The organism is Vibrio sinensis (assembly GCF_003605645.1).
Classification (GTDB): Bacteria; Pseudomonadota; Gammaproteobacteria; order Enterobacterales; family Vibrionaceae; genus Vibrio; species Vibrio sinensis.
Genome location: NZ_QVMU01000001.1, coordinates 230,687 through 288,357, shown reverse-complemented (window position 1 = coordinate 288,357; position 57,671 = coordinate 230,687). Strand labels below are relative to the sequence as shown.

Below are 57,671 nucleotides of genomic sequence, written 5' to 3'. Positions count from 1 at the left end.
TAAAATTAATTTACTCATAATGAGAACTATATCATTAAAAATAAATAACAATTAATATCAACAACTTACAAAAGCACAATCTAACCAAAATAACTAAAAGTAGTAGTGAAAACACAACTTTAAATCACTTGCATTTTTGGCAGGATTATTACCACCTCAATTAATAAAATGAAATTATAATTAATTTATCCTTTTATTTCTTGCTCTTATTTCGGCACGGCATATCGAATAAATGCAAATGAATGATTTCGAGATCATATACAGCAACCGTCTCAATATTGAATCACTAACATTATCTAAATTTTCGTACCATTAATTTTAAAAATAAAAATAAAACTAATTTAGAACTCGCCATTTCTCATTTTCTTTTAATCTCTACCTGTCTGTACGACAAAAAATATTCTAATTAAGGACAAAAGGAAAATTCAGTATGAAAAAGTTATCAATCGCCGTCGCCATCTTAGCAGCCGTTGGAAGTTCAGTTGCTCACGCTAACGTGACAGGTGCATCAACAACATTAACAAAGAACATATCTCAAGAATGTAATATTGGCCTTTGGGCTGTAGGGCAAGATGGTTCTGTCGGTGACCCTGTCAGCGAAGTCGGTAATGATTATGTACATAGTGAGCTAAACGACTTCAAAACCAGCGGTCAACAAATCACAGGCAAAGCAAAGTGTAACGCTTCCGGTGGTTATGACGTACATATAACGGCAACCAATGGCACATTATCAAATTTTGACTCCGGCACTCCACAAGCTGTCGAATATATAATGAATAAAGTTAGCTCTTCTAACAATTTTGATGATTCTTACTTCGGCTCCGATGTCGATCTTGCTGGTGGTGTTCCGGTACAAGTTGGTAAGGGTACAGATACCGATGTCGCGACATTTAAACTGAAAATGAGCCTACCGACTGGCGTCGATTTCACTTATGCAGGCCAATACACAGAAACCCTAACGTTTGACCTCACTCCTCTATAGTCAGACTAACAAGGAGGGCTTCGGTCCTCCTTTCTTCATCAAAATAAGGAGGATTTAATGCGTTTTTTCATGCCTATTTTTCTGCTGTTATTTTCTTATACTGCACAAGCTAATTTTAATATATCTCCATTATCTCAAAGTATTAGTATCAAAGATAAATCTGCAAGTTACACCCTAGAAAATCTCACCAATAAAAAAGCTGCGTACGAAATCAAAGTAGCCTCTAGAATACTAGATCAAAATGGTAAAGAGCTTCGCGATGAAACAAAAGAAATCAGAGTTTTTCCATCAAAAGTTATTCTCGAACCTCAACAGAAAAAAAGAATCAAAGTCATTTATTTAGGTAAAAAAGGCATCACGCAAGAGAAAGCCTTTCGTGTTGTTTTTATGCAACTTGACCGTGATGTGACAGAACAAGATCAGCAAACCTTTAATGCAAAATTCAATTTTCATACCGCTTTCTATGTCACGCCAGTCGGTGCTAAATCCGATCTAACGGCCCAAATTACCCATGAGAATACCAAAGCACAACTGACGCTGGTTAATCAGGGAAATAAGCACGTTATATTGCAAGACTGGAACCTTAAACTCGCCACAGACAGTGAGAGTCAAATGTACCAGCATAAACTCCCTGATATTAATATGTTAGCAAGCTCACGAGTAATCATTCCACTAGAGGGAGTGAATACACGTTTCAGCCAAGTTGATATCGTTCAGGAATAGTCATCGACCATGGCTTTCTTTCTCAAAAGCTCACCCGCTAGTATTACTTCTGGCACCACTTTTAGTCTTGCTTTATGCCTAGCGATGATGAGCCTAGATACAGTCGCTACAGAAATGGTGTTCCCTATCGATGTCAATGTTGCTAATCAGCGAGTGGAGATAACAGCCTATCTCGATGACGAACGAGAGCAATATTGGGCTCTTGATGGAGATGAACTCCTCCCGATACTTGCGTTATCGATTGATGCAGAGCGTTTAGAGACTCTACGCAGTGCGATGCAAGGACGCAAGGTGACGCAAGAAGATTTTAAGCAAATAGGTTGGCAAAGCCATTATGATGCAAGTGAGTTGGTCATCTCTCTCACAGTCCCCGTGACAGAGCGTAAAATTATTGAATTGCCGATGGAACAACGTCCGTCGAAAGCCCCTCCTAGTCATTTACCTCTGATTGAGCCGGCACTGTTTAGCGGTACATTAAACTCTTACTGGTCGCACGCTATTAACTTAAAGGAAAGCCGATACTCACTGAGCCAAGTCGCCTTAAGAGGTACCGCCGCTATTGGTCACATTACCATAGAAGATGGACACACATACTCTTACAACCACTATACCAACAAGGGGAAATGGCAACGCGACAGAACTCGTTTGATGGCACATTTGCCTAATCGGTATGGATTCGTTCAATTTGGTGACTATCAGATTGAAACGGACATCACCGCTCTTCCAAGTGGTGATTTATATGGTCTTTCCTACTCTTACCAGCCTGAATATTTAGAAGCAATAACGCGACCTAATATTGTACCACTGAGCTTAGATTCCACTTCATTAGTCAGAATCAGAGTCAATGGTGAGGAGTATCGCAACATGCGACTAGCTGCTGGGCAATATAACTTACTCGATTTACCGCTAGAGCAAGGGGTTAACGAAGTCGAAGTGAGCTATTTAGATCAAAGTGGCATTGAGCAAAAAAAGTTCTACAACTTAATTGACCATCCTCAATTGCTGCTTGCTGGCGATATAGAAACCCAATGGGTTTATGGAGCAAAACAAATATATAAAGATAATGGTGATAAGCAGATTGATACCGACCAGTTAGGCGCTCAAGGATTACTTTCCTATGGTCTCACACCTTGGTGGACAATATCTTCGTCATTGGATTGGCAAAAAGAGACACAAAAATACAATCTTGACCATAACTTCGCATTAGGAGAGTTCTTTATTTCGCTAGATGGGCTATACGAAAACAACGAAGACTCAGAAAACCGCTATGAAATTTTCACTCAGTTCTATGCCAATGATTTGTTTAATAACAGTCTAACTAACTTTACTTTTGGCTATGGCGTCAACGAAACTTTCAACACTAAACCATTAGCTCACAAGCTTTCTTTAAGCTCTAGCATTCCCACACCACTCGACAATGGATTTCTTTCTTTTAATCTAAACCACCAATTCGATGAACAAGGCACAATTAGCCAATCAGCATCCATCAATACCAGCTATCGGATCAGTAACCGAGTCTCTACTAGCCTGAATTTACGCTGGCAAAAAACAGAAACAGCCATTGACCGCACCCTCTACTTATCTATTTCTCTCCCTTTACGATGGAACGATATTAGTGTTTCTACACGAACCTCTTACGATAGCCGTAATAACGACTATCAAACCGAGCTATCCGCATCCCAGTATCGTCCTAAGTACTATTGGAGAGCTTCTTCGAAATTCAAAGATAGTCGTTATGACGGCTTTGATGCCTTTGGTAAATGGTATGGAGACAAAGTGATCTGGAATGGTCGTTATTCCTCAAGGAATGAATCTCAAACACAAAGTAGTCGAACTCTGAGTATAGGGGCCGATACTGGTATCGCGTGGGTCGGCGATCAACTCACTTGGACCTCCCCCGTCTCCGGCAGTTTTTCCATCGTTTCTTTACCCGAAAACCTCCAAGACAAATATGCTCTAGACTATGATCAATATGGCCGTATTCATATTACTTCAGCAGAGCAAGGTGGCCACCAGGAATTACTCATCCCTATTCAAAATGATAGTTATCGTACGATAAAAATCGATAGCTCACAGCTCGAATTCAATGAAGAGCTTCAGCAAGGCGAGTATGTCGCTATAGCAGGACTTCATACTGGGTCATCGCACAAGCTAGCGATTCGAAAAGGCTATTTTGTCAGCGGTCATTTTCTTGATAAAAACCAACTACCTATAGCTAATGTCGTGGGAGAGTTTCAGCAACATAGCACCAAGAAAACTTACCCATTTTTTACTGATGAACAAGGCAACTTTGAACTGGATATCATGCCTGAGGGGCGTTATACCGTTCATTTTTATGATGATGCAGCAAAAGGGACACAAGTAAATATTGCTAGTAATATGGCCAGCGATGATACCTTCATTGAGTTAGGGAATATTGTTCTCGAACCGAGCCGATAATTCACCATAATATTTCACATTAGTTCGTATCGCTTACTGTTGTATTGCACATGACCATGCGTTAAAAAGTGTTGTCGAGCTAATACTCGCCGACATTGGCATCATCGAAATAACGCCGTCCCGTCGTTTGTTCTAGCCACTCCCGTACTGCAAATAACGCTAAAAAGACGCTAGGGTTTTGTGCCGAGCGATCGGCCCACTCGACGTTAACTGAAAGAAAACCATGATTAATGCCAACTAATTGACCTTTCTGATTGTAGACACCGCCACCAGACATACCAACGGCAACGACACCTGTCGATGCAGACATAGTACATTCTTTCCAATTATCAACGATAACCTCACCAATATACACTCCAGCGTTTTCTGAAAGAGGAAAGCCAATCGGATAGCCAACGTGGGATATAGATTCTCCGTTATAAACCATACCAACCTCGGATCGACCATCCCCATTTTGGTTAATTAAGGCAATATCACACAAAGGATGGTAGTGAACTTGTGTTCCGAGTAACGATAAAATTGGTTCATTGTGTTTAGAAGTAATTACCCAGTTCTCATCCAATCTCACCGTACTTGCTTCCATACCAAGCAAAAATGGAATACCTATGAATATCTTCTCATTGTTCTTTTCTATCTCTTTGTCGAGCCTACTAGCTATCGTCGGAACGCCGTTACTGCAACTCGCGATACAAAACACCAAAATTATCATTAACACAACACGCATAGTATCCACTCCTAAACTCAGGATCGGAACCAACTGATGTTGCAGTTAACGGAACTTGTTAACTTGTATTATTGTTGAATAAAAACTTAGCCATATTGAACAGTGCAAATTCGATACCGATTCAGGCAAAAGCAGCAAGGCCTAAAAATGAATGACTTAACTAAAAAGTAACTAGGAAGAGAGAATGATGGGTTGCAAAACACGTCGCATATTGCAATTGTAGTGAACTTCACAACATTGAGTCGTCAGATCTGTGCAAACAAAAACACCGGTAGGAAAACCTACCGGTGTTTTAACTTTAAGCCGACACTTATAGCGTCATTGTTCTAGAGAACAAAGCCCGCAAAAATGAAACCAAAGATAATACTAAATACCATACTTAGTAAACCTGGAAGCATAAAGCTGTGGTTGAATATGTACTTACCGATCTTAGTCGTACCTGTACGGTCAAAATCGATTGACGCAATGATTGGGCCGTAGTTTGGAATGAAGAAGTAGCCGTTCACAGCAACAAACGTTGCAATAATAACTTCTGGTGGTAGACCAAGCATGATACCAACAGGAACCAATACTGCAGTGGTTGCACCTTGACTGTTTACCATTACAGATAGACCAAATAGTGCGAAAGCGAATGTCCAAGGTGCAACTTCCACCATGCCAGATACCGCTTCTTTTACCATCGCGTCATGGCCTGCGATGAAAGTATCACCTAACCATGCAATACCAAAGATCGCCACGATAGCGCGCATACCCGCGTGGAAAACAGAACCTTGAGTGATAGCATTGCCATCTGGCTTACAGATAAGAATGATCAACGCACCCATTGCCAGCATGATGATTTCAATCGTGTGTGCCATGCCCATTGGTGAGCCATCAAAGTTAGGGCGTAGGAATGGGAACGCGCCCATGATTACAACCGCTAGTGCACCAAATAGGAACAGGCCAACTGCTGTTTTCGCTTCTGGACGAATTTCAATTTCTTCAATTTGAACTTCTTGCTCCATCTCAGCGCGGAAAGCAGGATCTTCCATACGACGCTGATATTCAGGATCGTCTTTAAGCTCTTTACCAAGTTTATTTACAATCAAACACGCAGCAGCTAAACCTAGGAATGTACCCGGAACAGTTACCATTAGCACGTCAGCCAATGTAATACCTTGAGGCTCTAAGAATGCAACTAGAGCAACGACTGCTGCAGCAATTGGACTCGCTACGATTGCAAACTGAGAAGCAATAACGGCCATACCCAATGGACGCTCAGGACGAACACCACTACGACGGCTCACTTCAGCAATAACAGGTAATACTGAATATGCTACGTGACCAGTACCCGCTAAGAAGGTAAACATATAAGTTACTAGCGGTGCGATAAACGTAATATGACGAGGGTTTTTACGTAAAATATTTGAAGCTATTTTGATCAGGTAATCCAAACCACCAGCGGCTTGCATTGCCGCAGCCGCAGCAACTACAGCCATGATCATAAGCATTACATCAATAGGTGGACTGGTTGGTTTTAAGCCAAAGCCAAAGCTCAAAATAGCAAGACCAACACCACCTAATACGCCAAGACCGATACCACCAATCCTAGCACCAATTAAAATACATCCGAGGACGATAAAAAACTCTATAAAAAACACATCAGACTCCTTGATGACAACGTTTAAAATAAAACCGTACGGATAATAAGTCTTTTACGAGTTTAAAAAGGCGTCAGCCGTCACAGATGATGATAAAAGCCATATAGATAAACACTTTACTTTCAATAGCCTACATGGATATTGGTGACCACAAATCAAACAAACACATCACTTAGAATAACCGTGTTACAACACAAAAATAACATTACAACAAGGTAATAAACGCCAACTAAACTATAGTTTTAATAGCTTGATACGACGGAGAAAAGAAATATGTCAAGAAAGATAAGTAGACAATGCCGTACATATAGATATTGCGTTCTAGCAAAACTAAGTCGTAAGATAAAGGGATATTAACTTCCAATAACAAAGAAATGACTACATAAATGCCATTTGTTCATCAAAATGGTAGTATTCATCATGTAGTGCCGACTACTAACCACTAACAAGACAAATACAACCTTTTGTTAGATTAACTACACTCCGGAACGCCTAGAATAATGAATGTTAATGCTAACTTGCGTGTAAACGACTAGTCGCACACAAAGTTTTATTTATGCTACTTTTTGTTTGTTCTGGCGTTAAATTAGCGATAGTGGCGTACAAGCAATCGATCAATGCTATTTTAACCAATCTTGCTGTACCATTTTTACCTAGTATAGGTTCCGGAGATGCTGGTGCAAATATCGCACAGTCTGACATCTTAGTTAATTCCGCGTTATAATTATTTGTGACGGTAATTACCTGCGCACCGCATACTTTAACTTCCTTTACGGCATCGTTCAAATCTATCGTTTGACCAGAATGAGAAATAACAAGGACTACATCCTCTGGCCCCATTAAACTAGCAGCCATAATCATCATATGATAGTCCTTGGGTACATAAGAATGAATGCCAATTCTCAATAATTTATGGTGAAAATCTTCCGCTATTACCCACGTACCACCGACAGCCATAATAGTTAAACGACGACATCCAATTATGGATTTTGCTGCTTGTTCAATATTTGGAACACTAGAAAATGACAATGCTTCTTGGAGTGCATTAATAGAATTTTTTAGTACTTTCTGTACAATCTGAGCACAATCATCATCTGGACTTAAATACTGATCAGGTGAATAATTTTTATCATTCTCAACCAACAACAAAGCTTGTTTTAAGTCTTTAAATCCATCATAACCAAGCTTTTTTGCCACCTTTACTATAAGTGCAGCTGATACATTTAATTGATGAGAAAGATGATTAATCGTCGTGTCTTTATTTACAGAACGGGGAATCAAAAAGAACTCAGCCACTTTTTTTTCCGTCTTTGTTAAAGATGGAATTAACATCCGAAGTCTCGGGTATACTTCTTGAATACTCAGGTTCATATTGTCCCCAAAAAAAAGGCTCTCATGTATGAGAGCAACTTTATCTTATATCAATTTATTTACAACTATTTCGTATGATTCAGAGCTTGCAAAGCAGCTCCTGTTGCACCATTAAAAGAAGAAGATGTGGCTTTCATAAAGGTTACCTCATCGTGAGGTAGCGGTTTACGCGTATGTTGTAAAACTGACTTTCTCAAAGCGTTGTATGGGAACCCTTTCATGTCCATAACTCCGCCGCCTAATAACACAATATCAGGGTCAAAAAGATTAACTGTCGTGGCAATAGCTCTACCAGCATGGGCGATGAATTGAGAAATAAACGCTTCATTACAATGTTGGTCAAAAAAATCACCTATCTCATAATCGGCGTGTTGAGCATCATATTCGGCTTTAAGATATACACCTGAAACGTAGCTCTCTAAGCAACCATGATTACCACAACCACACCTTACATTCGCATTTCCATAAGGAATATGCCCCAACTCACCCGCAACACCATGCGCTCCAGTATATACATCACCATTAAGCCAAATTGAAAAACCAAAGCCAGAGCCTAAATAGCATCCCAAAACAGTCTTATCGGTTACCGACATATGAAACGTGTCATAGGTAATTTGTAAATTCACATCTCTTTCGAGCTCAACGGGACACCCGAACTCTTCCTGTAAGCTAGAGACCAAACCTGAAAATTCCGTGGATTTCACTTTCAAATTAGGTGTAGACAAAATATTTTTACGATCTTTAGAAATGGTCGCAGGTAATCCAATCACCGCGCGGTTTAAAAACACCTGTTTTTCTTCAACTACATCTGTAATTAAATTCAACATGCCACGTTGAAGACCTTTTTCCATTATATTATTTGTTGCAATTTTCTTTAACTCTAGAATGTTATTATCTTGATCAAGGAGGCATAACCGTGTATGTGTCGCTCCCATGTCAACGCCAAGGTATGCACTTTTTTTATGCATATTCGACCTCCATCAGCGCTAAATTAATATCATCTTGCATGATTGCCCAAGCTTTATTTATATCAGAATCATTATTAAATAAACCTGATGTTCCCACGATAAGAACGTCAGCTCCGGCATCTAGAAGAAACTTATATGTTTTCTTATTACATGAACCATCAATTTCAATTTGAAACTTAAGATTATGCTCTTCACGAAATTGTTTAAACTGTTTAACTTTTTCCAACATTTCCGGAATAAATGGTTGACCAGCAAAACCCGGATCTACCGTCATGATAGTCACTTTGTCCATACGATTTAAGTACAAGGCTACTTCATCAAGACGCGTTTCAGGGTTAAGAACTAAACCTACTTGCATCCCATGTTGACGAATATTATCAATTAGACGGAAAGCTTGTCCATTGGCAGTTTCCGCATGAAAACTGATCATTGCTGCCCCAGCTTTCGCCAGCGGCCCGACATATTGTTCAGGGTTAGTAACCATTAAATGACAGTCCATTGGTGCCGTTGCAATTTTTTTGACTTGCTCAACAAAAAATGGAGATAAGGTTAAGTTACGTACGAAATGGCCATCCATGATATCAACGTGATAGTAACCTACTTTGTCATCAAAAAATCGGATTTGCTCTTCCAAACGAGTTAGGTCCATACACATTAGAGACGGCGCAATTAAAGGTTTTTTCATTATTTTTTATCCTTGGCAGAGAAAAAGCGATCAAGGGCTACTGCGGCAATAATTAGGCCGCCCATGACAACTAACTGGTAATAAGTTTGTACTTGAAGAATGTTTAAACCATTATTAATCGTTCCGATAATTAAACCGCCGATTACGACACTTAGAACGCGGCCTTTACCACCGAAGAAGCTCGTGCCGCCGATAATCGCCGAGGCTATAGCATACGTTTCAAAACCAGTGCCAGCTAATGGTTCAGCCGAGCCCAGACGCGCTGTCGTCACAACACCTGCGAGTCCTGCACAAACACCGGATATGATGAATACAATCATCGTATGCTTTTTAACATTAATACCGGAATAGTGAGCCGATTCTGCGTTACCACCCAATGCATATATATTACGACCTAGGCGTGTTTTAGTGGTTAAGAACCATAATAAACCAGCAACAAACAGTGCAAGAATCACCGGCGTAGGAATACCAAGGAAAGTACCAGCAAAAATTTGAACGAAGTCATAAGGGAATCCATACACAGAATTGGCATCAGAGATAATTAGTGTAGCGCCCCGGAAAATAGCATTAGTACCCAATGTAATAATGAAAGGATGAAGGCCAGTATAGTTCACTAGTGCACCATTAATCGCCCCCAATAAACCACCTACAAAAATACCTCCAATGATCGCCGCTAAGATAGGATCAACACCAGCAATCATCAGTTTTGCTGTCACCATTCCTGCAAAGGCAAGAATTGAACCAACAGACAAATCAATACCAGCAATTAATATTGCAAAAAAGACTCCCATACCAATCAATACATTAACCGATGACTGAGTAAATATTTGTGTAATATTATTTGAGGTTAAAAAATACTGAGGAGAACTCAGACCAAAAATCACAATCATTAGTATTAAAATACCAAATGTTCCGTACTTACCCCATAGATCACCAAAATTAACATCTTTTGTTGATTTTTTATTGTTTTCTAATTTGGCAATGCCCATTTCATTATCTCCTCTTCTGACAGACCATCATTATTTAGGATTTTTGCAATCCTTCCTTCATTAACGACAGCAACCCTGTCACTCACAGCTAATATTTCAGGTAATTCAGAGGAAACCATGATTACGACCTTACCTTCGTCACATAGCTGTCTCATTATTTTATATATTTCAGATTTTGCACCAACATCTATCCCTCTAGTTGGTTCATCGAAAATAATAATATTTGGATTAGAAGCCATCCACTTTGAAATAATAACCTTTTGTTGATTACCACCAGAAAGCTCAGTAATCTTTTGATGGATTGAATCACATTTAATTCCAAGTAATTCTTTATACTGAATTGCTTGACTGTCTTCTTCAGTTTTATTGAAAACGCCAAACATGCCAAATAATCCACCCTCTTTTAGTGAGCGCGCTATTGCAATGTTTTCACCAATTGTAAAGTTATCAAAAAAACCATTTTCTCGACGTGATTCAGTCACATAGGCCATTCCATTACTCATCGCATCTAACGGTGAGGACGGTGTAATATCTTTGCCTTTAAACAACACTTTACCTTTTGTCATTGGAACAATACCAAATAGACAATTCATAATTTCTGTCCGCCCCGCCCCAACAAGACCAGCAAAACCAATAATTTCACCTCGCTTTACTTCGAAAGAGACATCTTTTACTGATTGGCCATCTTTTGATGTCATACTTTGCACAGACAATAGTGTTTCTCTATCAGACCTAGGCTTATAATCGCTCCTATCTCGAGTATCTAAATCACGACCTACCATTAACCGAATAATATCGTTATTGGTGGTATTCTCTACCATGCCTGAGCCCATAGAGTTACCATCACGCAGCACCGAGTATCTATCGCAAATCTGATGTATTTCTTTTAGCTTATGTGAAATATAAACAATCGCAGTACCTTTTTCTCGAAGTCTATTAACAATGAAAAATAAACGTTCAACTTCTACTTCTGTCAATGATGATGTAGGCTCATCCATAATAAGCACACGAGCATTAGTTGTTAGCGCTTTCGCAATTTCAACCATTTGCTTATACGAAATTGATATATTTTCAACCTTTTCATCGAGGTCAATATTAAGCCCAAGATCACTCATAAGTAATTCGGCTGTATTTCTCATTGAAACCCAGTCAACGACTTCAATGCCAAATATTTTTTTTGTTTCAAGTCGACCAATGAATATATTTTCTAGAACACTTAACTCTTCAATAAGACTCAATTCTTGATAAATTATACTTATTCCAAGATCCGCAGCTTCACTATGTGTTAATTGAACATATTCCCTGCTATCGACAAATATTTTCCCTGCCGTTGGTTCATGAATTCCAGATAACACTTTCATCAAAGTAGATTTACCTGCGCCATTTTCTCCTAATAGCGCATGAACTTCCCCTGAGTAGATACTGAGATTTACATTATCCAACGCTCTTACACTGCCAAAATGTTTTGCAATGTTTTGCATTTCAATAATAGGTGCACTCATGGCAATTCCTAGAATATGGCGGCATAAGCTGCCGCCAAATATTAGTTTATTTAACAAGTACCGCAGGCACCATAGCTGTTTCTGGATTTGCGTTCACGGCTGTAATTTTCCCCGAATTCACAGACTTAACGAGAATTTGCAAACCTTTTACTCCAATTTGAGCTGGATCTTGAGCAACTGTCGCTGACATATATCCTTCTGCTACCATTTTGCGAGCTTCAGGCGCACCGTCAGTACCAACAACTAAAATTTGCTCCGCTTTACCCGCGTTTCGGACAGCTTGGGCTGCTCCCATAGCCATAGTATCGTTTGCGCAATAGAACGCTTTTAGATCAGGGTTGCGTTGTAAGATATTAGTCGCTACATCAAGAGCTTTCATGCGATCCCAGTCAGCTGGTTGTGAGGCAACTAGCTGGATTTGAGAGGCAGATCCGAAAGTATTTGCTGCACCAGAGCGACGCGCTTCACCGGATGCATTGCCTGCCTTACCCTCAATGATCGCTACTTTACCGCCTAGCTCACCTAACTCTTCAATAATATAGGCAGCCCCCATAGAACCAACGTCAACGTTATTCGTTGTAACAAAACCTGCAACATTCGCACCCGCATTATTAAGGCCTTCAATATCGATTCGCTCATCCAGATTTACTAGATGGATACCTTTTTTATATGCTTTAACGGCTGGGAAAACTAGGTTATTTGCGCTAAGTGGAGCAAACGCTATCCCTTTATAATCACGATTAGTAACATCCTCAAATAAGCGCATTTGACTTTGCATATCCCCCTCTGAAGACGAAGCATATACGTCAATTTCTAGCCCTTCTTTTTCAGCATAAACTTCAATACCTTCTTTCATTTCAACCCAAAATGGATTGTTCAATGTTTTAAGGATAACAGCATAATCAGCAGCAAATGCCGGAACAGATAGGTTTAAAAGTAGTGCGGCAGCAATTGTTTTTTTTAGTGTATTCAGTTTCATTTTTTACTCCAGTTAGAGCGTTCAATAAACAACCAATTTTTCTCGTTTTACGCATGACGCACAGTGTAGGGTATCGGTCTGCGTGGCGATTAATCTAACAACAAAAGTAAAAATAAAAAGCATCATAAATCACAAAAATAACAACACGACTAAAATCACACTTTTTCACCATGCACATATGTTGTTGATTTTTATGTTTTTATTTTTTTGATTGAATATTAATTCACCTGTATCATTACTGAAAGTTCACAAACATTGAGAGTTTTATGAAAAAAATAATAGCAATCGCTAACGACCATGTAGGAATTGAACTAAAATCTTGTGTCATTGAACACTTGAAAAAAAAAGAGTTCCAAGTCATCGATCTTGGAACTAACTCAACTGAACGAACAGACTATCCTCAATATGGAGTACTCGTAGCGAATGAAGTAACAACAGGAAAAGCCGATCTAGGCATTTTAATATGTGGAACTGGTGTAGGGATTTCACTGGCCGCAAATAAGGTGCATGGCGTTCGAGCCGTTGTATGTTCAGATCCTTATACTGCACAATTATCAAAGCAGCATAATGATACAAATATTCTGGCTTTTGGGGCCCGTGTAATTGGTTCTGAAGTTGCAAAGATGATCATTGATTGCTGGTTGGAAGCACGATTTGAAGGAGGTAGACACCTTACTCGAGTTGAACAAATATCAGCTATTGAAAACAACTAAAACATTTCTTTCCATAAAAAAGCCAGCTAAAAATTAGCTGGCTTTGGTTGTTTAATAAATATTTACCGCAAAGCAAACATTAGCAGCGTAAATAAACCATTATTTACGTTTTGTTTCACGAGTTCTTAGTTCGTGTTCAAACTCATCAGGGTAAAGAACAATACCCTCGCCTTGTTCATCAGGGAAAACAACCAGTGAAAGTTCATCTTCTTCTAAACCACGAGTCCAACGACTTTTCCATTTAGCCAAAGAGATAGGCTCGGCAGTAAAGCCTTCCCACTCACCGGTTGCCCACATTAATGCATGCTCTTCAGAGGGCCATACTGGAACGCACTCTTCATCTTCAGTATTCAATAAAACACTGCCATGTTCATCAATCAACAGCCAAATTTTCAGATCTGATACCACAGTTTTGAAAAAGATGTTGAAGCGTTCCATTGGATCTTTAGGAACAGATGGTGATACGGTTTTTTCAGAAGTCATTGAGCGCCTTTGCTTTCGTGAATCAATGATTAGTTAAGAGCTTCAGCATCTCTTAACCATAATTTCCCTCATTATAACCCCAATTCAGTCAATGTTTGCAGCTTAATCAACGCAAACTTACCATGCTGAATATTTGAACTGGTTCAAGGCCTCTCATGACTTGTGGTTAATACTAATAAAATCACTACTTAAGACTAGCGATACTACACTTCAATTAATCCTCGACTAGACTTAAGGCCAAAATGCGAATGAAATAAGGGGAAGTTAATGAGTAGCAATACATCGCGTTCAAAATGCCCAGTTCTACACGGCGCTAACACAAGCAATGAAAATCATCAGTTCGACTGGTGGCCAAAAGCACTAAACCTCGACATTCTTCATCAACATGATAGCAAAACTAATCCCATGGATAAGCACTTCAATTATGCTCACGAATTCGCAAAACTAGACTTAGAAGCGGTCAAAAAGGACCTGCTGCTATTTATGACGGATAGCCAAAGTTGGTGGCCGGCTGACTGGGGGCATTACGGCGGGCTAATGATTAGAATGGCGTGGCACTCCGCTGGTACTTACCGTGTCGCCGATGGTCGTGGTGGAGCCAGTAGAGGCAACCAACGTTTCGCACCAATTAATAGCTGGCCAGACAATGCCAACTTGGATAAAGCTCGCCGCCTGCTGTGGCCTATTAAAAGAAAATATGGCAACCAAATTTCATGGGCTGATTTAATTATCCTTGCCGGTACTATGGCCTATGAATCAATGGGGCTTAAAACATTCGGCTTCTCTGGTGGACGAGAAGATATATGGCATCCGGAAACAGATATTTATTGGGGCGCAGAAAAAGAATGGCTTCAAGAAAGTGGCGGAGAAAATAGTCGCTATCAAGGTGAGCGCGATTTAGATAACCCACTTGCAGCAGTAATGATGGGGCTAATTTACGTCAATCCGGAGGGCGTGGATGGAAAACCAGACCCGATTAAAACCGCCCATGATGTCCGAGAAACGTTCGCACGTATGGCAATGAATGATGAAGAAACCGTTGCTTTAACAGCTGGTGGGCATACCGTGGGTAAATGCCATGGTAATGGCGACTCGAGTAATGTCGGCCCAGAACCAGAAGCGGCGAGTATTGAAAATCAAGGTTTAGGTTGGATGAATTCTCTTTCACCGGGTGTTGGAAAATACGCGATCACGAGTGGTTTGGAGGGGGCTTGGACGACTAACCCAACTCAATGGGACAATGGCTATTTTCATCTATTGCTTAATTACGACTGGTGGGTAACCAAAAGTCCAGCAGGTGCATGGCAATGGGAACCTGTGAACATCAAAGAAGAAGATAAAACCGTCGATGTCGAAGACCCTAACATTCGTCATAACCCAATTATGACCGATGCTGATATGGCGATGAAGTTCGACCCTAAATATCGTGAAATCGCTGAACACTTCTATAAAAACCCAGACTACTTCTCTGACGTATTTGCGCGCGCTTGGTTCAAACTAACTCACCGAGATCTTGGCCCAAGAAGTCGATATTTAGGTGCTGACGTCCCAAGTGAAGTCTTGTTATGGCAAGACCCGATTCCAGAATCGGCAGATCCCATTGACGACAATGAAATCAATGCAATCAAAACCATGATTCTCGCTAGTGACCTGACTACTGCTGAATTAGCCTCAACCGCATGGGATAGCGCAAGAACCTATCGTGGTTCTGACCGACGTGGTGGTGCAAATGGGGGACGAATTTGTTTATCCCCACAACGCCAATGGCAAGGCAACGAGCCTGAGAGACTTGATCGAGTTCTAGCTGTATTACAACAAGTCCAAAACGCTAGTAAAACTGAAATGAGCATGGCAGATATGATCGTACTCGGCGGTAATGCAGCAATAGAACGGGCTGCGAGCGCCGCTGGCATGCCTATTTCGGTGCCATTCACCCAAGGACGCGGAGACGCAACAGAGGCAATGACCGATATAGATTCTTTTGCTGTTCTTGAACCTATTCATGATGGATACCGCAACTGGCTAAAGCATGACTATGTAGTCTCTGCAGAAGAACTTCTACTTGAGCGAACTCAATTAATGGGTTTAACCGCAGTTGAAATGACGGTATTAGTCGGAGGAATGCGCGTATTAGGAACCAATTATGCCAATTCGTCACATGGTGTTTTCACTGACAATATCGGTGCACTGAGCAACGATTTTTTCATTAATTTAACTGATATGAACAACCGTTGGCACCCAATTAATGGTGGTGAATATCAACTGATTGACCGTAATAGTGATCAAGTCAAATGGACCGCAACACGAGTCGACTTAGTATTTGGTTCTAACGCCATTTTGCGTTCCTATGCAGAACACTATGCACAAGACGACAACAAAGCAAAATTCGTCAATGATTTCGTCGCTGCATGGAACAAGGTAATGAATGCAGACCGATTCGATGTTCAGTAACTCACTGAATTGTTAAATATTAGCTTACTGGTAGAAGACTAGCTTTCAAGATACAGGTAGCGCGGAATGCATGATTTATTATAGTGCATTCCGCAACCTTTATTTATGGAATATATAGTTTTGCTTTAACAGGTTGTTACATTTCACAACATGCGTACATTAAGCTATAAGATGAACTAATTGAATATAAAGGAATTCCTGATGAGCGATAGTCAACAGAATATGGGCCAATCAGCTGGCCAGACACTACTTTCTAAAGGCTGGAAGTGGTTTGTAATTGTCGGCGTGTTAATCGCACTCGCAGGTCTAGGCGCAATTAACCTACCTGTGATAGCGGGTGTCACGATCACCACAATTGTTGGTGCTGTATTTTTATTTAGTGGCTTAGTTCAGGCGTATCACACATTTGGAATTAATGCTTGGAAAGACAAACTTTGGTATGTACTTAGTGCTCTGCTTTATATTGTCGGCGGTCTTTTCATCCTCTTCCAACCCTTAGCGGGTTTGGTCACAATGACCATGCTAATGGTTGTTGTAATGATGTTTAATGGTGCAACTCGTATGATTTTTGGTTTCCGCAGCAGTTCATTACCTGGTAGAAACTGGATCATTATAAGTGGTTTAATATCGCTATTAATTGGTGGTTACTTCTTCTCTATGTTGAACGATCCACAGTTCTCACAATCGCTCCTTGGCATTTTTGTTGGCGTATCTTTGCTCGCTGAAGGTATTAGTTTCATTTTCCTAGGTATGCAGATGAAAAAAGCGATGAGCCAGTTATAACAAATCACAAAACAACATTACATATACGACAATTAAAAAAGCCGCAGGCCATTGGCACTGCGGCTTATTAATGAATATTCCTTTACGACGACTGTAGGATCAGAATGTTATTTCTTAGTCCAAGCATCTTTCCAGTAAAGACTATCTGCTGGCGCATACGAAGCGCTTGAACACCAACCGGTATATGGCCAAGGCTTACATTCGTACAAACCATTGTCGCTACCTAACACAATGTCACCCGCTTGATAGTTGGTACCCGCTTGGAATGGAGGGTAGTCACCCGGAGGGGTCACTTCGCCCTCTGTTTTAACCGAAAATGGGGATGTAAACATGACCATTTCGCCCTCTTCAGTCACACCAACCACATCGAGAGAGTAACGTCCTTCTTTGGCATTAAAGATGTCTAATGTCATCTTACGGCTATCTGTTAGATTAACTTTAGCTTGGTTAACTACCGTACCAGTGCTGTCAATCGCACTCACCGTTACATCTAATGCTACGTTTGATGTCAACTCCAACGCAATTTGAACATCCCCGTTTACCGCAACATATTCAGACGCTAGGCCCGTCACTTTCATTTGTGGGTCAAGATCTGGATCTGGCGTTTCACCGCCACATGAGCTGTCTGATACTTTACGCCATACCCCCCACTCACCTGTTGTACCCGGCTCATCACCACGCGTCCACCAAGCGGCCTCCCAAGTTGCACCTTTATGAGAGGCTTGATCGCCTTCAACATAAATTGTCTCTTTGTCCCATGCATTCGCACAGTTAGTACCGTCGGTTACCGTAACAAGGCGCTTCACATTGACAGTTTGGTTTGCGCTGTCTGTGACGTGATAGTTTAACGTGTATGTATCCAATCGATTTACATCTACTACGCCAGAAACTTCGATAGCATCCGTTAAGTTGCCATCTTCTGCATCATTCGCCGTCACACCAGCTAACGAATCAAACGCGCTACCCAATAAAACCGTCGCATCTGATGCTCCATTAATAACTGGTTTTTGACTGTACACTTCAACAGTTCGCACTTTTGTTGTTTCATGTTCATCACTGTCTTGCACTCGGTAAGTTAATACGTAAGTACCAATTACACCGGTAGTAACTTGGCCTTCAACAACGATTGATGAAGTTAAATCTCCATCTTCTTTGTCAGAGGCTGTAACACCCGCCATTTCATCGAAAGCTGTGCCGTGAACGATACGAACATTATCTGCACCTTTGAAGATAGGCTCGCCGTCATTACTTGGTGGTGGCGGCGGTGGTGTTTGACCATGAACAAATGGGCCGTAGTCTTTAATAAACTGTTCGTTATACTCTTGACCGGCAGAGTTTGTGCCCATATCCCAGTTAATTGACCAAGTCATGACACCACGTAGAGGTTGACCTTGAGTCGTTAAACGTTCGAATGCGCTGTAAAGATCTTGAGGATCCTGGATGAAGCCCGTTGCCGCTGCATCAATACTCGATGGAATACCAAATACGAGCTTACTGTGTGGGATCTTATGGAAACCGCGTGTGCCGTTAATCAAAGAGTCTGAAATGTAGTAAATAAATTCTTCTTTTAGTGCATCATTGTTTTGCGCAATCCAACCTACACCGTCAATCCAAATACCGTCACCACCTTGGTTGTAGAACTGAGGGTTGATCCAGTCATAGTAGCCCTCTAGGTTATCGATATAAGGAACATACTTACCACCTGTTGTTAGGTAAGGAAATTCAGGTGCCATTGTAATTAAGAAGTTTTTACCTTGAGCACGGTAATGATCTTTAACCATACGTAACGCCGCAGGAATAACCGTTTGGTTATCTGCTGCCGTTACCGCCGCTTGTTCTAGATCGATATCCAATCCATCAAAACCAAAACGATCCGTCAAACGGATGATTTCATCTGCAAATGCGTGTTCATCACCAGCTTTTAGTTCAACGTGTGCATCCGCACCACCCAAAGCTAAAAGAACCGAACGCCCTTGCTTGTTCAGTTGTGAAATTTGGTCAATAAACTGTTGCTCAGACATGCCAATCGTTGGGTCTAAACGAAATGTAGGAATACGCCCCTCAGCCACATCAAAGACTTTCATAAATGAAACGTTCACGATGTTGTACATCGGGTTCACTTCCTCTAGCGTGACACAGGGAGCATTCCCCCCCTGGTAACCAGCGCCATCACACCAGTTGTGCCAGTAGCCTACAACAACACCAGCATCAGGATTGGTCATCTGAGAGCCATCCGCATAGGCCGCACCAGACATGCTTGCCATACCTATTGTTACCGCTAATTGAAGAACCTTACGTTTCAACATCAATCTACTTCCACTCAAATAGCCGTGCTTATCACAGCGTTAGGTTGGCTATTTTAGCGATGAATATTTTCTGGAAAAATACAGATTTTTCCTACAAACAAGCATTTAGATTTGATATGTGATTTTCTGTCATAAAAATGAGGAGATTATCGCCTTAGGTTTGACATCATTATGATTATAAAGAATTTATTTTCATTCCCTGACCGTCAAGAAGTAGTAATAGCCATAAATATGACGATTTACAGTGTAATTTGGACATGTGATGTTTATTTCGTTGGAAAATGAACAAAATAACTTGGAGTTTTGAACCTTTCCTTGGTTCTTTGAAGTCACTATGCCACTACATTTGGTTATACCTACTCTATGAGAAGAGGCATAACGAAAACGAGTGGCTCCGAGATTTGATTTGCCTAGAGATACTGTTCAGCCATCATAAATACAATAAAACGCTTACCCTTATTTGGATAAGCGTTTGATAATGTCGTTTATCTTACGTTAGGAAACAACAAACTCAACTTAATTAAGTGACAGTGTAACCCACTCGTTAATTCATGCATTACTAACGTGTTTGGACCGTTCCTTTTGCTGATTTATTGCGACATAGAAGCAAATAACCAATTGATGCAATCAGAATTGAATCCAGCGATGGGATTCCTGTTAGAGTAAATACGCCATTTACCGTTGCAAATCCGACAAGTGAACCTATTCCCCATGCAACGAACGTCATTGGTTTAATGGCCGCTTCTGATTCTAGTGCTGCTTCATCATAACCCTGACGACGATTCATAAAGAAGTCAGCAATATAGATACCTGCAATCGGTGGCGTCGCAATACCAAGGAACAATAGGAATGGAATAAACCATGCCATGATATCCATGCTACCAATGATCGTAGCTAACACACCCAGTGCTACCGTGATCTTCCATTTAGGGAAACGGGTCAACAAAGTTGATACAACAAGCGTACCTTGGAACATATTACCTGCATTACCTGTAACACAAGCAAACACAAGTAATACCGCCGCTGGAAGTGTCGTACCAATAACCGCCATCGCACCTAGAAGAGAACCTTCAGAAGTCATTGAACTCGGTACTGCACCAACAAAAAACAAGACCGGATAAGCAAGACCAAAAGTAACAATACCCGCAATAACAGCATGCTTACGGTTATGAACGAAGCTACCAAAATCGGGAGACGTAGCGACTAATACAATAATAGTACCAACAACCGATGAAACTGCTGCACCAAATGATAACTGCTGTACTTTTTCAATAACTTGAACTTCACTGCCCGTTGCCAAAAACAGAATGACAAACATCAGTACAACAATCACAGGGACAGCCACTTTTGATACTTTACCGAGCATTTCAAAACCGAATGCCGTTGAAGCTACGAAAATAACGCAACCAATCGCGACAAGTACCGGTACTGGAACTGATAAACCAAAACCAGACAATACATCTTGGACACTATGCCCAAACATGTTCGCCGTTACAGCAATCCAACCGAACAAGCTAATGGCCATGATCACGTTAATCGCGATCGCACCTTGATTACCAAAAGAGAATTTAACGATACCATAGGTAGGAAGGCGGGCTTTTTCACCGATGCAGATGTTAATCACGGCTAACACAGTCAAAATCAAACTACCGACTGCAATAACCATTGCAGCATTGCCTAATTCAAGTTGGCTACCCAGACTAGAAGATGCCAATAAAACAGGGGTAACAAGGATGCCAAGTAGAATCATGGCAATCTGAAAACCAGAAGCGGTATTCGGAGCGTCATCACTTTTTCTATTATTACTCATAATTCAAGACCTTATGTTTTTTATTGTCGTTTCCAGTCACCACCGTTAAGCATTAAAAAGTGATGCTAACATGGTGACTGGAATGCAGAGGTTAGCTCAATGCTTCTGTGTATTTACGCCATCCACCGGTGTGCGTGATTTCTTGTTGACCTTCAACTAAACAAGGCTCACCCAACACGCCAAGGACTTCAGTACCATCAGCCAAAATGACCTTACCGATTGATAGGCCAGCTGGTTCATTGCTTAGTACTGAAGCAAATGCTTCCATTGGCAATGACCAAATTTCAAGATCAACAGAGTTGTTCTCTTCTGTTGTGCGGATCATTGCTGGGTGATCATCATTGATAGACCATAAGCGGTAATGCTTATCCGTCACGTCTTCGCGAACAAATTCAGCGCCAACGTTAGTTAAGTTTGGATTTAGTTTTAGGCCACGCATCAAGGTGCCATTAACCGCAAGTAGAGTTGTTGTAGACATGTTTTTCTCCAAAACGGCCCTATATTAAAGGCCAAATAAATTTAAATTAGTGACGAATCCAAGTGCCTGTTTTTCCATCAAACGCTCGTAAAAGAGTATTGGCCTGGGTAATCAAACCCGCGCCTTTCGGGTTAGCCGCCACAAATTGCAGCAAAGCTTGAACTTTAGGTTTCATTGATCCCTCACCAAACTGACCATCATCACAAAGACGTTGAGCTTGCTCTGGTGTCAGGTTATCGAGCCACTGTTGATTGGGTTGGCCAAAATTAATGGCCACTTTCTCTACGCCAGTAGGAATAATAAGCATGTCCGCATTTAGCTTTTCAGCCAGCAGTGCCGAAGCCACATCCTTATCAATCACGGCTTCAACACCCGTTAAATTACCCAGTGCATCGCGCTCAACAGGAATGCCGCCACCACCACATGCAATGACAAGCGCTCCACTTGAAACTAGGTGTTCAATACTTGATAGTTCAACGATTTCAAGCGGCTTCGGGCTCGCGACACAGCGACGCCAACCACGGCCAGAATCTTCCATGATGCTCCAACCTAACGTCTCAGCGCTTTTTTCAGCCGTCTCTTGGCTCATAAAAGAACCGATTGGTTTATTCGGCTTTGCAAATGCTTCATCGTTACTATCCACACAAGTTTGCGTAACTAGCGAAACCACTGGGCGAGAAATCGCACGACGATTCAATTCATTAGTGAGGGCTTTTTGGAACATATAACCAATCGCACCTTGTGTATCACCAACGGCATAATCAACAGGAACCGGAGAAACCTCATGTTCTGCTAACTCTGAACGGCGCAAGATAAAACCGACTTGAGGGCCGTTACCATGAGTGATAACCAAGTCCCAACCACGTTCAATCAAGTCGACTAAGTAACCGACATTGTTTTCAACGGTGCGGTACTGATCTTGAATCGAGCAATGATCGTTATCATCAATCAGAGCGTTACCACCAAAGGCAATAACGGCTAATGGGCGTTTATTCATAGTGTCACCTGCTCTGCGCGACGCTGTTCTAATTCACGTAGTGCTTCAACAAAACACTGCATTGGAGCGGTGGTGATACCTGCACCAATTTGTCCAACACCTGCTTGCTTATGTGCAATACCCGTATTAATAATTGGCAATACACCGTTGTCGACCACTTTACGGGCATCTATGCCTGCCGCCGTTGGCGCAAAGTTTAATGCTGGCAGCGTAAACGCAGGGTTACCGCCAAGCGTGATCGCTTGCATTGCACGGCTGTTATTGGTCGCATCGTTTGGCGTTCCACCAACAAATTTCACGATTGCCGGTGATGATGCCATCGCAAAACCACCCACACCTGCGGTTTCAGTAATCGCACTATCACCAAGGTCAGCCGCAGCATCTTCAACGCCAAATCCTGGGAAGAACAATCCATTCACAGGATTCGCTGGCGCTTGGAACCATTGCTTACCAGTACCCGATAGCTGAATACCGAAGTTGACACCATTACGTGCCATTACCGTAACCATGGTGCTGTTTTCAACGTTTTCTGCCGCTTTTAACATGCTTTTACAAGCAGCCATCGACAGATTAAGGAAGAAGTGGTCGTTACCCGTAATAAAGCTGATGACGCGTTTTAATTGATCCTGAGGAAGATCTGTCGATAGCAGTGCAGGAATCAGTTGCTTCATTAACAAGCCTGTCGCTGCAGCGTTGCGGTTATGAACTTCATCACCCATATGCAGTGCTTGAGCCATAATAGGTTTAAGCTCTAAACCCTCCATTTCACGCACAGCGACTTTCATGGCTTGTGCAAGTTCGCTGCCCATCCACTCTAAACGTTCAATCACATCACTGTTGTTAGCACCGAAACGTAAAACCTTACCTAAACCTTCATTAAAGTTACTAAAAACGCGCTCAGGGCCCTGTTCCGTTTGGTTTTCGACTACCCACACAGGCATAGAGCGGCTAATGATACCGGCCATTGGCCCTACTGCGTTGTAGTGATGACAAGGTTCAAACTTCACATCGCCCGATTCAATCATCACGCGCGCTTGTTCAATGTCACTCGCCCATCGTTCAAATACGATGGCACCAAGAATGGCGCCTTGCACAGGACCGCACATCCCCTGCCACGCAATCGGTGGACCAGCATGCAAAATTAATTTACGCTCAGCCAGTTCAGGCATTGCTTCACCCGCCAACATGACGTCGACAAGCGTTGGCTGAGCAGCCAAATAACGATTCATCGCAACTTGGTTGGCTTGTTCGATATCAGCTTGATTGGTTAGCCCAGCCAGAGCCATCCCACCTTGTTTATCACCACTACCAGGTGGTTGCCAGTTCATTGCTACCGCCGAGCCACCAGCACGTTCTATATTGGTTGCAAAACTGGTTAAGCCAGCGTTAAGGACAGTCAGTTTTTGGTTAAATAGAGCTTTCATTCTGCTTTCCTTATTGGTTCTGCTGATTAATGATCAGGGCAGCAAACTCGGCGGCTTGTGCGTTGCAATCTGCAACAATAACGCCTTGGTCTGTTAGCGCTTGGTTGATCAAGTCGCGTGATTGAGGGTCGATATCCGTTCCACAAACATGGGCAATAAATACCGGTAACTGGCTTCGCTCTTTCTTAAGCTGTTCAAGGACAGTCAAAAGTTCTGCTAATGGTTGCTCTGAAGCGCCATAGCCAAGCACTACATCAAACAAAATAACTGCAGTTTGTGGGTCACTAGCATCTTGTAAGATGCGTTGGTTACGCAGTGTCGGGTCAATCATTGGATGTGGACGACCTTGTGTGAAAGCATCATCTCCTAAATCAACGATGGTATTACCCTGGCTCTGCCAAACATCATCCAACAAGCCGTAAGCCGCAACTGGCGTATTGGAATAACCCGGAATACCCGCTTGATGACAAATAAGCTGCGCTTCAAAACAGAAGGTGCCGCCGGCAAAAACACCACGTACATAGCGCTGTTGCGACGTCAACTCTTGGGCTGCTGCAAGCACATGATGAGTAACTTCTTGAGAGATCGCCTCTGGCGCTTCAACAGGTTGTCCATTTAGTAATGCCACCGCGACTTCTGCTGAATGAGCAAGGGTTTGAGCAGGATAAACCCCCTCACGTTGAATACTGTCGCTTGGTGCTCCAAGGAAATGAACGACCACTGGTTTCTCAGTGGACTGGGCGACTTGCAAAATACGTTCAGCAATAACTTGAGCTGGTGGCTTAGAAATCAATACAATAACTTTGGTTTGCTCATCTTCAATCAGAGCTTGCAAGCCTGTCAGCATTGAAATACCACCAATATCTTGGTGCAAATCATGGCCGCCGGTGCCTAACGCTTGAGAGATACCCGAACCCAGTTGATGTACGCGACATGTTGCTTCTTGCAAACCTGTACCGGATGCCGCAACAATACCAATATGACCTTCACGCACGACGTTAGCAAAACCAAGTGGAATACCATTGACAATGGCGGTACCACAATCGGGTCCCATCACCATCAACTGCTTTTCCGCAGCCAATTGTTTGATTTTCAGCTCGTCTTCAAGTGATACGTTATCACTGAACATCATGACGTTAAGGCCAAGATTAAGTGCTTTGATCGCTTCTGCCGCTGCGTATTCACCGGGTACCGAAATTAATGCAAGGTTCGCTTCTGGAGTATGTTCTAAACCAAGAGCAAAACTCGTCAATGGCTGAACGTAGTCACTCGCAGAGCCTGAATCCGTTTTACGTGTTGTCAGCTGTTTATGGGCGAGCAAAATCGCTTGCTCGCAGGCTTCTTCTTCGCCTTTAACTGCAATCACGAGATCATTTGGTTTGGCACTAATATCTGAACCGAAACCAGCGTCCGCCATACGAGTCAAGTTAGCCTCTGTACCCATGACGACAGAAGCCTCTTCGATACCATCGAGCTTATTGAGCTGTGCGGATAATTGCATCAGAGAAACAGAATCCTGATACATATTTTCAAACGCTTTATATTTAATTGCCATATAAATAACCAAGTTGTTTTGCGCTGTTGCCATTTATAAGTTGTTTTTAACAAAAACATTCGACTTCAAAATAACAACTCTTCTACGCCATATAAAATACCTGAAATGATATCTGCGCCTGAGCTAGACCCTATTTCAAGTACATCGTTTAATGCTTTATCTACATCGATATCCGATGAAGAATGAAATAATGAGTACACTAACCATTGCACTGGTTGAGAAAAATCCCCGTCCAAAGCTTGTGCCAAATAATGTCGACTGACATCGGTTGTTTGATGCCACCTCGTTTGAATGGCCTTTGTTAACTCATTGAGTACCTGACTAAACTGGTTATCGAGCTTATTCGCTTGATGTAACACAGCTAAAATGCCACAAATAAAGTCATCCCCTGATGGGGTTAATCCATCTCCTTTGCCGATATTGTCAACCACTCGGCTTGGTGAATGTAAAAATCCTTTATCGAACGTCAGGTGTAAATAAGACAAATAGTCTGATTTATTTTTTATTGTTATCTTTGGCAATTTAATGTTTATATATTTTATTAAACCTACCTCAGATATTTTGCTATTTATTATTAATTGTTCTTTTTCATAACGAAGAATAAGCGGTGGATTTTTCCAAAACTTCGCACTTCGAGTCTCTATATTACAAAGCGGATTTGAGGGGAATCTCAATATTCCACCACGAAAATAGACTCGCTCCCCTACCTTAAGTTGGCGAAAGCCAGGTTGCATTGATAACGCAACTCTATATCCACAAGGTGTGTTTGGAAGCGTGTAATCAAGTAAGGAAACCCATGGTATAGACGCATCATTGGTAATGATATTGATGGCTTTATCAAACACGCTGTGAATTTGGCCATCGAACGCCCACTCCGGACACTGGTTTCCTTTTTCTATAGCGAATATCACCGCTTAATCATCAATTACTTAATCGCTTCAATGATATCTTTTGAGTGCGACACCCAACCGAAAATACCACCTTGTGCTTTAATCATATCTAATGCGTACTTTTGGAACTCTGGGAAGTATGAACCTACGCAATCTTCAGGAATGATACACTCATAACCACGGTCGTTTGCTTCACGAACTGTCGTCGTCACACAGACTTCAGTTGTTACGCCACAAACAATCAAGGTTTTGATATGGCGCGTTTGAAGAATAAGGTGAAGATCCGTTTGATAGAATGCACCTTTACCCGGTTTGTCGATAATAGGCTCGCCTGCCACTGGGTATAATTCAGGGATGATGTCATGCCCCTCTTCACCACGAATCAAGATGCGTCCTTTAGGGCCCATTTCGCCAATAAACGTTTTACCGCCACGAGTAAGCTTTGCCGCTGGGCAATCAGTAAGATCAGCACGGTGACCTTCGCGAGTATGGATGACCATCAAACCCATTTCACGCGCAGCTTCAAGCACAGCCATACAAGGTTCAATTGCTGTACGCACCAGTGACACATCATTACCAAGCGCTTCGCCAAAACCGCCTGGTTCAACGAAATCACGTTGCATATCAATCATAACGAGCGCGGTAGTTGCAGGATCAAATTCTAGGGCGAAAGGTTCAGCATTAAATGACTTAATCATAATTATCATACCTTTTGTTATCGGTTTTAGTTGACGCATCAGTGCGTTCACCAAGATATTAAATGCTCTATTAGTACAAAAAAAGTGAGAAAATTAAGCACCAATCATCAAATTATTTGACCCGTTGAGCTAAAGCTAAGACCTCCATCACAAACACCCCGGAGTTGCTGCTGATAAAGAGATAAATAACAGCCAAAATTTGTTATACAACGAGATTTTTGGACTGAATCATCAAATTCTCACCACATAAAAGTATAAAAAATGAGACCTTGGTTGGTATAGATTACGAATGAAGGTTAAAGATAGGTAGCAAAAGAGGGAAAGTTGCAATTCACCTTAATTTCAGTGAGATAAATCACAAATTCATTTAACAGTGCACTTTCAAATAACGAGGGAAAATAGATAACACGTTGACGAGGCGTATACAAAAATACGATTTACTAACATCTACTTAGGCGATAATTCATCACGGGAAACATAGCTTCAAATCGTGTAAGACCTTGAAAGACAAATGCGGCACTTAGGCCGCACAAGAAACATCAATTATGCCAGTTGAATTTGTGTTCATTATCAACCAGATAGTTAACACACCAATTGAGCACAGGACTTTCTCGCTGAGCATGCCAAGCATAAAAAAGTTGCGTCGGTTGTTTGTGCTCAACTATCGCCTTTTTAATCACGTGCCCTTGATTGAGGTGTTCTTTAATTCGATGATGTGGGATATAACCAATACCAATTCCGCTTTCAATCATATTAATCGCGGTTGTTAATTCCGGGGCATAAATCACCTGCTGTCCGGTTAAAGACCAGGTGTCTTGTGGTGAAATATGTAATGAAGTGTCTCGAACGACAATCACTGGATAACCGCGTAATTCTTCTGTTGTTAGGATACCGACGTGTGTTGCCAGACTGTGTGTTTGTCCCACAATAAAGTCCCACTCAACGCTCCCGATAGCATGGTACACAATACCCTCCAGTTTTGGGGCAGAATGAGGCGCCCCAATAACAAGATCTGCTCGGCGAGAATAGAGTGCGTCCCAGCAACCATTGTAGACTTCGGTTTTAATACTTATTTGTGTTGCGGGAAATTGCTGATTCAATTGACTGACGAGTTCGATAATACCTTTACGATTAATAATATTATTAATCGCAATATCAAACGAAATATCAACCCCGCGACTGATCATCGTACTATTTCGAACTAACTCTTCGAATGAATCCAGCATCCAACGACTTTGTTCAATAAAATATTGCCCTGCGGGTGTTAACTTAACTTGACGCCCAGTTCGGTCAAACAAAGTAAAACCCAGCTCTTGTTCTAGCTTTTTAACCGTGTAACTCACCGCGGATGGCACCCGGTTGAGCCTTTCTGAAGCAATAGCGAAACTACCAGAATTGGCGATAATATGGATGGTTTTCAATGATTCTTTTGATAATGGCATACGCTATACTGTCTCCGACAAGGTAAGTCAGTATAAATGATCCCAGTTAAAGAACGTAACATTTTCAAATCAGAGTCTCATTTAACAATAGAGTGCTACAAACCTGACAATCGACAAAATCTTTTGCACTTATCGATTATAATTATCTATCTACTTTTCTTGATTTAAATTTTGATAACTGAATGACCATAACTGCCAGCCTTATTGCATAAGGGCTTGCTGATGAAGTGACCCAAAGTTCTTTAGAAATGGTCACTCATGTTATGCATGCTAATTAAACAAAACACCGTAAAAACATGATGCAGATCCCAAAATCGTCTTGGTAACCCCTATTGCTGCTGGTAATATCGCCTCCCTTTTTGTTTCACCCCTTAGATAAAGATAATACGTGCGCAAATTACTAGTACTAACATTGCTGTTATTCCTAAGCGGATTTTCTGCTATTGGCTTCGCTCAAACAGAAAATACTAATGAGCAACAACGTACACTAATCGTCGGGATGCCTAGCGAGGTTTGGCAACCATACTGGGGTGGAATTGATAAACCATCTGGGCTTTATCACAAATATTTAGTCGCTGTCTCCGAAGCGATTGGTGTACAAATCGTTTATCGTGGCTATGACAGTTTTGAAGACCTGTTTACGGCCCTTGAAAACCATGAAATCGATATCACGATTGGCTTTGCACATACAGAAAAACGAAAAGCTCGCTTTAACTTTTCGCTCCCACTATTTAACTTAAAAAAAGTCGCTTGGGTTTCAGATGCATCCCTACTCAAACACCCTCCATCATCGTGGAATTGGGTATGTATTGAAAATGGAGCAGAGTGTGATGTAATCAAAAAGTTAGGTGCTGAAAAAATCAATTACGCATCTCGACTCAATGTCGCGGCACAAATGTTGAAACATAATATAGCGAATGCCACCGTCACCACCGTTATGGAGGTAAGTCAGTACATATTACAGCCTGAGCATTCTTCAGGCCGAGTTGTCACGGATTATGATTTAGGTCGCAATTATATTGGGTTGATGATGGCTAAAGATCGTGATGACTTAAAAAAAGAAATAGACCAAGCCATCACTGTTAATCAATTAGAATTCGAGAGCATTAAACTCTCAAACGTCTATTTACTGAATGATCAAACGCACTGGCAATTACTGCAGCACCAACAGGGCTCCAAGACCATTCGCTATACTATTTCAGAAAATGCGTATCCGCTCTCTTATCGAAACCCTAAGACTAAACAACTCTCTGGGTACATACACGATCTTCTCAAATTAATGGAAAATAAAAGCCTATTTCATTTTGAATATATCCCAGCTAATAATCGGGATATTGAAGAAATGCTGGCTAATGGACTCGTTGATATTTTACCGGGTAGAAGCATTCACGATATCAACACAAAGAAATACCTTAGCACAACGCCATTTACTGATATTAATCATGCATTTATAGAGACGAGAGCACCATACAGCCAACGTCGTTTGGCGCTGTTAGATCGTACAGGTACATTAACCAAAGAAATTAAATTGCTTCGAGAAATCGAGGACCTTGTTGTTTACAATCGCTCATCACTACTATTAAAAGATATTATTGCTGGGAAAATCACCCATGCACTTGTCGATCAAGATATTGTCGATAATCATCTCTATCATAATTATGAGATGCTTTTCCGTGTAGTCCCTAAACCTGAACAATTTGAGTTCACTACGCCTCTCGCGATTCAAATGCGAAAAGATTCGCTCTATTTACACAATATGCTCAATAGCTTATTAGAGATTACATCTAGAGAAGAAATCTGCGCACTACGGAACGACCACGCTCAGTTACTTATTCACTATGGCTATAACAAAGATATCGTTTGGTCTTATGTTTTACTAGCTGGACTAGCAGCAGCACTATTGACCATTGGCGCCGCAGCTATTGTTTATAAGCTAATTGGGCATTTAAAAAGCACACAAACAATCAATCGCTTGTCACAAAAAGAAATTCATTGGTTATCAACCTTACTTGATAGCATGCCGAGTATTATTTTTATTACCAATAATAAAAACCAAATCATTTTTAGTAATGAGGCATACAAATCACACTATGAACAATGCAAAGTTAGCTTAAGTGACTGTAGTGGTGCACACTGCAAGCTCGTCAGTTCTGCGATTGAACTTGAAAGCGGCTGTATATTGACTAATCACAACGATTGTTGCCCATGCAATGAACGTTATTTTCAGGTTCGCCACCAAGACATTGTCCACCCAGAGCTTGGTGGCAATCATCGAATGACGATTGTTGATGACGTTACCGATGAAAAAATTCATGAACAAGAACTGAGTGAATCTAATCAAAGGGCAATGCAAGCGATTGAAGCACGGAACCAGTTTTTGGCAGTCGTAAGCCATGAACTACGAACTCCTATTGCTGCGATGATGGGTCTGATGGAACTGCTGCAATTCAACTTAACAAACCCACAGAACGCTGAATTACTAAGAAATGCTATTCAATCAGCTCAGCGACTTTCTTCGCAGGTTAATGACATCTTAGATTTCTCTAAAATTGAAGCACAGCAATTGCAGCTTAATATTCGTGGGTGCAATATCTACCATGAGTTGTGTCCAACATTACGTAGTTTTGACGCGACTGCGCTATTAAATAACGTTGAATTTGTTCTCGATTGGAAGCCAAGTAACATTGTAACGGCGAATATGGATGCCCTACGTGTCAATCAGGTCATCATCAACGTATTATCCAACGCGCTGAAGTTTACTAAACAGGGATCTATTCATGTCACCATCATTGTCGATGCAAAGCACATCACAATCACTGTGACTGATACTGGCTGTGGGATGAGTGAATCTCAATTAAGCACTGTTTTTGAACCTTTCGTTCAAGCAGAAAAAGACATTAGCCGACGATTTGGTGGCACAGGTTTAGGAATGAGTATTACTAAAAACTTACTCACCTTGATGAACGGAGATATCACGATGACGAGTAAACTCGATCATGGCACAACGGTAACTTGCCGACTTCCAATCGAAGGACACCCTTTGAACGTGCAGGATAACTTTGTTCAAATGCCATCATGTCCCGCAAGTCAACAATGGCTTAGTCTATGGCAAGGTAAAGAGAATACACTCTCAGCAGAAACTCATCTGCCAGCAGAGACTGCTCAGCCACAATTTGCGAATCTCTACCCAGATACATTATTTGATGCTCTTGGTGGACAAAATAACGACCTAGCCTCCGATATTGATAAACGCGTTGTTGGTATCAGTGGTCATGTCTTAGTCGCGGACGATGATAATATCAACCAAATGTTACTAAGACGTCAGTTGACCCTACTAGGGGTTCAATTCCATATCGCGAGTGATGGCGTTTCAGCATTAGAATACCTCACAGAACATGCTCATGATGTGGATTTGGTGTTGACCGACTGTCATATGCCTCATATGAATGGTTTTGAGTTAACTAAAGCAGTGAAAAGCCAACATGAACTGTTTGGGGATATTCCCGTGATTGGGTGTACAGCTGAAGACAGCCGTACCATGTCCGAAAAAGCGACGTTATCTGGCATGGACCACGTCATTTATAAGCCTTATACGTTCAACCAACTCAATCGAGTTCTATCGCTATACTTGAAAACTGAAAAAATAAAACAACCGAATGACCCGCGATTTAACTGGCTTAAGCAAGGAACACCTGAAGAACAGTTAGAAATGGCCATTGTTGTTCGTGACTCCTTTACTAAAGAAATTCAGTCACTTAATAATGAAAGCAAAGAGACAAGCCATATAATCCATCGGATTAAAGGTTCATCTGCAGTATTGGAAATACAGCCACTTATCGAACTCACAACTCGATATGAGCAAATAAAAGATGAACAACAGCAATTAGCGCTTAAGCACGAGATTTTGGCGGAATTAAAAATGATTAACTTACATGTTGAGCATTGGTTGCTCACTCAGGATTGCTAACTGATGAATATACTTATTATAGAAGATGACCCGATCCAAGCGACTAAGCTTAAGCTCTCATTACGTTCATTAGGCTATACCGATGTAATCTGCGCATCTGATGCCCATACGGCTCTAGATATATGCCAAAACCAAACTGTAGATTTGATTTTTTGTGATATCAATTTACCTAAAGTCGATGGCGTCCATTTTTTAGCGACACTATCTCGCTATTCATCAGATATTGGAATTGTGATCCACAGTGCAATGAGAGAAAACGTCATTGAGCTCACGGCAAACATGTGTTCAGCAGCGGGATTCACTTTCGTTAAGAAAATGGCTAAACCCCATACTTTGGAGACACTCGCCAAAATTCTTCATAAGTTTGAAAGCTGCCAAACGCCCTCAAGCGAAGAGACGACCAATATTGTATTAAGCGAAGAGGAAGTAAACGAAGCGTTTGAAAAAGGCTGGTTTATCAACTATTACCAACCTCAATTCCGTGCGCAATCTCACCAGGTTATTGGTGTCGAAGCTCTCGTTAGATGTTTACACCCTAAATATGGTGTACTAACGCCGATCAGCTTCTTAGCGACCATTACATCCATGAAGTTACTTGACCAACTATTTTGGGTAGTAAGTGAAAAAAGTATTGCGGCCATTTCCCACTTTAGTGAGGAACTCAACCTTTCGATTAATGTCAGTCAATCGAACTTGGAAAAGAATATCTGTGATGGTTTACTTTCCCTTTGTGCTAAATATCAGTTCAATCCAACACGTTTAATTTTGGAATTAACTGAACATGAAGCCTATGACTATAGCGTTGATTCCCTATCTAATTTGGCGCGCTTAAGCATGCATGGTATCAACCTCTCTATTGATGACTTTGGTACTGGTCATGCATCCCTTAGCCAATTAACTTTATTGCCTTTTACTGAGCTCAAAATCGATCGTCGCTTTATTAAAGATTTAAGCAACAACTACTGCAACCAGCAATTAACCAGTATGTGTATACAACTTGCACACTCTCTTGGTTTACATTGCATTGTTGAGGGTGTCGAAGATGAAGAGACACTAACGTATCTTGAAAATCTTGGTATCGATAGTTATCAAGGCTTCTACGCCTCGAAGCCACTTCCGATCCCTGCGCTTAGAGCCTTTATTGATAAACAAACAGTGGAATGCAAACCAAGTCACGACCAAGGTATCACTTGGCATGCGGAAATATACAGTTCGGATTCGGCATCACAGCACTCGATTACAAAAACCATGGAAAAAAGTGAGCTGTTTAGATCCACCAGCGCGTCAAAAAATCTCACCTGTCTATTAGACCGATTTGACGAGCAAAATATCGACCTACTCGTGATCGATGTTGATTTCCTTGATAGCGATTTACCGAACGTTTATACCTTACTTAAGTCGACCAACTTCATGGGATCAATCTGTTTGCTGGAGGGGAATAAATCGCTTGATAGTGAGATGCTTAGCGGCTCTTACCACTGTTTTATCGCAAGTAAGAACCCACGCTATATGCAAACTATCATTCACACTCTTTCTGAGCGTGAGAAGTCGAATATTGGCAGAATTTACCAATTGCTCTCAACTCAAGAGTTGAATGTAGCCAATATGCTCTTAAAAGGCTTTAACAATAAAAAAATAGCATATGAGTTAGACCTAAATGAAAAAACCGTAAGCACTTACAAAACACGAGTTTTTAAGAAGTTAGAGATTGAATCCATCATCGAACTGGCTCAATACAAATTGTAACAGCCCTTTTCTAGGAGATGAACGGTTCTGAATACGAAAAACTCAAGTCTGAGATCAAGTTGAACCATATCAAAGAAGTCAATGCATGGCTCATCTATGCTAGGCGAAATTTCGTTTAGCATAATGACCATGAGCCAAATTGATATCCAACAGAAGATCGCCAGTTTCACTTGTATTGAAGAAGCGCTCGACTATTTTGACATTGGCTTTGATAGTCGTTTTATCAATGAAAATCGCATTCAACTCGTCAAGCGTTTCAATGGCTACCTGCTGCTCACGAAGCCTGATGACTGGTTCTCTGCACGTCGGGCGCTAAAAAATGCTTACTGCAAAGTGCAACGTAGCTTGTTAGATAAGCACACTCGCTCTGCGTGTCGTGGATGTACATCATGCCAACGCCGATGATCTCTCTGTATTTTTACTATTCCCAGCAGAACATTTAGAAAACCGAATCAAAATAAAAAACGGGTTGAGCATGACTACTCAACCCGCTGAAAATGACCAATGGTCTTTTTATTGTTTCACACACATAACGTGATAAACCCCATCCACCACTTCCGTGCCCTCGGTTTCATGTTCAAAACCGGGAAACTCTTTATCCCATACTTCTAAACTACGTAGATAGGTAATTTGTGGGCTACTGCTATCACCGAAACTTTCCCCTGACATCAACATTGGAATACCTGGTGGGTAAGGAATCACCGCATTTGAAGTGACTCTTCCCTCTAATTTGTTAGATGGCACCATCTCTACATTATTATCAACAATAGTTTCAAATGCCGCTCGTGGAGTCATAACGGCTTCAGGTAATGTAGAGTAAGCAGCATTCAATTTATCCGATGGTGTATGCTCTTGAAGATAGCGGAACATCTTATCGCTCAGATCTTTCATCCCCATCTCACCGTAAATCTCAGGATAGTTTTCCACCAGCTCCGGCAAAGCCTGTTTTAATGGTGAGTTTTGGTCATGATGCTTCTTAAAGCGCAGCAAGGTATTTACCAAGGTTGCCCACTTACCTTTGGTTATCCCCATCGAGAACAAGAACATAATTTGAAAATCGGTCGTTCGCGTTGGAACAATACCGAAGCGAGTAAGGTATTGAGTCACTAGAGCGGCTGGAACCCCCTCATCAAGGAGTTTGCCATCGCCCCCCATGCCCGGAGCAAGAATACTGACTTTGATCGGATCGAGGATACACCAATCTTCTGGCATATCACTGAACCCATGCCAGCTATCACCGGGCTTCATCACCCAAAAATCTTGGTTCGATGCAAGTAAAGCAGGATCGGCATCTTCAAATGGGATATCTTTGCCAGTCTCTGGGTCGAGGATGCTTTCTGCATTCCAAGGTTTGAAGAACCAGTCGCCATCTTCTTGGAACTCTCGATATAGACGCCCCATTGCTTGGCGATAATCGACAGCTTCGTGAATAACCTCTTGAGTCAGTGAATAGCCACTGTTCCCCGACATTTGTGAAACGGCAATGTCATTGGATGCACTAATCGCATACAAAGGTGATGTCGTTGCGTGCATCATATACGCTTGATTAAACCGTTGAAAATCAATGGCATCTTTGCCGTGGCGAACATGGATGTAAGATGCTTGCGATAACGCATTAAGGAGCTTATGCGTAGAATGGGTTGCAAAGACGGTTGGACCACTCTCTGAGTCTTCCGGATCTCCTCTCATGGCGAAGTGATCTTCATAAATGGGATTAAAACGGGCATAGCCATACCATGCCTCATCAAAATGGAGGCGATTACTACTTTGACCCAATATTTCTTGAACCCGTTTGGCGTTATAACACAAACCATCATAGGTACAATTGGTAATAACAGCATAAACCGCTTCTTGATTGGCGTAATCTTTAGTTAGTGGGCTTTCTAATGCACGTTTTTTCAGCGCGGCTTGTTCCATTTGATGAGGATAAATTGGGCCAATAATCCCATAACGATTCCGCGTCGGTAGCATATAAATTGGGCGAGCACCGGATAACATTAAGCCTTGTTCAATCGACTTGTGGCAATTTCGGTCACAAATCGCTAGGCTGTTTTCTTTCATACAGACTTGCATGATGGTCCGGTTTGCCCCTGAAGTGCCTGTCACCAACGAATAAGACTTATCTGCGCCAAACACTTTTGCGGCAAACGCTTCACTATCACCAAAGTATCCAGTGTGGTCGAGTAGCGAACCAAGCGATCCACGTTCTATCCCCATATCTGAACGAAACAGAGCTTCTCCAAAATGACTATAAAATCGTTGGCCTGCAGGTGTCTTGGTAAAACCAACACCACCTTGGTGACCAGGAGCGGCCCATGAGTATTCATGAACATCATCATATCTCATCATCGCTGACATTAATGGTGGTAACAATTGTTTGCGATAACGCTCCATACCAGCAATAGCCCGTCCTACGATAAAATCAGCGGTATCTTCAATAATCCACGCAAACTCATCCACTCGTGACATCAACTCGCGGCTGACCGATAACGTGATTTTCTTTCTTTCAGCTAATAGAAATACTGGTACACCTTGCTGGCGGCGATTTAGCTTATCAATGAGTTGGAAAAACTTGTCGTTCTCATCCGCTTGTCGACCCGTCATTTGTGAAGTCAGCATAAAACAATCAACGGCAGTATTGGCATTAAAAATGGAATAACAATCATCAAACGATGTTGCTATGGTGACACGCACCCCCTCCGTTTTAAATTCATCAATTAATCGGTTGAGTGCGTTCTCAATAACGCCGGACTTTACCGTGTCATTAAAGATCAAAACATGCTTCTGCTTGCCATAATTCCCCATCGTACTCATTCCTTTCTTTCAAATTAAAATTACGTTCGTTGAATCACTATTTCGTCTCAGATACTTTGATTTTTTCTTGTTCATCACGACTCGCGATAAAGCCATAGAAGAAGTAACCCAATAGCGTAATCAAGGTTCCATAGAAGACGGACTCCATTCCTGTTGCATAGGCTCCGTAAATACTATAAATCACGGCAAAAGAGCCTATAACCATACTGGTTTTGTATTCAGAAGCATTTACCTTGCCATCACGCAGAATCACCCCTAATGCAGTCATAGATAGAATGTATGGGATCATGTTGATAAATACGGCTAAATCGACCAACACATTAAATTGTTTAATTAATGTTGGAGAGATCGTCATTACGGCGAGAATTAGCTCTAGCGCCAACATAATCAACATGCCTTTAAATGGCGCGTCATACTTATTCACTTCAGCAAAGACTTTAGGAAAAAGATTGATCTCCGCAGCGGCTTTCGATACTTGTGCATTGGTAAACTGCCAACCCAATAGGGATCCAACACAGGCTACTATGGCCATCATGGTAATTACATTACCTACCGTAGAATCAAACATTTGCGCAAATACTAAACCGAAAGGAGCATCAGAAGCGGCCAGTTGTTCATTGGGCACGATGCCTTGGATAACCGTGGTGGAGGCGATATAAGTGATAGCAGAAAAGATAGTCGCCAACATACAGGCTAATGGAACGTTACGTTTAGGATTTTCAACCGCAGCTGAGTTTGCCCCAGCTGACTCAATCCCCAAAAATGCCCAGAGTGTGAGAGCTATACCTGAAGAAATAGCTTTTGAAATCGGTACATCATGAGGGTTCCATGCTTCAGCAAAAATTTTCGGGTCAAACCAAAACCAACCAATGATGGAAAGGCCTAATACTGGAATAATTACCCCCCAAACGGTAATGGATGAAATACTACCGGTTATTTTAGGGCCTCTAAAGTTGGCTAACAGGGTTAAAACTAATATCACAACCACGCCGACGAAGTTATGTATTGGGCTGGTTTTTAACCACGGGATGAAAGTCTCCAAATAACCAACGGAGGTTACCGCTATCGCGACAGCACTTATCACCAAACAAACATAGTAGGTGTAAGAGGCAATAAAGAAACTCGATTTACCATGTGCTTTGGCTGCATAGGCTGACATCCCCCCGTCATCAGTACAATACATGCCACATTTAGAAAATGCGTGTGCAATACATAGCGCACCAACAGCAGTGATCCCCCACGCAAGCAAAGCGATACCGCCAGTTTGAGCCAAACTCGAGGGCAGCAAAATGATACCCGACCCCATCATATTGACTGTAACAATGGTTGTAAGGCCAATAAGACCCATTTTATTACTTCCTGAACTCATATATATCCACCTAATCGTGAGAGCCAATTACGTGTTTTCTCGTATTAAGCACTCATGGCAAAGTTTACATAAATGTAACATTACGTGTCAGTAAGCATAGATAAGCGTTTTTTATTCTGGCAACTTTATTATTCGTTAATTTTATTTTGACTTAAATGGCAGCTAAGACTACGCCGAGCCAAAAACAACTAGACTCCGTAGATATACAATGCAATTAAATGACTCAGAATCAGAATAAATAAGGAGGAGGTTGAAATAAATATCGAAAACCAAACAAGCGTTCATCCTTGAACGCGTTGAATAGATAGTTTGAGCCGATAAAGAGAATTAATCTGCGAGTGTCAGTGAGTCTAAAATCCCTTTGCCGCTATGGATTCCCCCCTCATTTTCACTGGCCGGTTTACTGCGGATCAAATACCCAGCATAACCATTAAATTGCGTGACAGGTTCACCATTGAAGTAAGCAGTAAATAAGCCGACTTCACTCATCAAGTTGTCAACAACGGTTTGCTGACTATCACGCACAGCGACTGTCGCTCTTTCTCTTTCATGAGGGTATAGGCGTTGCATCAATGCCCAGGCATCATATTCTTCCGGTTCAAGTTTATTAAGTTGTGCGCTGATATCCTCACCGAATACACAGTGACCACCACCCTCTCCTTGATTTTTAAGTACCCATTGTTGTTTATCCGCATGAGCATGGAACCATTCAATATTTTCTTCGCTTACCGGCTTCATTTCCGCCAATACGCTTTTCACTAGTTTCGCTTCTTCTAACGTTAAGCCCCAACGCGCGTACTCTTGTGCCGGTAACATGGTTAATAACATCTGCATGGTTTTGCTCGTCGCCAATTGCTGACCAATCGTGGCATTCACGGCAACATGATGCTGTTCAATGAACAGTCGAGTTTTACTCAGGGTTTCGCAACACACGGTTTCATTTAGTTCAGGGGCACAGTAATCTTGGTACTGATAACCCGCTCGAAGGTAAACCACATCAATCGTACCGACATTTTCTAGCATTAAACGTTTATTGTCGCCGCTAGAGAGTTGCTTACTCAACTGTTCAAACGTTCGTCTGACGGTGCGCAACCCCAATCGTTGTAACTCAACTTCCAAAAGATGCTGGTCATAAACGTTGTCTTCGTTATTTTGCACCACCATTAAAAAGGTCGGCTTCCCCTCCTGGTTAAAATCAGCCTGAATTTTTTTAGCTGACGTCGCAATCGCAAATGCAAGTTGTTCTAAACCGTGGTTTTCAGCAGGCTGCGCCGATACCTCTTCCGCCCACTCTTGATAAGTCGCCGGCCATTGTGATTTAAGGTAACGATGAAATTCCGTCGCGCGTTGACCAAATGGCCCCATTCCAGCAGCAATACCGTTGAACTCAATCACCTTAGCGCCGTGATATCTGTCATCCATAAAGTCGGTTCTCATCAATAGCAATGGTTCACGTGCAGGTTCAATACGGTGCTCTTCGCTACCATGAGCTTGAAGATGTAACGACATAAGCAGCGCAAAAAACGGATCTGCTTTTGCCATTGCACTCAGTGATGATTGCAAAAACGCGGGATCTTCCGACACTTCACTAACTAATTTTGTGATCAGCGGAACGACCTTAAGTAGATGTTCGTACACCGGGCGCTCCATCGTCATCGGCGCAATGCTAAAAGGGCAATGTCTTGCAGTATTATCAGCTTGTCTGAACGCGACACCATGCATGATCGCCCATTCACAGGCATCTTCGACTACTTGCTGGGGAATGGCCGCTTGCTTGGCCATAACGTGTGCTGTTTCTAATCGGTTCGTTTTTTCCACATTCATTATCTATTGCTCTTAATAACGCATCACTGAATGATGCCTAACTTAATACTGTCTAGCGTACTAATGCATTGATTAAATAGTACATTAGCTAAATAGCCGCTCAACTGAGCTACTAAACTGCTACGGCTGGTACGGTCACTAAACCGAGCGTGCTATTTTGATGTTCTTGCTCTTCTTGCTTTTTTTGCGCAAGGTAGAGATCTTGATAATCGCCCACTTGCCGCACTAGGTCCTCATGAGTCCCACGTTGAACAATCTGTCCTTTATTCATCACCAAGATTTGATCTGCATTTTGAATGGTCGATAAGCGGTGAGCGACTGTAATCACGGTTCGACCATCTTGAATATTTTCTATCGCTCGCTTCACCGCATCTTCACTATCACTGTCTATATTGGCCGTTGCTTCATCCAACAAAAAGATTTTCGGATCATGGGTTAAGGCTCTTGCTAAGGCTATTAACTGTCTTTCTCCAACAGAAAGAGAGGCTCCGCTATGACCCGGTTTATGATGGTATTCGCCACTCAAACGCTTAATAAAACCGTCAGCCGTCACTTTTTTTGCCGCCATGATCGCTTGTGCTTCATTCGGAGCCTGATGGGACAAGTCAATATTTTCTAGTATAGAACCACTAAAAATAGTTGGGTCTTGAGAAACCAGACCAAACATATCGCGCAACTGCGCTTCAGGTAACGCTGCTAAAGACTTTCCACCGACTAATATTTGCCCTTGTTGATGTTGATAAAAGCGCATCAACAAATTAATAATCGAACTTTTACCACTCCCTGTGTGGCCAACAATCGCGGTGAACTGGCCTCCTTTAGCGGTGAAACTCACGTTCTGCAAAACAGGGGTTCCCTGCTCATAACTCAGACTCACATTATCAAATTCAATATCATGTTGGTCCGGTATGTCGACCCATTCACTCGAGTGACGCCCTTGCTCCGACTCGTCATCAAGTAGTTCAAACACGCGCTTTGAAGAGACCGTCGCCACTTGCAGTTTGCGCAGTTCCATTGAAAGTTGACGGAATGGGTCAAAGAAACGCTCGATATAATTCAAAAATGCGTACAGTGTGCCGACTTCAACTACTGTGGTTAAAGACGCTCCCGCAAACCAAGCCACTATGCCACCTGCCGTAATAATAGAAACAAGTCGAGTTAGTGGGATCAACATCAGGCTATCAATAGCAATCGAGCGCGTCCTAAACTCAAACCAGCGTTGGTTTTCCTGCTCAAATTTTGTTTGAAATGCTTTTTGCTGACGAAATGCTTGTATCAGCGCCATACCTTGCAATGACTCATTAATTTGACCATTAATATTGCTGATCTGGACTCGAATCCCATCAAATATCGGCATCGATATTTTGCGATACAAATGCATAGTTAGAAGCAATACTGGAATCAAAATTAAGCTCAACAACATCAAGCGCCAATCAAGCAATGCTATCGCTACAAAAATAGCAATGATCCGCATTCCCCCTTGAACAATCGTGGGAAATGTCGATACAAACAGGTCACGCATCGATTCCGTATCATTGGTAATATAAGACACTAATTTCCCAGCTGACAGACGGTCAAATGTGCTAATTGGAAAACTAAGAACATGGCGAAAAAGTTGCTCTCTTACATCTTTAATGACCAGCAAAGCCCCTTGCCGAAACAGCACTGCCTGAAAATAAGTAAACACGGCTGAGATAAGGTAAAACAACATCACCAATCCAGTCAGCCACGCAAGATGGAACCATTCGAATTTTTGCGGCACAATCACATCATCTAAGATGATTTTCGCTAGCCATGGGATCGCCACTTCAGCACAAACCGCAACGGCCAGCATGATAAACGCTAATAAAAACGATCGTTTATGAGGCAGAGAATAGGCAAACAAACGCTTGAACAAGGATTGATTACTCTTCATCTCTATGTGTTGTTCGCTAGACATGAGCTTCTCCCATTTCTTGCTGTGGCTTTTCATGTATTTGTCGATGAGTTTTAGGTTGATTTTCCAACGGTTGAGCGATGACTAGACCAAGGTGATGAGAAATTTCCTCTTTACCTAACTGGCTTTGACGTTGATAAACCATGGAATACCAGCCTTGTTTTGCCACCAATTCATGATGTGATCCCTGCTCTTCTATTTGACCTTGGTTAAGCACCAAAATATGGTCTGCCTCAAGCAAGTTGGTCAGTCGTTGGGTCACCAAAAGCAACGTCTTATGTCGATAGTGCGTTTTCAGGTTTTGACGAACCAAGACTTCTGTTTTCATATCCAACGCACTGAACGGATCATCCAGCAACAAAATATCGGCCCCAGAAAGCAGCGCCCGTGCAAGCGTTAATCTCTGTTTCTGTCCACCAGAAAGATTACTACCGCCCTCACGTAATGGAGTGTCAAAACCCTGTTTCATCGCTTCTATCTCATCTTTAATTCCCGCCATCTGTGCGACATGAATAATCTCATCGATGCTTGCATCCGGTTTTGCCAAAGCAATGTTTTCTCCTATCGTCCCAGAAAATAAGAACGGCTTTTGAGGGACCCAAGCAACATTGCTGCGTAACGAATCAAAGGTCAGCGTCTCGATATCATGCCCATCAATCGCAATACGTGACGGTTTCATTAACGGGAACTGGCGTAATATCAGCTGTAATAGAGTGCTTTTCCCGCCCCCTGTCGGGCCAGTAATTCCCACCAATCCACCTTGAGGAAGTTCAAATCGAATCTGCTCCAATGTACGATGCTGGCTACCTTGATAGGTAAACGCATCAATATCAACAGATAACCGAGCTTTCGCATCGTTTGGCAATGTTTGCGCCCCTTCAATCACATCTTCTACTTCAGAGAAGAGTGTCTCTAAACGCTGCCATGAAGTACTGCCGCGCTGAAATACATTGAATTGCCAACCAAATTGTAAGAAAGGTCCAAGTAGCTGGCCTAAATAAAGCGTGAACGTTGTAAATAGACCGACGGTAATATTGCCTTTGCTGATCAAATAAGCGCCAAAAGTAAGCGACATAACAAATGAAAGCCCGTAGATAAGCTGAATAGTTGGAGCAAATGCGGCATCTACTTTCGCCACCGATAAGTTGGCTTGTAGCGTTTCATCCAATGCCGTGGTAAAACGCTGCTCTTGACGCTGTGCAATACCGTGAGATCGCACCGCGCGAATGCCCGCAACCGACTCCCGCGCTTCTTCATTCAAACAAGAAAAGCTCGCTTGAGCACGCCCAAACGCTTTATGTAGCTGCGTTCCATAACGATGAGTAATCAAAATCAACAACGGAAATGGCAGCAAAGCAATAGCGGTTAACTGGCCGTTAACAACGAAAATCATGCCGAAGATAACCGTAAATCCAGCAATAAACGAATCGACTAAGGTCATCACTCCCATTCCCGTCGCTTCTTCGACGGCATTTAGGTCATTAGTGGCATGAGCCATCAAATCACCACTGCTGCGGCGTGTGTAAAATGAGGGGGATAAACGCGAAAACTTATCGTACAACTCGCGGCGCAACAAACGAGTGATAGCAATAGATGCACCATATAAACGACTTTGCCAAACATAACGCAAAGCATACATAGCAAACGCTGCAAGCACGATGCCACCCACATGGCTAGCCAGTTGAGTCGTAGTCAGTTGACCTGAGCTGATATTATCGACTATTCGCCCGATTAACCAAGATGGGACTAAATTCAATAGTGCGACCACTTGCAATACCACAAACGCGATTAGGTACTGTCGGGCATACATTTTCATGTAGCCACGCAATTTCCAAAGAATCTTCATGTCGACTTACACCACTGCTGCTTGTTGCTTACAGTCACGCTGTAGTTCGTTTTTTTGTTTTAAGAAATCATCAAAATCGATCTCCTGCTGAGACTCCATTAACGCTTGCTTAAACAGTGATTCAGTTGCCAATTGAATGAGTGTTTCGTCTTCTGTTATTCCAATAGATTTTTGATCTAAATGAACATGATTCAAATGCTCATTGGATAGCTGTTTGATTAAGGCGCTGTGCGACAAATTTTCTTGCTGCATTTGGGCTAGCAGCATGGCAGATGGCGTTAGCTCACTATTATGAAACTTCTCTGATTCATGATCTAAACTTGCTTGATACTGAGACGTCGCAAATTTTTCGTCAAATACTAGAGCGACCGTTCTCATCGAGCTAATGATTCCAAGTCCCATTTGCGTTAACTCTTCTTCCACCACCTCGAGGTTACTCTGTAATGATGGTAATTTCAGTTGAGGCTCTCGACCTCGTGTTGCCACAAGTTCCTGACGACGTACAATCACCGTTCGCTCTCGTTCCGTCAGTTCTGGGCTTGGTGCTAAAGCGCAATAAGTTAGAAACAGATCGAGAAAATGACTTTGTTCTTCGCTGATACCGAGAGGCAAATATGGATTGTTATCCAAACTGCGCAATTCGACATATTGAACTCCATGGTGACACATTGCGTACAAAGGGCGTAACTCATCACTGACGATCTTAGGACGTACCGATCCATACAGTTCATTTTCAAGTTGCAATACAGACCCATTGAGTTGTTGGTCACCGCTAAAATGAGTATATCGCTCACTTGGGCGAGTTAATGCCGTAAATAAATCCGATAAGTAGGCTTGCTTATTATTAAAGCTCACCGGATACAATGATTGTTCGCTACTTGTATAACCTAAATTACTTAAACGTAAAGATGTCGCCCACGGTAAGTAAAACGAATCTTCATCCAATGATGCTAAAGTATGCTCTTTTCCTATCAGGTAACTCTTGTCTACCGCAGGTGAGGCACCAAAAAGATAAGCAATAATCCAACCGTGGCGTAATACATTGCGAATCAGATGGAAGTAACGGTCTGAAATAAAGTCATCAATAGAAAGATCACTGTGAGTCTCACTATGAAGCGCTTGCCAAAATGATTGAGGTAACGAGAAATTATAGTGAATACCTGAGATCAATTGCATCCGTTTACCGTATCGATTCGCCAATCCTTGGCGATAACGCATTTTCAATAGACCTGCGTTAGATGTGCCATAATTCGCGATCGCAATTTCCTCTTCGTTTGGCAAGATAGGCGGCATGCTGGCTCCCCATAACATTTCACCAAAAGGTAATCGCTGCGCGACAAAACAATGTAACGAGGCCAACGAATTGAACATCGCACTTCGGTCCGTCATTGCTGCTGTCACCAGTTCCAACTGAGACTCTGCAAAATCGGTGGTGATATAAGGGTGGGTTAACGCTGAACCTAACGCTTTGGGGTGCGGTACTCCCGACAGTAAACTTTGTTCTGTCGTTCGAATCAATTCCCTTTCAATACCTCGGCGAATATCAACCAAAGAAGCTTGCACGCGGTCATTGTTGAGGAAATTTTGGATATCAATTTCTGAGTATGTTACGTCGTTATTGTTCATTTATTCACTTCATAAAATTGCTTTAGCTTCTAGAAGACGAACAACAAACCGAAAAGACGCAAAAAAAGTGAAAATAATTTAAATGAAGGCAATCATCAAACGAGTTGGCTTCCCTATTGGCCTAGACAAGCAAGTGCACCTAGCAGAAAAGATATTGACAATCAACACCTTACCTAAGATAGTACACCAAATTCGCAGCTGTAAGCGGAAATGCTCACACTAAAGTGGACTTTGTTCCAAACAGAAACTGTCACGCCACATCATCTTATATCCAAGTAAGACTTTTTTCTTATAATTGCGTCCCGCTGCACGCTCAATGGCAAGGTCTACCGCTGACTCTCCCATCTCTGTTGGAAATAGTTTCATTGTCGTCAAAGTCGGATTAAGGTGCTGGGCTGCAGGAATATCGTTCATGCCGACCACTTGAATCGTTTTAGGGATATCAATATCTCGTTCTTGGATCGCACGGTATACTCCGATCGCAATAATATCTGTCGCTGCAAAGACTACATCTGGTATCTCTTTACGATTCAACAATTCCGTCATGGCCTGATAGCCCGACTCTATACAAAAAGCATCACTAACTTTGCAAAGCTCATCGTTATAAACACCAGCCGATTGCGTTAATGAACGGAAAACATATAGCCTAGCTTCATCGTTGCCAATAAATGCAGGGCGTACAGCACCACTATCAATAATATTTGAAACAATTTCGATGGCAGCATCTTCTCGGTCAAATAGAACCGAATCACAGCTATGTTGCATGGGCTCTGAGTCAACAAAGATCAGATTGGAATTGAGAGTATAAATCTGTTGAACATCTTGTTGTGAAAAATGACCAACACAGATCACGGCTTGAGCTTGTTTAATAAACCCGCCACTTGATGCCAAATTCGCAACAAACGTATTTCTTAGCGCAATATTGAATTGATGACATCGCTTTTCGATCCCAATTCTTACCGCCGTAAAATAAGGGTCGTTCAGTTCTTCTGTTGGAGTTAAAAAGTGTACAACAACAATATTTAACTCCGCACGATTCACCAGCTTAAAGTGCGTTCGAGCAACAAAAGAATCATCTTCGTGACGTGCGACCTTTTTCCTCATTGTTGGCGTTGAGTAACCTAACTCTTTAGCCGTTTCTCGTATTTTATCACGCTTATCTTTCGTCACCGATATCGTCGGATCATCATTAAGAACACGAGACACTGTAGAAGACGCGACTCCCGCTAGTAAAGCGATATCTTTGATCGTTGCCACTCTATTTTCCTAATTATTTCCTACGAATCTGAGTATAAACTAGACGATATAAATAAAAAAATAAATAAATTTTTAGTGAATTTTCCCATTTATTTACTGGCAACAAAAACTATATTAGCGGCGATCTTATAAAAATAAATCTCACCAAGGCGAAATACATAAATGACCACATAAAATATGTCACTTTGATATCCAATTTCATTTAATCAATAGTAATTATTAAGGAAAACTTTCCCTAACAATTTTGCCGAGATCTAAGTTCTTTTACTCAACATCAAATATAAGTGACCTAGATCACTTCCGATGATAATTATCATGATTTCGCCAATTGCAACGATCCATTAGTCAAAATACATTAACTGTAACTCCTACAACCACTAGGCGAATACAATGAAAATTCATAATAAACTATCGGTTTTATCTTTATCCCTCATCGCATCAGCCATCACTGCGTCAGCAAGTGCTGATGACTTAACGGTATGGGCATGGGACCCAAATTTTAATGTTGCGGCAATGCATGAAGCTGCCAGTCGTTATCAGCAACAAACACCAGACTTTGAACTCGAAGTTATTGACTCAGCTCGTGAAGATATAGAACAAAAGCTACATACCATGCTGGCTTCAGGTATCAAAACCTCTCTTCCTGATATCGTCCTAATCGAAGACTACAACGCACAAAAATTCTTAGAAGCTTACCCTGGTTCCTTTCTTCCGTTACAAGATCATATTAATTACAGCGAATTTGCACCGTATAAAGTTAAGGTGATGACCAAAGACGAAAAAATTTACGGCATCCCTTTTGATTCAGGAGTCGCTGGCTTATTTTACCGCACTGACTATTTAGAAAAAGCAGGTTTCAAACACGAAGACTTAGTTAATATCACTTGGGAGCGATTCATTGAAATTGGCAAGGTCGTCAAAGAAAAAACCGGCGTAGCAATGCTCACCTATGATATGAATGATGTGGTTCTACCTCATATTATGATGCAATCAGGAGGGGAATGGTTCGTTGACGATCAAGGCAAGCTCAATATCTCAAAAAACGAAGCGCTCGTTGAAACTCTAGAAACCATTAAAGTGATTAATGACGCCGAAATTACGCGTCCAATCTCAGGTTGGTCTAGCTTTGTAGGAAGCTTTAACGCTGGCTTAAGCGCTACAGTGACTTCCGGGGTTTGGATTATGGGCTCAATTAAAAGTGTCGAAGCACAAGCCGGCTTATGGAAAGTGGCACCAATTCCAAGACTTAATATTGAAAATGCCACTCATGCCTCGAATCAAGGTGGCTCTAGTTGGTATGTACTTAGCACCAGCAAAGATAAACCTCTCGCTATCGATTTTCTGAAAAAAACCTTCGCTGCTGACCAAGATATGTATCAAACCCTCTTAGTAGAAAGAGGCGCTCTTGCAACCTATTTACCCGCATCGACTGGTTATGCATACACGGTGAGTGATCCTTTCTTTGGTGGCCAACCTGTCTTCTCTGATTTTTCTAAATGGGTGAGTGAAATTCCGCAAGTACCTTATGGCATGTACACTCAAGAAATTGACACCGCCATCGCCTCTGAAATTCCAGCAATCTTAAAAGGGGAAGATGTCAAACAAGTCTTACAACGTGTTGAACAAACATTGAAATACCAAGGTATCTAGACCTTAAAGCAGCTTGATAGTTTCCATTAGATAGAAACAATCTGAAATCGCGTAGACATATCAAGCTGCACATTCTCTGTGGTGGAAAAATAATGAATCAATCCAAAGTACGTCGGCTATACGACATCAATGGCTGGGCTTTTGTCGCCGTTGCGGTAAGCCTTATTGCCATTATGACTGTCTACCCTATTCTCAAATCCCTATGGCTTTCTTTTCATTCAGGCCGTGGCGTAGTGATGGAATTTGTGGGGTTAGGCAATATTGTACGGCTCTTTTATGATCCAGTCTTTAAAAAGGCTCTATTTAATACATTAGGTTTTTTGGTCATTCAAGTGCCTATTATGATCCTGCTTTCATTAGCTATTTCATCTTGTTTGAATTCGCCAAAACTAAAATATAAACAATTATTTAGATTGGCGATATTTTTACCTTGTGTTACTTCATTAGTTGCATATTCAATATTGTTCAAAAGTATGTTCGAACTTGATGGTGTAATTAATTCATTTTTATTGCTTATAAATATCATCGACAAGCCAATCCCTTGGTTAGCCGATCCTTTCTGGGCAAAAGTCACCATCATCATCGCGATTACTTGGCGTTGGACTGGCTACAACATGATCTTTTATTTATCAGCAATGCAAAATATCGATAAGTCCATTTATGAAGCTGCAAGAATAGACGGAGTAAGTCCAATAAAACAGTTCTTCTTTATCACTGTGCCACTATTAAAACCTGTCATTCTATTTACTACTGTCACCTCAACAATAGGGACATTACAGTTATTCGATGAGGTTATGAACATTACTAATGGTGGCCCAGCGAACTCAACGCTGACGTTATCACTGTATATTTATAACTTGTCATTTAAGTTTATGCCTAACTTTGGATACGCAGCGACGGTCTCATATGTGATCGTAGTTTTTGCCGCCGTCCTAGCCCTATTCCAGTTTAAAATAGCGAGGGATAAATAATGAGAAGTAGCAAAATATATAATGCGTCAATGTATATTTTCTTAATACTGGTCAGCTTTTTATCCCTATTTCCTTTTTATTGGATGCTTGTATCAAGCACCAACAAAACCAGTGATATCAATATGGGTAAGTTTTCTTTTGGCGACCAATTATTTGTGAACCTCGAAAAACTCACAAGCCAAGTTGATTTAGGGTTAATTTTTTACAATACATCGAAAATCGCGCTCCTCAGTACGATTTCAACCCTTATTGTTTGCTCTATTGCTGGCTATGCGTTTGAAATCTACAGCAGTAAAACCCGTGAACGCGTTTACGTTGCATTGCTGACTACTATGATGATTCCTTTTGCAGCACTGCTAATTCCGCTATTCACCATGTTTGGTAAAGCTGGCATGTTGGATACGCATTTTGCCGTCATCATGCCGACTGTCGCTGGGGCATTCATCATTTTCTATTTTAGACAGTGTACTAAGACGTTTCCCCGAGAATTAATCGATGCCGCTCGTGTCGAGGGCGTTGCTGAATGGAAAATATTTTTATATGTCTATTTTCCAATTATGCGTTCAAGTTATTCAGCCGCATTTATCATTGTATTCATGGCGTCTTGGAATTCATTTCTCTGGCCTCTGGTCGTTCTGCAATCAAACGAACTTAAAACAATGAACCTTGTGCTTTCAAGCTTTGCCTCCGCCTATGCCCCTGATTTTGGGTTAATTATGGTTGGAACTGTTGTTGCCACTCTCCCGAGTTTACTTATTTTCTTCGCCATGCAAAAACAATTCGTGGCGAGTATGACTGGAGCAATCAAATAATGCGTCATTCTCACAACATTCGAAATAACTGGTTTTTTTGTCGTGGCCACGATGTGATTGCCTCTCTCGATAATGTCGATAACTACCAATCCGTAGAGTTGCCACACAACGCTCATGACGTACCGTTCAATTACTTTGATGAAGCGTCATTGCATGGCGATTATACCTATCACTACCCTTTGGAGTGGACTGATAGCAAAAACAACCAATTTAGTGTTTTACGCTTTGAAGGTGTGATGTGTGATGCCCACGTTTATGTCAATGGAAAACTGGTAGCGCAACATAGTGATGGTTTCACGCCTTTTGATGTCAATATTTCGCCATTTCTCCAAGAGGGTAAAAACCTCATTTCAGTGACGTTAAGTGGCTTAGAAAACCCATTAATTCCCCCTTTTGGTGGACAATTGGACTTTCTCTGTTTTCCGGGTATCTATCGCGATGTATCACTCACGACTTACTCATCAGTGCGGATCAAAAACTTAAAAGTAGAAACATATAACGTCCTCGTAGATCCTACTTTGAGAGTTAATGTCTTTCTCGAATCGTTTGATGACAGTGCCCAATCATTGGCGCTGCAACTTCGGTTAATTAACAAGCAAAATCAGACTATCTACGAGTCCGATCATGTTCATGTTCCCTCCGTGAGTACACCTGTCACCATCATGGCGTATGGCTTAAAAGCTATCGAGCTTTGGGGTATAGACAACCCGAATTTATACCGCATTGAAGTTGATCTTATTTCAAATGAAAAACTTGATACATACACAACTCAAATAGGATTTCGTGAAGCTGAATTTAGAACCGATGGCTTCTATCTCAATGGAGAAAGAGTTCAGTTAGTCGGGATCAATCGTCATCAGAGTTTTCCTTACATTGGCTATGCCATGGGTAAACGTGCTCAGCAAGATGACGCAGATATCGTGAAAAACGAACTTGGGTTCAATTTAGTAAGAACATCTCATTACCCACAATCACCCGATTTCCTCGATCGATGTGATGAGATTGGCCTACTTGTTTTCGAAGAGATCCCTGGTTGGCAACATGTTGGCGAACAAGAGTGGCAAGATAAGTCGGTTGATAATGTCCAAGCCATGATCGAAAGAGACTGGAATCACCCAAGTATTATTTTATGGGGCGTTCGCATTAATGAATCAGCGGATCATCACGATTTCTATCTACGCACTAATCAACTGGCTAAGTCGCTCGATTCAACACGCCAAACTGGCGGGGTACGGTGCATACAAAACAGTGAGTTTCTCGAAGACGTTTACACAATGAATGATTTTATCCTCAGTGATAGTCAACTCAATCCAAATGGAGTACTCGCCGTCCGCAGTCCACAAAACGTGACAGGCCTTGATAAGCAAGTTCCATACATGATTACCGAATATGCTGGCCATATGTATCCAACTAAGCGCCAAGACTGTGAAACATGGCAAATCGAACATGTGACTCGCCATCTTCGAGTTTTAGATGCCAGTTTTGCAAATCCAAACATCAGTGGTGCCATTGCTTGGTGTCTGTTTGATTACAATACGCATCAGGATTTTGGAAGTGGCGATAAAATTTGCTATCACGGCATCATGGACGCATTTCGCATTCCAAAATTCGCGGCGAGCGTTTATGCCAGCCAAATGAACCCAGAACAACACACTGTATTACAACCAGTCACCTACTGGACTCGTGGAGACCGTCCAGAGGCGAGCGCTTTACCGCTAATGATCTTAACCAATTGCGACAGTATTGAGATCGAAGTGCTAGGTAGTGATCGTTGTGAAACTTTCTACCCTGATCGAGCTAGGTTCCCACATTTACCTCACCCTCCTGTAATTGTTGATCGACTAAATCAGCGCAGTTTGCCCCTAGGGGATTGGGGCCATACTTGGAACAACCTTATCATTCGTGGATATACCAACGGAAAACTCGTTATGCGCAAGGAGCTAGCCGCTTCTCCACAGCCAACAGAGCTTTCTATTTCATTGCAAACTTCTCATTTAATGGCTGATTGTTCTGATACCTGTCGCGTCACAATAAAAGCGCTGGATCAACATCAACAGTTACTTCCTTACTGTAAAGATGTGCTTTCGGTCTCCACCAGCAACAATTTGTCATTAATAGGACCAAGTATGTTGGCGCTTGATGGCGGCGCAATCGGCTTATGGGTTAAAGCTCACCAAGCCGGAGAAGCAACGATTACAGTGACAAGCCAGATTTTTGGCCAGCAGACTCTATCACTCACAATTGCTCAACCTATATCACAGCACTCTAAGACGAATGAGGTTCACCATGGCTGATGTTAAATTAAATCAAATTGTCAAACGTTACGGAAAAATACAGACAATCCATAACATCGACCTGACGATCGATTCAGGCGAGTTTGTGGTATTTGTTGGCCCATCAGGCTGTGGTAAGTCGACCTTACTAAGAATGATTGCCGGTTTGGAAGATATTACAGAGGGCGAACTCTACATTGATAAAGAACTTGTTAACGATTGTGACCCGGCATCAAGAAAAATAGCAATGGTGTTCCAATCTTACGCTTTGTACCCTCATATGACTGTGGCTGAAAACATGGGCTTTGGCTTAAAAATGACAGGGCATCCCAAGCAAGAGATTGAAGCTCTAGTCCAAAAAGCCGCGAAAACATTACAGCTCGAAAGTTTATTAGACCGAACACCAAAGCAGCTGTCCGGGGGGCAACGGCAACGTGTCGCGATTGGCAGGGCCATCGTAAGGGAACCTAAGGTGTTCCTGTTTGACGAACCCCTATCAAACCTTGATGCGGAACTTCGAGTAGAGATGCGTTTACAGATTGCAAGACTGCATCAAGACATGGGTAACACCATGATTTATGTTACTCATGATCAAGTAGAAGCCATGACCTTAGCTGACAAAATTGTGGTGCTAAACAAAGGGATGATTGAACAAGTCGGCAGCCCTTTGGAACTCTACCATTATCCAATCAATCTATTCGTTGCTGGGTTCATTGGTAGCCCTAGAATGAATTTCTTACCTGGTGTAGTTCAGTCTATTAACGATAACCAAATCAATATACAGATTAATCAATGTGAAACGATAACTGTGCAGCGCAATCTGGCCAATATCAATGTCGGACAAAAAATCACGCTGGGAATCCGCCCTGAGCATTTGAAAACTGAATGTGATGGTGATGTCCACTTTGTGATTCAAAACGAAGTAAGTGAACGTTTAGGGAATGCAACCTATATGTTTGGTAATTTTGCTGGGGTCAATGACTTTAAAGTCCATTTAACTGGTGATATTGATCTTAAAGCTTACAGCGATGTTAAATTGACCTGTCAAAGTAACGATTGTCATTTTTTTGATGAGAAAGGACTGAGAATAAATTAAACTAAAACGATTTAATTAGCCCATAATCTTCTTTTATCACAGCACTGCATTCGCGGTGCTTTTTTGTTTTGAACCATCAATAAATAAAGAATAAAATAACTATCATTTGAATAAGATCATTTTCTTCCCGCTTTATTTCCTAAATATTTCCTTATTAATTTGGTTAAATAGCCATGTTAAGCAGCCATATTATTTGTACAACTTTCTTTAAAGGAATAATTAGAAATGAATAAATGTAAGTTATCATCTGTCGCACTTGCAGTGACCACAATTATTGCTTCCTTTTCTATCTCTGCTTCTAGCGAAAATATTGAAGAACTAACCAAACGCGTACAAGAACTCGAAGCTAAAATCGACTTGAGTTATGCCGATAACCAACAGCCAATGGTATTAACTCCGGATTTAGAAATACCACTCGGTATTGTCTTTTCTGGCTATGCTCGTTATGGCGCTCATTACTCAGCTGGCGATCAACGTTACGTCCAAGTCGGCACTACAGGCGTTGCCACTGGACGCCTTGGAAATGAAGCCAACGGCGGTGAATTCCAATTTGCTAAAGTCTTCAGCAATGACGACGGCCCGATTTGGGATGTCGCGTTTATGATAGATCAATGGGGCGTCGACCAATGGGACTCTCCGGGCGGACTGAGCTTAAAAAAAGCCTATGCGGGCGTCACCAATATTTTTGAAAGCCAACCGGATCTCTATGTATGGGCTGGTCGTGACTTCCATCAGCGTCCAAAACAAAGCCTCAATGACTACGCGTGGATGGACCATGACGGTCAAGGTGGTGGATTCTATAATCTAAACTTAGCTGGTACTAAGTTTGACTTTGGCTTTATAGGACAAGTCGATTACGGTGATGGCGGTGCATTGGGTAATGATACTGGTCGATATGCCCTCACATCCAAACTTCATGGTATTGAACTTGGTGGCGCCAACATTGCTCTGTTCGCAAACTATGGCTTTGCGTCAGATGAGGCCGTAACAGTAGGCTCTCCTGATGTAAACAATGAGACAGCATGGCAACTAGCATCACAACTTGATTTCAGCCCAGCAGCTAAATTGATCGTACGCTATGCTGACGGCGCTGATAGCTCTGTATTCAACCTCAGCGGGGATGTTCAAGCATTGTATGCAAGTTTCGAGGGAGCGGTAAATGTGACAGAACCATTTGCTGTCGAATACCTAACATCTTACAAAAATGTTTCTGGTTCAGACGCAGATGAAAGAAATGAATACTCAGTGATTGTTCGGCCAACCTATCAATGGAACAACATCCATTCCACTTGGCTAGAAACTGGATATGCCTTAGAAGATCACAAAAATGGTGATGAAAAAAGCGGTTGGAAAGTCACCTTATCACAAAATATTTCATGGGGTGGTTTACCAGGAAGCCGACCAATGCTTCGCTTCTACACCACTGTCGGTGACGTAGATAATTCAGTGCAAGGCACGTCAAGCGTAAAACAAGACACACTAAGTGTTGGCGCGATGTGGGAAGCATGGTGGTAAAGAGAGATAAGTAAACATTTAGATTCACAATAAACACATCGAACACTAAATAGAACTATTTAGGAATATTAACAGCTAAATTTATAATATTCATTTAGACACACTACCCTGTAGATATATTAATAACATCTCATATAACCCAACACCTAACGATAACGAAAGAGTACGTATGTGCTCTTTCGTTTAACCATGAGAGGTAAATATCAACAATTTGATACCGTTCAAATAAAACATCTTATATTTTCTAATTATTTACCTATTTTTTATTTATATTCTGATGAGATACCACAATAACAACTGATACAAGGATATATCATGAAATACCTGTACCGACTATTTAGATATATTATTTTATCCTCATTTTCGTTGCTGCTCTTAAGCCCAACCTATGCACTAGAAAACCCAATTAATAAACATGATAACTTCGCATACGGCGCCGATATTGGTTGGATAAAACAGTTACAAGATGAGGGCGTCACATGGCAAAACGACAATGGTGAAGCCAGTGACCCACTAATCATACTCAAAGACCATGGCATTAACTCCGTACGTTTACGCGTTTTTGTTAACCCCGATCCGAGCGCTTATTGGCACAAAAATAACACCACTTGGACCATGCTTGGCTATACCGATAAAGTGCGCGTTATAGAAGCTGCCAAGCGAGCGAAACAATTAGGCATGCGGATTATGGTCGATTTCCATTACAGCGACGTGTTTGCTGATCCTGCCATCCAATATAAACCGGCTGCGTGGGTCGGTATGAATGTGACTCAATTAGTTGAAGCGATTTCTAACCACACTTTAGGCGTTATGACAGATTTGATCGCTGAAGGCGTCATTCCAGAATGGGTACAAGTAGGTAACGAAATTGAAAATGGGATTCTATTACCTGACGGAAGCCCTAGCAATTTTGCAAATTTAACCTTGATGCTCAATGCTGGTTATGATGCCGTTAAAGCAATTAGCCCAACTTCTAAAGTGATCACTCACCTTTCTAAAGGAACCGATAATGCAAAGTCTCGTTGGTTTTTCGATAGCTTCTTAACCACTCATGGCGGTAAAACCGATATCCTTGGTTTTTCGTTTTACCCTTATTGGTTAGGTCAAGATTATTGGAACGTGATAGATGCTTTATCAACCAACCTCAATGATATGGCGACAAGATATAACAAAGAAGTCATGGTTGTAGAAACGGGTGGCGCAGAATCGAACCCAACAGATAGTTACTGGACAGTAAAAGAAACCATTGATGCTGTTAAAGCAGTACCAAACCAAAAAGGACTGGGAGTCTTTTATTGGGAGCCTGCCGCTCATTCGAGCGTGCTTCCTGATAGTTACTCACTCGGCGCGACTCAAAAAATAGATGACAAAGTATTAAAATTCACCATCGCATTAGATGCATTTGATGACGCATTGCTACCACCAGAACAAACTGAACGCTATCGTATTATTAACCGTAATAGCGGTAAAGCGCTTAATGTACGTAGTGGCTCAATGCACGATGGCGCATATATCGAACAATATGGTTATGATGGCTGGGGTAGCCAGCACTTTACGCTCGTCGAACTCGAAAACGGGTATTACTATATTGTTAATGATCGAAGTAAAAAACGCTTCGATATTGAAGCGAATTCAACCGATGATGCAGCCCAAACTGTTCAGATGACAGCAAGCGAACACCACAGCCAACAATGGACATTGCAGCAAATCGATGGGGGTTACTACAAAATCATCAACCGTCATAGCGGCAAGCTTTTAGATATTAACCAAGCATCAACTCAAGATGGTGCAACGGCTATTCAATGGGTTGATAATGGAGGTTGGAACCAACATTGGCAGCTCATAAAAAACTGATAGCCAAGTCAATGTTGTCTCTTAGAAGATAAAAATTACTGGAAAATACGCATAAACAATAAACCTCGAGCAATCGAGGTTTA

41 protein-coding genes are annotated in these 57,671 nt (G+C 41.7%); 16 read left to right on the top strand and 25 right to left on the bottom strand.

The annotated features are described in order from the left end of the window. Window positions 1-430: 430 nt before the first annotated feature. Genes DZ860_RS01105 through DZ860_RS01095 form a run of 3 tightly spaced genes read left to right on the top strand, consistent with a single transcriptional unit; the run spans window position 431 to window position 4,144 of the window. Entirely contained in the window at window positions 431-982 is a 552-nt protein-coding gene (locus DZ860_RS01105; protein ID WP_120029065.1) for a hypothetical protein, read from the top strand. A 57-nt stretch (window positions 983-1,039) separates the two neighbouring features. Next, complete coding sequence (locus tag DZ860_RS01100; protein ID WP_120029064.1) at window positions 1,040-1,705, top strand: fimbrial biogenesis chaperone; 666 nt, start codon at window positions 1,040-1,042, stop codon at window positions 1,703-1,705. 9 nt (window positions 1,706-1,714) lie between these two features. Continuing rightward, entirely contained in the window at window positions 1,715-4,144 is a 2,430-nt protein-coding gene (locus tag DZ860_RS01095) for a fimbria/pilus outer membrane usher protein (RefSeq protein ID WP_120029063.1), read from the top strand. Window positions 4,145-4,223: 79 nt separating this feature from the next. Here the strand turns inward: DZ860_RS01095 and DZ860_RS01090 are convergent, their stop codons facing one another. The 8 genes from DZ860_RS01090 to alsB form a co-directional block, all read right to left on the bottom strand. Then, window positions 4,224-4,868, bottom strand: coding sequence for a S1 family serine peptidase (locus tag DZ860_RS01090; protein WP_120029062.1), 645 nt, complete (start codon window positions 4,866-4,868; stop codon window positions 4,224-4,226). Window positions 4,869-5,194: 326 nt separating this feature from the next. Next, window positions 5,195-6,508: an anaerobic C4-dicarboxylate transporter family protein gene (locus DZ860_RS01085; protein WP_120029061.1), complete on the bottom strand. Its 1,314-nt coding sequence runs from the start codon at window positions 6,506-6,508 to the stop codon at window positions 5,195-5,197. A gap of 513 nt (window positions 6,509-7,021) precedes the next feature. Further along, window positions 7,022-7,879 (bottom strand): SIS domain-containing protein, encoded by an 858-nt coding sequence (locus tag DZ860_RS01080; RefSeq protein WP_207890576.1) that lies wholly within the window; start codon window positions 7,877-7,879, stop codon window positions 7,022-7,024. A 65-nt stretch (window positions 7,880-7,944) separates the two neighbouring features. Next, a complete protein-coding gene (gene alsK / locus DZ860_RS01075; protein WP_120029060.1) occupies window positions 7,945-8,847 on the bottom strand; it encodes an allose kinase in 903 nt (300 codons plus the stop codon). Next, window positions 8,840-9,532 (bottom strand): D-allulose 6-phosphate 3-epimerase, encoded by a 693-nt coding sequence (gene alsE / locus DZ860_RS01070; protein ID WP_120029059.1) that lies wholly within the window; start codon window positions 9,530-9,532, stop codon window positions 8,840-8,842. Before alsE ends, alsK begins: the two co-directional genes overlap by 8 nt. Continuing rightward, window positions 9,532-10,521, bottom strand: a complete 990-nt coding sequence (alsC, locus tag DZ860_RS01065; protein WP_120029058.1) for a D-allose ABC transporter permease — start codon at window positions 10,519-10,521, stop codon at window positions 9,532-9,534. The genes alsE and alsC overlap by 1 nt, the downstream gene beginning before the upstream one ends. Continuing rightward, complete coding sequence (alsA, locus tag DZ860_RS01060) at window positions 10,503-12,023, bottom strand: D-allose ABC transporter ATP-binding protein AlsA (RefSeq protein WP_120029057.1); 1,521 nt, start codon at window positions 12,021-12,023, stop codon at window positions 10,503-10,505. Before alsA ends, alsC begins: the two co-directional genes overlap by 19 nt. A 46-nt stretch (window positions 12,024-12,069) precedes the next feature. Further along, complete coding sequence (gene alsB / locus DZ860_RS01055; RefSeq protein WP_120029056.1) at window positions 12,070-13,002, bottom strand: D-allose transporter substrate-binding protein; 933 nt, start codon at window positions 13,000-13,002, stop codon at window positions 12,070-12,072. A gap of 266 nt (window positions 13,003-13,268) precedes the next feature. Here alsB and rpiB point away from each other — a divergent pair, with 266 nt between their 5' ends. Beyond that, entirely contained in the window at window positions 13,269-13,715 is a 447-nt protein-coding gene (gene rpiB / locus DZ860_RS01050; protein WP_120029055.1) for a ribose 5-phosphate isomerase B, read from the top strand. Between the two features lie 99 nt (window positions 13,716-13,814). On the opposite strand, the gene DZ860_RS01045 is transcribed toward rpiB, so the two are convergent. Continuing rightward, window positions 13,815-14,198, bottom strand: coding sequence for a DUF2750 domain-containing protein (locus DZ860_RS01045; protein ID WP_120029054.1), 384 nt, complete (start codon window positions 14,196-14,198; stop codon window positions 13,815-13,817). A 267-nt stretch (window positions 14,199-14,465) separates the two neighbouring features. Here DZ860_RS01045 and katG point away from each other — a divergent pair, with 267 nt between their 5' ends. Both katG and DZ860_RS01035 read left to right on the top strand, forming a co-directional pair. Next, window positions 14,466-16,649 carry a catalase/peroxidase HPI gene (gene katG / locus DZ860_RS01040; RefSeq protein ID WP_120029053.1) on the top strand — a complete coding sequence of 728 codons (2,184 nt, stop codon included), beginning with the start codon at window positions 14,466-14,468 and terminating at the stop codon, window positions 16,647-16,649. A 201-nt stretch (window positions 16,650-16,850) separates the two neighbouring features. After that, window positions 16,851-17,432, top strand: coding sequence for an HdeD family acid-resistance protein (locus DZ860_RS01035; protein WP_120029052.1), 582 nt, complete (start codon window positions 16,851-16,853; stop codon window positions 17,430-17,432). A 107-nt stretch (window positions 17,433-17,539) separates the two neighbouring features. Here DZ860_RS01035 and DZ860_RS01030 read toward each other — a convergent pair whose 3' ends face one another. The 9 genes from DZ860_RS01030 to DZ860_RS00990 form a co-directional block, all read right to left on the bottom strand. Continuing rightward, the gene (locus DZ860_RS01030) at window positions 17,540-19,738 is read right to left on the bottom strand and encodes an immunoglobulin-like domain-containing protein (RefSeq protein ID WP_120029051.1); all 2,199 of its coding nucleotides are present in this window, start codon (window positions 19,736-19,738) and stop codon (window positions 17,540-17,542) included. Window positions 19,739-20,297: 559 nt separating this feature from the next. Beyond that, the gene (locus DZ860_RS01025) at window positions 20,298-21,548 is read right to left on the bottom strand and encodes a cytosine permease (RefSeq protein ID WP_120029050.1); all 1,251 of its coding nucleotides are present in this window, start codon (window positions 21,546-21,548) and stop codon (window positions 20,298-20,300) included. 91 nt (window positions 21,549-21,639) lie between these two features. Next, complete coding sequence (locus DZ860_RS01020; RefSeq protein ID WP_120029049.1) at window positions 21,640-22,026, bottom strand: allophanate hydrolase-related protein; 387 nt, start codon at window positions 22,024-22,026, stop codon at window positions 21,640-21,642. A gap of 46 nt (window positions 22,027-22,072) precedes the next feature. Beyond that, on the bottom strand, window positions 22,073-23,023 hold the full coding sequence (gene arcC / locus DZ860_RS01015; protein ID WP_120029048.1) for a carbamate kinase: 951 nt from the start codon (window positions 23,021-23,023) through the stop codon (window positions 22,073-22,075). Continuing rightward, complete coding sequence (locus tag DZ860_RS01010; protein ID WP_120029047.1) at window positions 23,020-24,447, bottom strand: YlbE family protein; 1,428 nt, start codon at window positions 24,445-24,447, stop codon at window positions 23,020-23,022. Before DZ860_RS01010 ends, arcC begins: the two co-directional genes overlap by 4 nt. A gap of 10 nt (window positions 24,448-24,457) precedes the next feature. After that, on the bottom strand, window positions 24,458-26,002 hold the full coding sequence (gene fdrA / locus DZ860_RS01005; RefSeq protein ID WP_120029523.1) for an acyl-CoA synthetase FdrA: 1,545 nt from the start codon (window positions 26,000-26,002) through the stop codon (window positions 24,458-24,460). A gap of 65 nt (window positions 26,003-26,067) precedes the next feature. Next, the gene (locus DZ860_RS01000; RefSeq protein ID WP_120029046.1) at window positions 26,068-26,913 is read right to left on the bottom strand and encodes an oxamate carbamoyltransferase subunit AllH family protein; all 846 of its coding nucleotides are present in this window, start codon (window positions 26,911-26,913) and stop codon (window positions 26,068-26,070) included. A gap of 14 nt (window positions 26,914-26,927) precedes the next feature. Further along, a complete protein-coding gene (locus DZ860_RS00995) occupies window positions 26,928-27,590 on the bottom strand; it encodes a cysteine hydrolase family protein (protein WP_120029522.1) in 663 nt (220 codons plus the stop codon). Between the two features lie 539 nt (window positions 27,591-28,129). Then, on the bottom strand, window positions 28,130-29,032 hold the full coding sequence (locus DZ860_RS00990) for a LysR substrate-binding domain-containing protein (protein WP_120029045.1): 903 nt from the start codon (window positions 29,030-29,032) through the stop codon (window positions 28,130-28,132). Window positions 29,033-29,420: 388 nt separating this feature from the next. On the opposite strand from DZ860_RS00990, the gene DZ860_RS00985 reads away from it, so the two are divergent. The 3 genes from DZ860_RS00985 to DZ860_RS00975 all read left to right on the top strand — a co-directional run bounded on the left by DZ860_RS00985 (window position 29,421) and on the right by DZ860_RS00975 (window position 35,150). After that, window positions 29,421-32,999, top strand: coding sequence for an ATP-binding protein (locus tag DZ860_RS00985; RefSeq protein WP_243641782.1), 3,579 nt, complete (start codon window positions 29,421-29,423; stop codon window positions 32,997-32,999). Window positions 33,000-33,002: 3 nt separating this feature from the next. After that, window positions 33,003-34,745 (top strand): EAL domain-containing protein, encoded by a 1,743-nt coding sequence (locus DZ860_RS00980; RefSeq protein WP_120029044.1) that lies wholly within the window; start codon window positions 33,003-33,005, stop codon window positions 34,743-34,745. A gap of 129 nt (window positions 34,746-34,874) precedes the next feature. Further along, entirely contained in the window at window positions 34,875-35,150 is a 276-nt protein-coding gene (locus DZ860_RS00975; RefSeq protein WP_120029520.1) for a nitrogenase-stabilizing/protective protein NifW, read from the top strand. A gap of 108 nt (window positions 35,151-35,258) precedes the next feature. Here DZ860_RS00975 and adiA read toward each other — a convergent pair whose 3' ends face one another. The 7 genes from adiA to DZ860_RS00940 all read right to left on the bottom strand — a co-directional run bounded on the left by adiA (window position 35,259) and on the right by DZ860_RS00940 (window position 47,417). Next, window positions 35,259-37,550: an arginine decarboxylase gene (gene adiA / locus DZ860_RS00970; RefSeq protein ID WP_120029043.1), complete on the bottom strand. Its 2,292-nt coding sequence runs from the start codon at window positions 37,548-37,550 to the stop codon at window positions 35,259-35,261. A gap of 46 nt (window positions 37,551-37,596) precedes the next feature. Beyond that, the gene (gene potE, locus DZ860_RS00965; protein WP_120029042.1) at window positions 37,597-38,928 is read right to left on the bottom strand and encodes a putrescine-ornithine antiporter; all 1,332 of its coding nucleotides are present in this window, start codon (window positions 38,926-38,928) and stop codon (window positions 37,597-37,599) included. A 327-nt stretch (window positions 38,929-39,255) separates the two neighbouring features. Then, window positions 39,256-40,710: a glutathione synthase gene (locus DZ860_RS00960; RefSeq protein WP_120029519.1), complete on the bottom strand. Its 1,455-nt coding sequence runs from the start codon at window positions 40,708-40,710 to the stop codon at window positions 39,256-39,258. A 154-nt stretch (window positions 40,711-40,864) separates the two neighbouring features. Continuing rightward, complete coding sequence (locus DZ860_RS00955; protein WP_207890574.1) at window positions 40,865-42,691, bottom strand: ABC transporter ATP-binding protein; 1,827 nt, start codon at window positions 42,689-42,691, stop codon at window positions 40,865-40,867. Continuing rightward, the gene (locus tag DZ860_RS00950) at window positions 42,684-44,534 is read right to left on the bottom strand and encodes an ABC transporter ATP-binding protein (RefSeq protein WP_120029041.1); all 1,851 of its coding nucleotides are present in this window, start codon (window positions 44,532-44,534) and stop codon (window positions 42,684-42,686) included. Before DZ860_RS00950 ends, DZ860_RS00955 begins: the two co-directional genes overlap by 8 nt. A 6-nt stretch (window positions 44,535-44,540) precedes the next feature. Next, on the bottom strand, window positions 44,541-46,160 hold the full coding sequence (gene gshA, locus DZ860_RS00945; protein WP_120029040.1) for a glutamate--cysteine ligase: 1,620 nt from the start codon (window positions 46,158-46,160) through the stop codon (window positions 44,541-44,543). A 219-nt stretch (window positions 46,161-46,379) separates the two neighbouring features. Next, entirely contained in the window at window positions 46,380-47,417 is a 1,038-nt protein-coding gene (locus tag DZ860_RS00940; RefSeq protein WP_120029039.1) for a LacI family DNA-binding transcriptional regulator, read from the bottom strand. 390 nt (window positions 47,418-47,807) lie between these two features. Here DZ860_RS00940 and DZ860_RS00935 point away from each other — a divergent pair, with 390 nt between their 5' ends. The 7 genes from DZ860_RS00935 to DZ860_RS00905 all read left to right on the top strand — a co-directional run bounded on the left by DZ860_RS00935 (window position 47,808) and on the right by DZ860_RS00905 (window position 57,588). Beyond that, on the top strand, window positions 47,808-49,067 hold the full coding sequence (locus tag DZ860_RS00935) for an extracellular solute-binding protein (protein WP_120029038.1): 1,260 nt from the start codon (window positions 47,808-47,810) through the stop codon (window positions 49,065-49,067). A gap of 92 nt (window positions 49,068-49,159) precedes the next feature. Continuing rightward, on the top strand, window positions 49,160-50,038 hold the full coding sequence (locus tag DZ860_RS00930; RefSeq protein WP_120029037.1) for a carbohydrate ABC transporter permease: 879 nt from the start codon (window positions 49,160-49,162) through the stop codon (window positions 50,036-50,038). Next, complete coding sequence (locus DZ860_RS00925) at window positions 50,038-50,850, top strand: carbohydrate ABC transporter permease (protein WP_120029036.1); 813 nt, start codon at window positions 50,038-50,040, stop codon at window positions 50,848-50,850. The genes DZ860_RS00930 and DZ860_RS00925 overlap by 1 nt, the downstream gene beginning before the upstream one ends. Beyond that, window positions 50,850-53,144, top strand: coding sequence for a glycoside hydrolase family 2 protein (locus tag DZ860_RS00920; protein WP_120029035.1), 2,295 nt, complete (start codon window positions 50,850-50,852; stop codon window positions 53,142-53,144). The genes DZ860_RS00925 and DZ860_RS00920 overlap by 1 nt, the downstream gene beginning before the upstream one ends. Beyond that, window positions 53,137-54,219, top strand: coding sequence for an ABC transporter ATP-binding protein (locus DZ860_RS00915; RefSeq protein ID WP_120029034.1), 1,083 nt, complete (start codon window positions 53,137-53,139; stop codon window positions 54,217-54,219). Before DZ860_RS00920 ends, DZ860_RS00915 begins: the two co-directional genes overlap by 8 nt. 225 nt (window positions 54,220-54,444) lie before the next feature. Further along, window positions 54,445-55,734 (top strand): carbohydrate porin, encoded by a 1,290-nt coding sequence (locus tag DZ860_RS00910; protein ID WP_120029033.1) that lies wholly within the window; start codon window positions 54,445-54,447, stop codon window positions 55,732-55,734. Between the two features lie 315 nt (window positions 55,735-56,049). Further along, a complete protein-coding gene (locus DZ860_RS00905) occupies window positions 56,050-57,588 on the top strand; it encodes a glycosyl hydrolase 53 family protein (protein WP_120029032.1) in 1,539 nt (512 codons plus the stop codon). The last annotated feature ends 83 nt before the right edge of the window (window positions 57,589-57,671 follow it).

Excerpts from the sequence above, each read along its gene's own strand:
- potE (WP_120029042.1), bottom strand. The coding sequence starts at position 38,928 with ATGAGTTCAGGAAGTAATAAAATGGGTCTTATTGGCCTTACAACCATT.
- DZ860_RS01020 (WP_120029049.1), bottom strand. The coding sequence starts at position 22,026 with ATGTCTACAACAACTCTACTTGCGGTTAATGGCACCTTGATGCGTGGC.
- rpiB (WP_120029055.1), top strand. The coding sequence starts at position 13,269 with ATGAAAAAAATAATAGCAATCGCTAACGACCATGTAGGAATTGAACTA.
- DZ860_RS01080 (WP_207890576.1), bottom strand. The coding sequence starts at position 7,879 with ATGAACCTGAGTATTCAAGAAGTATACCCGAGACTTCGGATGTTAATT.
- DZ860_RS00915 (WP_120029034.1), top strand. The coding sequence starts at position 53,137 with ATGGCTGATGTTAAATTAAATCAAATTGTCAAACGTTACGGAAAAATA.
- DZ860_RS00920 (WP_120029035.1), top strand. The coding sequence starts at position 50,850 with ATGCGTCATTCTCACAACATTCGAAATAACTGGTTTTTTTGTCGTGGC.
- DZ860_RS00975 (WP_120029520.1), top strand. The coding sequence starts at position 34,875 with ATGAGCCAAATTGATATCCAACAGAAGATCGCCAGTTTCACTTGTATT.
- DZ860_RS00930 (WP_120029037.1), top strand. The coding sequence starts at position 49,160 with ATGAATCAATCCAAAGTACGTCGGCTATACGACATCAATGGCTGGGCT.
- DZ860_RS01100 (WP_120029064.1), top strand. The coding sequence starts at position 1,040 with ATGCGTTTTTTCATGCCTATTTTTCTGCTGTTATTTTCTTATACTGCA.
- DZ860_RS00950 (WP_120029041.1), bottom strand. The coding sequence starts at position 44,534 with ATGAAGATTCTTTGGAAATTGCGTGGCTACATGAAAATGTATGCCCGA.
- DZ860_RS00935 (WP_120029038.1), top strand. The coding sequence starts at position 47,808 with ATGAAAATTCATAATAAACTATCGGTTTTATCTTTATCCCTCATCGCA.
- gshA (WP_120029040.1), bottom strand. The coding sequence starts at position 46,160 with ATGAACAATAACGACGTAACATACTCAGAAATTGATATCCAAAATTTC.
- alsK (WP_120029060.1), bottom strand. The coding sequence starts at position 8,847 with ATGCATAAAAAAAGTGCATACCTTGGCGTTGACATGGGAGCGACACAT.
- DZ860_RS00995 (WP_120029522.1), bottom strand. The coding sequence starts at position 27,590 with ATGATTAAGTCATTTAATGCTGAACCTTTCGCCCTAGAATTTGATCCT.
- DZ860_RS00960 (WP_120029519.1), bottom strand. The coding sequence starts at position 40,710 with ATGGCCAAGCAAGCGGCCATTCCCCAGCAAGTAGTCGAAGATGCCTGT.
- DZ860_RS00990 (WP_120029045.1), bottom strand. The coding sequence starts at position 29,032 with ATGCCATTATCAAAAGAATCATTGAAAACCATCCATATTATCGCCAAT.
- alsC (WP_120029058.1), bottom strand. The coding sequence starts at position 10,521 with ATGGGCATTGCCAAATTAGAAAACAATAAAAAATCAACAAAAGATGTT.
- DZ860_RS00925 (WP_120029036.1), top strand. The coding sequence starts at position 50,038 with ATGAGAAGTAGCAAAATATATAATGCGTCAATGTATATTTTCTTAATA.
- arcC (WP_120029048.1), bottom strand. The coding sequence starts at position 23,023 with ATGAATAAACGCCCATTAGCCGTTATTGCCTTTGGTGGTAACGCTCTG.
- DZ860_RS00905 (WP_120029032.1), top strand. The coding sequence starts at position 56,050 with ATGAAATACCTGTACCGACTATTTAGATATATTATTTTATCCTCATTT.
- fdrA (WP_120029523.1), bottom strand. The coding sequence starts at position 26,002 with ATGGCAATTAAATATAAAGCGTTTGAAAATATGTATCAGGATTCTGTT.
- alsE (WP_120029059.1), bottom strand. The coding sequence starts at position 9,532 with ATGAAAAAACCTTTAATTGCGCCGTCTCTAATGTGTATGGACCTAACT.
- DZ860_RS01030 (WP_120029051.1), bottom strand. The coding sequence starts at position 19,738 with ATGTTGAAACGTAAGGTTCTTCAATTAGCGGTAACAATAGGTATGGCA.
- DZ860_RS00980 (WP_120029044.1), top strand. The coding sequence starts at position 33,003 with ATGAATATACTTATTATAGAAGATGACCCGATCCAAGCGACTAAGCTT.
- alsB (WP_120029056.1), bottom strand. The coding sequence starts at position 13,002 with ATGAAACTGAATACACTAAAAAAAACAATTGCTGCCGCACTACTTTTA.
- DZ860_RS01035 (WP_120029052.1), top strand. The coding sequence starts at position 16,851 with ATGAGCGATAGTCAACAGAATATGGGCCAATCAGCTGGCCAGACACTA.
- DZ860_RS00910 (WP_120029033.1), top strand. The coding sequence starts at position 54,445 with ATGAATAAATGTAAGTTATCATCTGTCGCACTTGCAGTGACCACAATT.
- DZ860_RS01045 (WP_120029054.1), bottom strand. The coding sequence starts at position 14,198 with ATGACTTCTGAAAAAACCGTATCACCATCTGTTCCTAAAGATCCAATG.
- DZ860_RS01090 (WP_120029062.1), bottom strand. The coding sequence starts at position 4,868 with ATGCGTGTTGTGTTAATGATAATTTTGGTGTTTTGTATCGCGAGTTGC.
- DZ860_RS01105 (WP_120029065.1), top strand. The coding sequence starts at position 431 with ATGAAAAAGTTATCAATCGCCGTCGCCATCTTAGCAGCCGTTGGAAGT.
- DZ860_RS01010 (WP_120029047.1), bottom strand. The coding sequence starts at position 24,447 with ATGAAAGCTCTATTTAACCAAAAACTGACTGTCCTTAACGCTGGCTTA.
- adiA (WP_120029043.1), bottom strand. The coding sequence starts at position 37,550 with ATGGGGAATTATGGCAAGCAGAAGCATGTTTTGATCTTTAATGACACG.
- alsA (WP_120029057.1), bottom strand. The coding sequence starts at position 12,023 with ATGAGTGCACCTATTATTGAAATGCAAAACATTGCAAAACATTTTGGC.
- DZ860_RS01095 (WP_120029063.1), top strand. The coding sequence starts at position 1,715 with ATGGCTTTCTTTCTCAAAAGCTCACCCGCTAGTATTACTTCTGGCACC.
- katG (WP_120029053.1), top strand. The coding sequence starts at position 14,466 with ATGAGTAGCAATACATCGCGTTCAAAATGCCCAGTTCTACACGGCGCT.
- DZ860_RS00955 (WP_207890574.1), bottom strand. The coding sequence starts at position 42,691 with ATGTCTAGCGAACAACACATAGAGATGAAGAGTAATCAATCCTTGTTC.
- DZ860_RS01025 (WP_120029050.1), bottom strand. The coding sequence starts at position 21,548 with ATGAGTAATAATAGAAAAAGTGATGACGCTCCGAATACCGCTTCTGGT.